Origin of the sequence: Rhizobium gallicum bv. gallicum R602sp (assembly GCF_000816845.1) — a bacterium.
Lineage (GTDB): Bacteria > Pseudomonadota > Alphaproteobacteria > Rhizobiales > Rhizobiaceae > Rhizobium > Rhizobium gallicum.
The window spans coordinates 631,599-689,269 of sequence record NZ_CP006877.1; the positions used below are offsets into that span (position 1 = coordinate 631,599).

Here is a 57,671-nt window from a genome sequence, read left to right on the forward strand (position 1 = left end):
GAAATGGCGTTTACGACCGGAGTGACGACATTGCCGCGAGGACCGCCGCCTCGCCCGCTGCGACACCAAGAGGCGTTAGGATAGCAAGGCCGTGCTCGGCACGCGCGACATTCTTTTTGATGTACTGAGCGTCGGCCGGAAAAAGGTAGGACCGCCAGTAGTTGACTAGGATCAATGCGCCTTGTCTCGCCCGCATCAGTGCGACGAGCAGTCTTGCTTCCAGCGCCGAAAGTGGAATGACAGAGGCATAGCCGGCAATAAGATGCTCGGCCCCACCCAAAGGAAAGGTCGGATCCTTTACGACGTGACTTGCGGCGATCGCAAGATCCTGGATTCTGGGACTCCAACAGCCATCGCCAAAATCGATGAAACCCATTCCCTGGTCAGTCACCATCATGTTGAATGGGCTGGGATCATTATGCGTTACCTGCCACGCCACATTCGAAAGTTGCGGCTCAACAAACTCCACATACTCGCCCATCGCGACGCGTACGCTATCTGCAACGATGTTGGATGGCAGGTATTGCTCTAGTTCCATCAGCCGCGACCAGCACCCGACGTGCCAAAGAATGGGGCGGTGGGCCGCGGGCACACTGACCAGATCAAGAGCTAAGTCGAGCCGCGCGAGAGCACTGCCAGCTCGAAAAAGCAGATCGGGCGTTGGCGTCGCGTGGTGCAGCGGAACACCTTCGAGGCGAGTCTGCAAGTACCCGCATATTCCCTCTTGCTCAAACATCAATGCGCCGTTGCTCGTGCGGAGCACTTCGGGTGCAACGAAGCCCGCGGCTCCTTGCAATCCAGCCATAACGCCGGCTTGGAAACGAAAGCTATCGACCGCCTCTGGTGTTGTCGACGTCTTTAGGATTAGTCGGCTGCCGTCCGACACGGTGACTTCAACGGTGCGCTCTACCTCAGAGGATAATGTCGCCAATGATCCCGTCAATCCGTAGTGCCGCTTCAGCAAGGCCGCCGACAAGTCCGGTTCAGAGCAACCCGGCCGCTTGGCCAGGATGGCGGCGGCGGCGCGAAAATTGGCTTCCGTTGAAGCTGCTGTGTAAGGCAAATGGTTGGCTCCCGCTGGCATAGAGCCATTGAGTTGACCTGCTCTATCGGGGACTAGATCACGAGGAGCACGCAATTCGAAAGATCCTTGCCTGTTGGGAATGGTTGTTCTCGTGTTGCGAAAGACGGAGCTCCGGCGAAGAAAACCCGCAGTTTCTATGCCTTGCGGTGTCAAGACAGCACCGGTGGCAGCGTGCGCAAGGATGGGGCCGTGCTCTGCAAGGACCCATTCTCGCCTTCAGAGTCCAAAAACACCCGGCAGCTTCGTCACGTCGGGGATTTCCGCATATTCATAGAAGGGGTTGGCGGGCTCATGGCCGCGATTGACCCAGACCTTGCTCTTGATCCCCAGATCATAGGCAGACATCAGGTCGTGTCGGAACGACGAGGACACGTGGGTAATGTCCTCAGGGCCACATCCCAGCATGTCGAACATATATTCGAACGCTTTGAAGTGCGGCTTATAGGCACCTGCCTGTTCAGCGGTGTAGACGGCATGAAATGGCGCGCCGAGCTTGGCCACGTTCGATGGAATTTGGGCCACCATGGAGTTCGTAAGGATAACCAGCGGAATTTCCTTGGCCAGTTTAGCCAATCCCTCCGGTACGTCCTGATGTGGTCCCCAGCTCGGGATGCGATTGTAGATCGTTTCAGCGTCTTCGGCACGGAATGCAACGTTGTTGCGGCGGCAGGTGCGCTCCAGTGCGTTGTGAACGACATCTGCATAAGGCTTCCAGTCCTGCAACACCTCATCGAGGCGATAGCCTTGGAAGTTTCTCACGAACTCATCCATGCGCGGCCCATCCAGAAGATGACCGAACAAATCCCTAGCGGCTTCGGCCATTTGGAAATTGATAAGCGTGCCGTGGCAATCAAAAGTCACGTATTTCGGCCGGAAGCGGTCCATGTCCTTGGCTCCTGTCAATTTACCCTATGAACCGAGCATAGCTTTTTGCCTGTGGCAGAATGTGCCGAAGTGCATGGCCATTCGGCAGAAGGCCTCGCCTGGTCACCGCAAAACCAGCACGACGTTTTGCACTGCTGCCTCATACGAGACTTTCGAACTGCACCAGTCCGAGGAAGCCAGACGATGCTTGGCACCACCTGCACAATCGTTTTGCCGGTCCCAGCCGCTCTGCTGGCTTTGTTCAAAATTGATCATTACGGCGCCCCATGCCGAATAGCGACGACATCGCTGTTTCGTTGCTCGTTGTTGCGTTAGCCGTGGGCAGCTCCCGCCTGCCTGGACGACGAGCTCAACCCAAGTGGCCGAAAATGCACTGGTGGGATCGGACCTGCCGTTGTCGGGCGTTCCTGGTTTCCATCGCGAGGCCGTCAACTCCCACGGGCGGCCGGTCTCGAGGCTCGAGATCGGCAGCGTGGTCGCGTGAGTTACTGATTAAGAATGCTTTTTTGCAAAACTCAGTCGCGCAAGTCTAATGTTTATTGGGGGTCCTGCGCGACGATTTTGGCGCGTGACCGTTCCTAGACTTTGCTATATTTTCTTAAACTTATCTCGGACTCTGCGGTCAGCCAATCTCGCAATGCGGAGAGGCCGGTTGAAACAATGATCGACTTCGGATGGATCAGGCCATAGTCGGTCCCGTCGCAATCAAAGCCGAGTGGTGCTTCCAATCTCCCATTCGCGACGTCATCCGCTGCAATCGCTTGTGGTGCAAGAGCAACGCCAAGACCACCCAGGGCCGCTTCTGCCATCAGGAAATGATGATCCAGCAATCGGGTCGTTCGAGGACGCGGCGCATCCATGTGCTCGTCGAACCACGCTTCCCAAGCATTCGGTCGCGTCCGTGATCCGAGCGCGACATAGTCGCCACTCTCGAACCGTTGGCGCAGGGATGGCAGCATTACCGGACCAACACGCTCGGGCATTAGCCTGATGATGGTCCAGTCCGGGTCCACCAGAAAATCGAGACGGCGGATCGCAAGCGTCACCCGGTCACGCGCGAAGTCGAGCCCACCGCCGCCGGTCGACAAATGCACCTCAACATCCGGGTATCGATCCTGAAACCCAGACAGGCGCGGAATCAGCCAGCGCATCGCCAGCGAGCGCTCGCAGGACAGGATGATCGGAATGGGCGTCGAGCTGGATCTGATTTCTGCCAAGGTATCAGTGATTAGGCTGAACGACTTGCCCGTCGCCTCCGCCAGCTTCTCGCCATCGGAAGTCAGACGCACTCCGCGTCCGTCTGCTTCGAGCAAGCGCAGACGAAGATCGGCGGAAAGTTTGGAGACGCGACGGCTGACTGCACCATGCGTCAGAGCGAGTTCGGCCGCCGCTGCACGCACAGACCCCAGACGCGCCACTGTTTCAAAGGCCCGCAGATCGTCAAGAGAAGGTATGTCAGATCGTTTCATTGGTGATCTCATATCACCAACAAATGTCAAATCATATGGATAATCGGTTCTGACCGTTCTGCTATCCTCACCAACATGAAGCAGACCACATCTCTCCTCGTCGGGATAATCGCCGACGACCTGACCAGTGCTACCGACGGCGCGGCGGCCTTTCTTGGAAAAGGCCATACGCCTCTGATCAAGCGGAAAATCGACGGCCCTCAAACTGGGGCCGTCGTTTCGATCGACACCAACAGCCGCGCCTCTGCCATCTGGCAGGCGACAAAGGCTACGGCCGACGCTGTGTCGGCCCTCTCGAATGCCCGCCTTCTGTTCAAGACGATCGATTCGACCCTGCGCGGCCATATCCGCGTGGAAGTCGCCGCCGCCTTTCGCGCAAGCGGCCGAAGCCGGCTTGTCATCGCTCCGGCCTTTCCCGGAGCGGGGCGGCTCACTGTCGGCGGAATCCAGAAGGTGAATGGCATTCCCGTGAGTGAAAGCGTCTACGGCTGTGATCCGGTCCATCCCGCAGGCACATCGCACATTGCTGATCTCATCGAACCGTCCCTGGGCAGACCGATCATTCTTGCCCCCGACAGTTCCCGCGATGCGGCGACGACCGCATCCATATTGATTGTCGACGCCGACAGTCAAGACGTACTGAACCGGCAAGTCGCCGGCATCCCCGATCCTGAGACTGTCCTGTGGGTGGGCTCTCCCGGTCTCGCCGTCGCGCTGGCATCGCTGATCCCTACGGTGCCAAATGGATACTCGGTAACGGAAAAAGCCGCCGGGCGCGTGATGATCGTCGCAGGAAGCGCCAATCCAGTGACACACGCCCAATGCGAGACTTTGCGCGCACAAGGCGTTCCTGTCGTCACCGACGTGGCCGACGCTCCAGGTGACACCCGTGTGATTTGCCTTCGGTCACCGCTGCAACGGCAGGAAAATACCAGCGCGGTGATGGCGGAGCTCGCCGGACAAGCAGCCGCAGCGGTCGTTTGGCATGACTATGATACGGTGATCGCCACCGGAGGCGAGACGATGGCGGCGATCCTCGACCGCCTCGGCGTCAGCCGTTTCTTTCTCACCGAGGAGCTGGCGCCCGGCTTTCCGGTCGGCCGCGCCGAACGGGCGGACGGAACGTCGGTTACCATCGCCATGAAGGCGGGAGGGTTCGGCTCACCCTCGGCACTCCTTGATGCCGCCCGCGACCTGCTTGCCAAACCGCTTTCAGGAAAGGCTCTCATCCATGACCGCCCATGACGCTCCTCTCGCCGTGACCATGGGCGATCCCTCCGGCATCGGCCCCGAGATCATTGCAAAAATGTACCTCCGCCGCCCGGACAAACGGCACTGGATCGTCGTCGGTGATGCGCTGGTGATGAACCACGCCCTTTCCGGGCTGGATGCCGATGTGCGGGTCCGGCCGATCGCCTCCCTCGATGAGACCCTGTTCGAGGACGGAACGCTCAACGTGCTTTGCTCATCCCAGCTCCGGACCCTGCCACCGGTTAGCCAGGTTTCGGCCATCGGTGGACGCGCGGCGTTCGACGCCATCCTCGCCGCGATCCGACTGGCGCGGGACGGGCGCGTGGGCGGCATCGTCACGGCTCCGATCCATAAGGAAGCGCTCGCCGCCGCCGGTCTGCACTATCCCGGCCACACCGAAATCCTGGCCGATCACGGCGGCGCTCCAAAGGTCGCCATGATGCTGGCCAACGAGGACATTCGCACGGTCCTCGTCACCGTCCATTGTTCGCTGTCCGAGGCAATCCGCAAAGGCGATTTCGCGGCACAGATGGACGCGATCCGGCTGGCCAACGCCGGTGCGCAGGCCCTCGGCATCGCCCATCCGCGCGTCGCTGTCGCGGGCCTCAATCCTCATGCCGGCGAAGGCGGCCTCTTTGGAGACGAGGAAATCCACATCATCAGGCCGGCCATCGAGGCGGCCCGTGCCGAAGGCATCGACGCGTCCGGCCCATGGCCCGGCGACACCGTGTTCATGCAGGCCCGCAAGGGTCGTTTCGACATCGTGGTTGCGCAGTATCACGACCAGGGCCTCATTCCAGTCAAATACATGGGCCTCGACCACGGCGTGAACGTCACGCTGGGCCTACCGTTCGTGCGCACCAGTCCCGATCACGGCACCGCCTTTGACATCGCGGGGACCGGCGTTGCCGATCCCTCCAGCCTTGAGACCGCTTTCGACTACGCTCTTCGCCTGAAAGCTTCCCTCCCGAACCTGAAAGCCGACACCCCATGACACAATTCGACTTCATCTTCATGCTGACGCGCAACGACCGCACCGTGGCCGACGCCCCGGTCCACGCCGAAACGGCGCTCCGGGCCGGAATCCGCCACATCGGCTTCAAGGACGTCGGCCTGCCGCTGGAAGCACTTGCCAGCCTTGCCCGCCAGATCCGCGAGGGGGGAGCCAGCACTTATCTCGAAGTCGTATCGCTCGACCGCGACAGCGAGATCCTCTCTGTCAAGGCGGCGATCGAGCTCGGCGTCGACTATCTTCTCGGTGGCACCCATGCCGAAGACGTGCTGCCGCTTTTGGAAAGGACGCCTATCCGCTACTATCCGTTCCCGGGCCGCATCGTCGGGCACCCGAGCATTCTCAAAGGATCCCAGGCCGAGATCGTCAAAAGTGCAGTCGCGCTCGCCAGCCATCCCGGTGTTGCCGGTCTCGACCTTCTCGCCTACCGTTCGCCAGGCAATGTGCCATCTCTCATCGACGCTGTGTGCCGGGCCGTGCCCAAGCCCATTATCGTTGCGGGATCGGTCGACGGGCCGGATCAGATCGAGACTATCCGCAGGAGTGGTGCAGCGGGATTTACCGTCGGTACCTCTGCGCTGGACGGCCGGTTCCCGGCAGAAGGTCCCGCGCTGGAGTTCCAACTGCGGGCGATCTCGGCTTGCCTGGAAGGACATCAAGCGGGCATGCCGCTGTCGCGCAGTTCCTGATTTTTTGGCGGAAGCGAGTTGAACTAAAATCGCTCATAATGCCTCCGGCGCATAGCGAGCGGCCTTCAGCGTTGTCAGCCGGAGGCTCCGCTCAGCTATTCGCGAAAAGTCACCCAAACCGATCGGCACAAGCTAAGCCCGTGCGGTCTCCACGACATGAGTTCGGCAAGCGAATCCATCGCCGCGCGGGTATCGCTGCCATCCATGTCAGGAACGGCGCCGAGATCGCCTTGTGGACCCGGGTCGATGACCTCGAATGTGTGTCCCGCCGCTGCGCCGTGCCATTCGCCGCCGCCGAGCCCGTCTCGCGAAACAGGCTGGTGTCCTTCAGCTCGTTCTTCGTGGCCTCTTCTCTAGTCAGTCGAGCGCCGAAAGCACTGCTGTGGTGATTGCTTCTGTTTTGTCCTTGCCAGGGAAGGCGCCGATGCCGCGCGCAGTCGTCGCCTCGATCGCGGTCATGACATTGCTAGCGGCGGCTTTCTCGCCAAGGTGATCCAGCATCATCGCGCCCGACCATATGGTGGCGATCGGGTTGGCTATCCCGAGATGGGCGATGTCTGGAGCCGAGCCATGGACGGGTTCGAACATGGAGGGCGCCGATCGGTCCGGATTGATATTGGCGGAGGCGGCGAAACCAAGCCCGCCCTGAATAGCGGCGCCAAGGTCGGTCAGGATATCGCCGAACAGGTTGGAGGCGACCACGACGTCGAGGCTTTCCGGCGCCATGACCATGCGGGCGGCCATCGCGTCGATATGATAGCTTGTCACCTCGATATCTGGATACTCACGTGCAAGCGCTTGCGTGATCTCGTCCCAGAACACCATAGAATACTTCTGCGCGTTGGACTTGGTCACGGAAGCAAGCTTACCGCGCCGCGCACGCGCTTGCTCGAAGCCGTAGCGTAAAATGCGCTCTACGCCCTTGCGGGTGAAGATCGAGGTCTCGATCGCCACTTCATTGTCAGCGCCTTGGTGAACACGCCCGCCGGCGCCGGAATATTCACCCTCGGTGTTTTCGCGGATGCAGAGAATGTCGAAGGCGTCCGCCTTAAGCGGACTTTGAACGCCCGGCAGCAGCCGGTGTGGGCGGACGTTGGCATATTGGACGAAGGCCTTTCGGATGGGCAGGAGAAGCCCGTGCAGCGAGACCGAATCCGGCACTTTCGCGGGCCAGCCGACCGCGCCAAGCAGGATGGCATCAAAGGTTTTCAGTGTTTCTATGCCATCAGGGGGCATCATCGTGCCATGCTGGTGGTAATAGTCGCAGGACCAGGGATAGCTGGTCCTGGCCAAAGAAAAGCCGCCTATATCGGCTGCTCTTTCCAGGACCGCCCAAGCCGCATCGGTCACGTCGCGGCCGATACCGTCTCCCGGCAGAAGGGCAATTTTGTAGGTCGTCATTGGTTATCCTTAAAGGCTAGTGAGCCCGCACTTGCGATAAGCGAGATAAGCTTCGCGGCGGGGAACCTTTCCGATCCCGGACGCAGACGGACGAAAACGCCGTTTTAAAAAGCTCGCCAGCTCAAACTTCTGGCGGCAGCGCGACAGTTGCCGTCGGGGAGTTACGACGAAGCGGCGGCATGACGCATGAGCATGCGTGGCCGCCGTTCCAAGAGCTGGGACAACCCCAGGATCATATCACATGATGGTGACGTAGATCTTGCGGACTGTCTCAATGGTTTTCCAGACACCGGTAAAGCCGGGCTTCATGACGAAACTGTCCCCCGCCTTGTAAACCGTCGGTTCCCCATCGTCGGGCGTGATCTCAACGATGCCGGACAGGATGTGGCAGAACTCAAACGTCTCACCTTTGATCGAGCGCGTCTCGCCTGGCGTCGCTTCCCAGACGCCAGTGTGGATCATCTCGTCGCGGGTTACGTCCTGTGGCCAGGTTTTGAAGGACGGGTCGCCGCTGATGAGGCGTTCCGGCAGGGGCTTCGATTCCCGCGGCACGGCGGCAGGATTGGTGTCGATGGTTTTCAGCAGAGTCATGGATGACCTTTCTTGGTTGACTGTCAGATCAGTAGCCGCGGGTCCGATTTACCAGGCCGATCGGATCGAGACCCGAGCGGTGGCGCTTGATGTTGTCGATGACGGCGCTTGCCGCCGTTTCCGCCTGGGTGACGCTCGCGACATGGGGGGTGAGAATGATCTTCGGGTGCGACCAGAAGACGTGGCCGGGCGGTAAAGGCTCCGGGTCCGTTACGTCGATGACCGCACTCGCCAAATGGCCACTGTCAAGAGCTTCGACCAAGGCGGCATGATCGAGCTGCGGCCCGCGTCCGGTGTGGATGAGACTAGCACCGATCGGCAGCATGCCGAACAGATCCGAATTCAGGAAGCCGCGCGTTTCTTCCGTCAATGGTAACAGACAGACCAGAATATCGACGCCCCTCAGAAAATCGTGCAACCCGTCCTGTCCGCTATAGGTGGCCACACCTTCGATTTCGCGACAGCTGCGGCTCCATCCGGACAGCGAAAATCCAAAGGGCTTCAGGCGCTCGAGTACAGCACTGCCCAGTGCGCCCAGGCCGAGAACGCCGACCGTCCGGCTGGCTGCCTGCGCCTGCGGAATGCCTTGCCATTTCTGGTTTCTCTGTTGGAGGAGATAGGCCGGAAGATTGCGGTGCAGCGCCAGCACCGCAAGCGTGACATATTCCTGCATCATGCGGATGATCCCATCCTCGACCATGCGCACCAGCTTCACGCTCTCCGGCAGGCTGTCGATCTGAAATTGATCGACGCCGGCGCCGATTGAAAAGAGAATCTCTAGATTGGAGTATCGGTCAAGGTCCTCCGGCGCCGTCCAGGTTATCAGGTAACGGACGCCGTGAGGTTCGACGGCTGCCGGGTCCATGGAAAAGGGAAGGTCCGGAAGCTCACGGGCAAACGCTTCCCGGAAAATACGGCCGCGTTCGGCGTCGGAGTTGAAGAGCAACGTCATCTGTATTCTCTCGTTTGTGGAGCCGTTGCATCCGCGCCCGTCACGGTGTGCGTCTTTTTCATCTGGAGAGCCTCGCGCCGAGCGTTTCGATCATGGACTGGCAGGCGATCAACTCATCCACAAGAATGAACTCGTCCGGCCGGTGGGCGCGCGAGATATCGCCAGGGCCGCAGATGATCGCGTCGATCCCAGCCTCCTGATAGAGACCAGCTTCGGTTCCGTAGCTGACCGCCGCAAGCAGCTCCTGCCCCGTCAAATCCTTCAGCAGTTGCGCGAGTGGTGCATCTTTCGCAAGCGACAAGGCTGGATACTCGCTCATCAGCTCCCAGTTTACCTGCAGTCCCCGGCTTCGCAGGCTCTCGGCTTTTTCTCTGATCGGGGTTAGCAGTGCAGAGGGGCAAACGCCGGCAATGGCGCGCGCTTCGAATTCGGCGCTGCACAGATCGGGAATGATGTTGACGGCCTGGCCGCCCTTGATCGTACCGACCTGGAGCGAGGAGTAAGGGGGGTCGAAAGCCGGATCGAAAGGACCAAGTGCGAGACGCCCGGCGCCGGCGGCTGCGTCAGCCAGCACCTCCGCCATGGCGTGGATGGCATTCAAGCCTTGATCGGGTCGCGACGAATGGCCCGAGCGCCCGCGGATTTCAACGCGCGCTGCTGCCTTGCCTTTATGGGCGCGGATCGCGCGCATGTTGCTCGGTTCACCGATAATCGCGCCTTCGGGCTTAGCGCAGAGTTCGGGAAGGCGCTTGATTAAATGCGGCACGCCGCGGCAGCCCGCTTCCTCGTCGTACGAAAAGGCAAAATGGATCGGTTGCGAAAGCTGCCTTGATGCGAGTTCCGGCAAGGCGGCGAGTGCTGCTGCAAGAAAGCCCTTCATATCAGAGGTGCCGCGACCGTAGAGATGATCAGCCTGCGCGCGCAACTCGAAGGGATCCGACGACCATTCCGGTTCGTTGGCCGGCACCACGTCCATGTGGCCCGAGAGGACATAGCCGGGGACGTTCTTCGGGCCAATTGTTGCGAAAAGATTCGAGCGATCGCCTTCCGGCCCCTGAAGAATGGTCACCTCCAGATTGAACCGCGCGACATAAGCGCGAACCCATTCGACGATTGCCCCGTTCGCCTGACCAACGACGGAGGGAAAAGCCACCAGCTGTTCGAGAATTTCAAAGGCTTTCATTATGGGAACCTGGGCTTGAGAGCTTCTCTGGGCATTGATACGCATCCTGTCGGGGCACGGCAGATGGCTTTGGATCAAAGCTTAGTGGCTTGTTGCCGGATTGCGTGCCGAAATCGGGCCTCTTTTCAGCGTTTTCTTCCGAAGGACAGGCTATCTCGAGCAATTCCTGTCGGCGGTGGATCGCATCCTGATCAATTGATTGCCACGACCGGTCCGACAAGATGGCCGCGCCCGAACTCGCGACACATGGAATAGCCGACGGTTTCACCGCCGAGCCTGAGCGTACAAACGGACGCGCCTTCTGAAAGGAACGCGGGGCAGTCCAGTCTCTTGCGATTGGTGCCAGAGGCCTGGGTATTGAACCTTCGATCTCATGGCGCAGGTCGCTCGGTTGCCCGTTTAGTTCCGCAGCGGAGCAGACTTGGGGGTGACGTCTCGCAGACATTGAAGCTGACCGCTTCCTTCGTGAATCCGAGCGAAATATCGAGGTTGTAGGCAGCGTCAGTCGAATTCAGCTCAGATTGCGGTCGCCCGGCTCGTCGACTGCTATCATTCACGAAAAGACCGGAGCTTTAAGGCCCGTCATCGAAACCGGTGGCGTGCGCACAAGCTCAGCGCGGAGAGGTGTTGGCCAGAACTCTACTTGTCTGCAGGGATGGATCCACCGATGGTTTGGATCCGTGGCTGCGTCGTCGGCCGGTCCCGGTCCGCAGGGATCATTGCGACAGAGCGAGTATGTTTTCATCCGGCAACACAGTCTATGCGACTGGCTTTTGTGGCTCCAGTATCGCATGGGGCGCTGGTTGGGCAGAAGGCGGCGTTCAAGATCCTCGGCGACGAGGAGCGAGCGCGGTCCGCCTTCGACTTCGATTCAGTCCCCAACGCTGTGCCGTTCTATTCCGGCATGCCGTGGTTCATCCCGATCATCTATTCGATGTGCGAGGCGACAGGAGGACCCTTCGTCGTCGCCAGAACCGCGAAGCACGCAACGGCGTTTCTCTTTCTAGGTGGCGCCGTTCGGCGAGCCGTCTTCGCTGGAGCATTCTCGAGGCACCGGCTCGGGGTCAGTTTGCGTGGGCGAGAGAAGCGATAACCAAATCGACGGACAAATTCACCGTGGCGCTGATGTGCAGGTCGCTCAACCCCTCCCAGCGAATAGCCCGCACCGTTTCCCCTTCGTCGGTCCGAATGGTTTCCACGGCCTTAGACCCACTGCCTCGATCAGATCCGTCAATGCAGCGCTCATGACATTTCGGAAATTATTATTGCAACCAAATTGATCTGTCTTGACACCAATGATTAAACCAATCCTATATTGATCGCATGTTAAACCCCGATTGGTAGCGAATGGTGCTGAACGTGAACCCAACTCCCGCACAAGAATCAATTCCTTTCTCTTCGGACGTGACCAAGGCAGTCCGGGACGCTCCTACACAACTGTTCATCGGCGGCCAGTGGATCTCCGCAAAAGGGGGTCGGACCTTCGAAGTGATCGATCCTTCGACCGCAGGTGTAATCGCCACCGTTTCCAATGGCGATATCGCCGATGGAATATCGGCGGTCGACGCGGCTGAGAGGGCCTCTGCGGATTGGAAGGCAACTTCCCCGCGGCGTCGCTCGGACGTGTTGATGAAGTGTTTTCACCTTATGCTCGAACAAGCGGAATGGCTGGCGCAACTGATCACCGTGGAAAACGGCAAGGCACTTGCGGACGCCAGGTCGGAGATCGCCTACGCGGCCGAATTTTTCCGCTGGTATGCGGAAGAGGCTGTGCGGGCACCCGGTGAATTCGGATCTGCGCCTTCAGGCGCCAATCAGATCATCGTCAGCCATGAGCCGATTGGTATCGCAGTTTTGGTTACGCCTTGGAACTTTCCTGCAGCAATGGCGACACGCAAAATGGCTCCCGCGTTGGCGGCGGGCTGTACGTGCATCCTGAAGCCGGCCGCGGAGACCCCTCTCACCGCGCTCGCGATTGGTGAAATTATGCAGCGGGCAGGCGTTCCGGCTGGAGTGGTCAACATCGTGACAACGAGGAACGCCGGACCCGTTGTTAGCGCCATGCTGCATGATAAGCGGGTACGGAAGCTCTCATTTACCGGCTCGACAGGCGTCGGCAGAGCACTGCTGCGCGAGGCTTCGGATCAAGTTGTCAGTTGTTCGATGGAGTTGGGCGGTAATGCACCCTTCATTGTATTCGACGATGCCGACCTTGAGACTGCTGTGGCTGGAGCAATGGTTGCCAAGATGCGCAATGGGGGCGAGGCCTGTACTGCTGCGAACCGCTTTTATGTCCAAAAGGGGATTCTGGCTGACTTCACCCGGCGTTTCGCGGAGGAGATGGCCGCACTCGAAGTAGGACCGGGACTGGCTCCGAATACGCAGCTTGGGCCCCTTATCACCGAGGCCGCGGTCACCAAGGTGGAACGGTTGGTGAACGACGCCGTTGCCAAGGGAGCTCGCCTGGTTACGGGTGGTAGCAGGTTGAACCGCGAGGGATTCTACTATCCGCCAACAGTGCTGGCCGACGTCTCCGCTGACGCTGAAATACTTGGCGAAGAAATTTTCGGGCCGGTTGCGCCAGTCATTGTATTTGAAACCGAGGACGAGGTCGTTCACATGGCCAACGACACCGAATACGGACTGGTGTCGTATGTGTTCAGCGGCGAGCTCAAACGTGCGCTTGCGGTAGCCGGACGGCTGGAAAGCGGCATGGTTGGAATCAACCGGGGCGTCGTCTCCGACGCTGCCGCACCGTTCGGCGGCATGAAGCAGAGCGGTCTGGGCCGCGAGGGAAGCCACCACGGCATGCTCGAATATCTCGAAACGAAATACATCGCCGCAAGCTGGTAGGCGCCGCCCGCGAGCCGCGCAGGGAGCGGCTTGACAGTCTTGTGTAACGCCAGGGAGTTTTTCAGTTCAGCACAAAGGAAGGGAGCGCAAGAATGAAACGCTTCAGAGGACCTCGCGTCAATTACCCGGGAGGGATACCTGATTGCCGGAGTTCTCGCTCTCTTGGCGCACCTGTCGAGGCCTTGGTATGAAAGATGCTCGAAACGACAAACAAGAAGAGAATCCTGGTCTCCGGCGTGGGTCATGCCGCCTCTGGCTTCTCGGCTCCGGCGGCCGACGGTCACTCCGCGCACCGAAAGCGCTCCCTCGCCTACGCTAAGAGCCTCTATTCTAGCGGCGATCGAGAGTCCTGCCGGTTCCACGGGACGATTATCCGGTTGTGAATTGTCGGCTGTAGGTGCGTCGCCATCCGACGGTTGTCCTGACAGCAGTGCGCTATACACTCCCTTCACGGCTCAACACCATTCGCCACCAATCGGGATTTAACACGCGCTCAGTACGGGATCGGTCTTGCCGTTGGTGTCAATGTAGATCAATTTGGTTGCAATAACCTGCGAGGGGCGCGCCTTCAGAAACTGTGGGCGTAAACGCCGGCATACCCGCCCTTAGAGGACGAGGATTTTATCGGTCATCGATCGAACTCCGATTTTGGGTAAAGTGTTCGTAGCACGCGCTGCCATCGGCGCGCTCGATTAGTTGGTATGATGGGATCTACCAAGGCCACGACAGGGTCGTGCCTTGACTCTTTGCGGTCGCCAGGTGCCAAAGCATTTCAGCGACGACTAGGTCCTGAAGGGCTAATCCGGTCATGTCGAAGACCGTAATATCTTCGAGATCACGTGTCAGTCGTACCTTGCCCGTCAACAGATCTCCGATCTCGATCGAGGGGCATTCGGCATCCCATTGACCTTCGCCAATCGAACGCGACTGGTCGCGATCGTCTGTAAAGAGCCGGGATCGGCGAAGAACGCCCTCGGGGAGCTCTCGCTTGCCTTTCGTGTCGGCGCCCACGCAATTGAGGTGTGTGCCTGCGCGGATCGCGGCAGGCGAAAACAAGGGTCCACTACCCGGCGTTGCAGTCACGACAATATCGCTTTCGCTGACGGCCGCATCTGGGTCTTGAGCGTGGATGAGGGTGCATAAATGCCCCAGTTCCTTTTCGAATCCATCGTCAGGTTGTCCATTTACCGTCACATACGAGACACGTTTGATCATCGGCATGTAGCGCAAGGCAAAGCTGAGCTGTATCCGCGCTTGAGTGCCAGTGCCGAAAATGCAAAGGGATGTACTTTCCGGCCGCGCAAGCAGCGTCAGGCCGAGAGCGCCTACGGCACCGGTACGGACGGTCGTTATGGTGTTCCCGTCGATCAAGCAGAGGGGCCTGCCGGTGTGCGGATCGATCAAAAGGATTGTGGCCTGGTGCGGCTCTTTTCCGGCCTTACGGTTGCTCGGCCAAAATCCGGCTGCCTTGAATCCGAGCAAATCCGCGTTCGGTACATCTCCTGATTTTATCCCAAAAACGCCGCCTGTATGAAGCTGCTCGCGCACGACAGGAAAGACACGACCTTCGCGCCGGCTGTGCAGTGTGAAGGCCCGCTTCATCGCATCGAAGACCTTGGCCGGCTCGATGAGCTGCCCGACGTCCTTGGCGTCAAGGAGAAGAAACTTAGCATCACTGGACATGGGACACTCCTGCGCAGGCTTTGCGCGATGGTTTGATGTGAATCTGCCTAGATAATAAACTGCGGCTCCCACAGCGGTGCTGCGGATTTGCCGCACAAACAGAACATCCTGTGGTTTTGCCGCTCTCAGGAAAGGCGATTGTTGCGAACGGCACCTGTGGGCGCGGGCTTGAGGATTTCGAGGCGGTGGCATCGGCGCGGCTTCATTGGCCTCAGCCACGAGCAAACTCGCACCGGCGAGCCGTGGTTCCCTTCCCGTGCTCGTCCCAGGGGCTCCATCGGGGCTTATCTCAAACCAAAAAGGGGTTGGTACTTGCGGCCTTCGAGAGCCGTTCAGTGAAGCGAATGCCCAATCCTCAAATCGTCAAATCGATGAAAAAATGATTTAGAATCAATAGGATCATCGACCGGCTATGTGCTTGCGCGTGTTTAACGGTGCAGGTTGGTATTCTCTTGGCTCTGTCGGACGTGGGGCTGGGTTCAGGCCGCGGGCTCCGCGAAATGAGAATATGCTAATTTCGACACTCCTTTCGGTAGTTCCTGCTGTCGCAAGCGCATGTTTCAGCGATTCCGTGGGAACATATGCGCCCATACTGCCTGGCATTCGGAGCATTGATCCTTCGAGATAGACATGTTCGAGAGGTCCGAGCGGCCAAATCGCCGGTCCGTATCCGAAATCGTGAATGTAGGGTTTCGATCCCCAGTCCACATTCACTTGCAGGGCAATGAGGACCGGCAGAGAATAAGCAGATGCTTATATAGATTGCCTGCGGCGCGAGGAGCAATCGTAATCCACAGCAGGCTTACCGGCGCCGTTGAAGAGGAGGAGCCTTGATGGCCGTTAACACGAAGCCCATACTGCTAGACGACGCGGCACTCTCGGTGCGCGGCCTGACAGTCGACCTGCCGAAAGGCATGGAACGGGCTCATGCCGTCGAGAACATCTCGTTTGATCTCAAGCGGGGTCAGATCCTCTGTATTATCGGCGAGTCTGGTTCAGGCAAGTCGGTAACGGCCAACACGGTCATGGGACTCTTGCCGAAGATAATCCCTGTTTCCTCCGGCGCCATTCATCTTGACGGTGAGGCCATCATCGGCGCATCGCCGCAAAAGCTGCGGGATATGCGCGGCCGGGTCGTATCCATGATTTTTCAGGATCCGCTGTCGGCGCTCAACCCTCTCATGACAGTAGGCGAACAGATTACGGAAGCCATGGCCGCACATGGTGTTGGCACGAAGGCATCGCGGCGCAGCCGGGCCGTCGAATTGCTGACTGAAGTGAACCTGCCCGATCCCGAGCTCATGTACTTCCAATACCCGTTCCGGCTTTCAGGCGGCCAACGCCAGCGCGTGATGATCGCCATGGCGCTCGCGCTCGAACCGAGTGTTTTGATTGCCGACGAGCCGACGACAGCACTCGACGTGACGACGCAGGCGCAGATTCTCGATTTGATCCGGGACATTCAACGTCGCAAGGGCATGAGCGTGATGTTCATCACCCATGACTTCGGCGTCGTGGCAGAGATCGCGGACAGTGTCGTGGTCATGGAGAGGGGCCACATTGTCGAGCAAGGCAGCGCCGAGCAGGTCCTAAAATCACCTTCCCATCCCTATACAAAGCGTCTGATCGCCGCCGTCCCGCGCCTGACTGGCGAGGATCGCATCCCTCAGGAGACCGTCAGCAAGGCGCCGATCCTGAAGGTCGAAGGACTGGCCAAGACATATCGCAGTGGCAGCGCGCTGTTCGGCGGACAGCGTGTCGTGCCTGCGGTGAACGATGTTTCGTTCGAGTTGGCGCATGGGCGCACACTGGGCGTTGTCGGCGAGAGCGGCTCTGGCAAATCCTCGCTGGGAAGGCTTCTGATCAAGCTCCAGGACAGCGACGGCGGTCGCATCCTGTTTGAGGGCCACGACATCGCCAAGCTTTCGGAATCCGACTTCCGTCCGCTGCGGCCTCGCATCCAGATGATCTTCCAGGACCCTTTCGCGTCGCTGAACCCGCGTTCGACCATCGGACAAATCCTTACTGTGGGACCCGTCGCGCACGGGATCTCCTATTCCCAGGCGCGTGAGGAGGCACGAGCGTTGCTGTCACATGTGGGCCTCGATGCCGGCGCCTTCGGCCGCTATCCGCACGAGTTCTCCGGTGGGCAACGCCAACGCATCGGGATCGCCCGTGCTTTGATGTTCAAACCGAAACTGCTGATTGCCGACGAGGCCGTCTCCGCTCTCGACGTGTCCATCCAGGCCCAGATTCTCAAGCTGCTGGACCAAATCCAACGAGAGACCGGCGTATCGATGATCTTCATCACCCATGATTTGCGCGTCGCCAGCCAGATCTGCGACGAAATCGCGGTGATGCAGAAAGGACGGATCGTGGAACGCGGTCCGCCATCTCAAATCTTTCTCGACCCGCAATCAGCCTACACACGTGAGCTGGTGGCGGCGATTCCTGGAGAGCAGCCGGGATCCAGCCGTCCGGTTGTAGCAAATGGATAAGAGCCACGGCGAATACCGCCAGAACAAGGGGAATTCCAATGACTGAACGCTCAAACACCAAATCAAACTACTCGCGGCGCGATGCACTGCGATTGATGGCGATAGGCGGGGCTGCAGGCCTTATTGCGCCCAATCTGTTGGGCAAACCCGCCTTCGCCCAGAGCCCTCCAGCGAGCCCCACCGGCCGCGTCGTCGTCGGACTTTCGCAGGAACCCACTGTCTTCAACCCGCTGATGGCGCATACCGAAGTCGACGACGCACTGCATTTCTCGGTGTTCGATGCGCTCTTTAGAATCGACCCCAAGGGCGTTCTTCAGCCCAATCTCGCGGTCGAAGTGCCAAGCCAGAAGAACGGCGGCATTTCAAAGGACGGCCTGCAGTGGCGCATTCGTCTGCGTGATGACGTCCGCTGGCACGACGGCGAGCCCTTCACCGCCGAGGATGTGAAGTTCACTCTCGAACTCATTACCAATCCGAAATTCCGCGCGTGGCGCACGAGCGGCCACTCGTTGTTGCGCGATATTACTGTGGTCTCACCCACCGAGGTCACCTGGCGGATGGAGAGCATTTTTGCTCCCTACCTGTCGTTTCTTGCAGAAACCTTCATGGTGCCCAAGCACATTCTCGAAAAAGAGGCCGATCCCAACGCCGCCGCCTTCAGCCAGGCGCCTGTCGGTACTGGCGCATTCAAGTGGGCGCAGCGCATTGCCGGCGACCATATCGAACTCGTCGCGAACACGGAATATTTCGGGGAAGGTCCATATATCGAGCGGCTCGTCCTCAAATACATTCCTGACATGACGGTGCTCTACACCCAGTTTGTGAGCGGCGACATCGACCTTGTCGACCAGGCATACATTACCGCTGACCATTACCAGGAAGCCAGCAAATTGTCAGGTCGCGTGGTCAGCCTCGAGCCTGGGGCCTCGGTCGAGTCGATCTATCTCAATCTTGAGAAGCCGCAATTCAAGGACCCGGCGGTCCGCCAAGCGCTCTACGCCGCAATCGATAGGCAAGCGATCCTCGAAGGAATTTATTACGGGGTCCACGCCCTCACCGAGACGTTCATGCCGCAGAATTCCTACTACTACAATCCGAACCTGCCGGCGCAGGAGTACAGCCTGGACCGGGCGCGCCAGATCCTTGACGAGGCGGGCTGGGTGCCGGGATCGGACGGAATCCGCGCGAAGGATGGCGTTCGGTTGTCGTTCTCCAACGCAACGACGGCAGGCAACAATCTGCGTGAGCAGGTGCAGCAGTTCCTGCAGCAATCGTTCGCCGAGATCGGCGTCGAAATGACCATATCCAATCTGCCTGGAGCAGTCATGTGGGGAGATTTTTGGCTTAAGTCGCAGTTCGATTCCGCAATTTCCGGAGTAACCTATGTGATTGCGGCCGACCCCGACGTCACCAACCGCCTGCACACCAGCGCAATTGTTGCAAAGGGCGGAAAGGGTTCGAACACCGGCCAATACTCCAATCCGGAGGTCGACGCGCTGCTCGAAAAGGGTGCCCGGACCTTCGACCCGGAAGCCCGGCGCGCCATCTATCTTCGTGTGCAGGAAATCGTCCGTCAGGACCTGCCGTTCCTGCCGCTGTTTGCCTACACCAACGTGTTCGGGCGCAAAGAAGGGCTCGAGGGCTTCAAGCCGAACGCCAACACCCGCGTCGCATCCTGGCATGCTGCCGGATGGCATTGGAAGAGCTGACCTACGCTGCCGCCGTCGCGCGTGCGGCGGCGGCCCATCCATTGACGCTGTCATGAGGAGAGCTAAATGCGCAGCTTCCTACTTAACAGGCTCTCCCAGAGCCTTGTCCTGCTCCTGATCGTTTCGGTCATCGGGTTCGTCGTCCTGAACCTGATCCCGGGTGGCCCATTGGCACAATTTGGGCTCGACCCCAGCATGACCCAGGCTGATCTCGACCGTCTCAAAGAACAACTCGGGCTGAACCGTCCGTTATGGATGCAATATCTGGACTGGGCCTGGCGCCTTGTGCAGGGTGACTGGGGCACTTCCTTCCGCGACGGTGCGCCGGTTCTGGACGTGATCGGCCGGCACATTTTTGCGACACTGTTGTTGATGGGATCATCCACGGTAATCGCGATCGCCGTCGGAACATGGATCGGCATCCGTGGCGCCACGCACCGCTATTCGGTATTCGATTATCTGGGGACGGTCGGCGCCATGGTGGCGCTGTCGATCCCGACCTTCTGGTTCGGGCTTGTCGGGATCTATGTCTTTTCGCTCCAGTTGGGCTGGCTGCCGGCCGGCAACATGTACACGATCGGGGATGGCTCGGCACTGAATTACATCCATCACCTGATCCTGCCGAGCATCGTGCTGGCGCTGGTCCATGTCGCCATCTGGAGCCGCTACATGCGATCCGCTACCCTTGACGTCATCAGCCAGGAATTCGTCAAGACGGCTCGTGCCAAGGGACTGAGCGAGCGGCGGATCTTGATGAAGCATGTCGTCGGCAATGCACTGCTGCCGATGATTACGCTTGCGGGAATGCAGCTTCCAAGCATCCTTACCGGGGCACTGGTCACAGAGACTGTATTTACCTGGCCCGGAATGGGTCGGCTGTTCCTGGATAGCCTCGGCTACAGCGACTACCCGGTGGTGATGGGGTTGCTGATGTTTTCGGCCATCCTTGTGATCCTTGGGAATCTCATCGCCGACGTCGCCGTCGCCCTTATCGATCCCCGTATCCGTTTGAGTTAAGCGCGTCACGAGACGCTCAACAGGAGTCATCATTATGACCGCCATCGCCGCAAATTCGAGCCTGGACCATTGGTGGAACAGCCGAACCGCACGCCGATTTATGAGTCACCATCTGGCTCTGCTCGGGATGGTCATGATCGCCTTATTAACGCTGGCCTGTGTCTTGGGTCCTCACCTGCTGCCCTATGATTCACTTTATATCGATCTGCGCGCCCGTTTTGCCCCGCCATTGACGGGCAGCCACTATCTGGGCACCGATCCCTTAGGACGGGATGTCGCAGCGCGACTGTTTATGGCGGGACGGATTTCCCTGCTCGTCGGCTTTTCCGCCATGCTCTTGTCGACGCTGATCGGAACGCTCGTGGGCGTGATTGCGGGCTACCGTGGCGGCTGGATCGGGGCGTCGCTGATGCGCACGGTCGATGGTTTCCTTGCATTTCCGTCGATCTTCCTGGTGCTGGCTCTCGCAGCAGCCCTCAAACCCAGCCCGATCATGATTACCGTTGTCATCGCCGTCTCCAGCTGGATGGAGGTTGCCCGCATCGTCGAGGCCGAGGTCCACTCGCTTCGCGAGCGCGAGTTCGTCCAGGCCGGGCGCATGTTGGGGTTAAGCGGAACGCATATCATGTTCCGCGAGATCCTGCCCAACGCCATCGGTCCGATCATCGTCGCTGCCACCCTGACTGTTGCCCGTGCGATCCTCATGGAGGCCTACATCAGCTTCCTTGGTTATGGAATTCAGCCACCTCTGCCCAGTTGGGGCAACATGCTGAACGGCGCGCAGCAGTATCTGGGCAGTGCACCTTGGCTGGCGATCATTCCTGGTGCCGCCATTACCATCGCCGTTACCAGCTTCAACTTCATTGGCGACGGGCTTCGCGACGCGTTCGATGTTCGCGGGGATCATACCTGACCGCGACGCCCAAGCCTTGGTCGCACACGCCAAAGCCAGCCTTTTCCCAATTTGTTTCAAAGGCCGGTTTGAACGTCACCTGCCGCATTTGAAGCAAAGGTACAGTTCCGTTCGAAAGTCGCCTTCGCTTTTGTCGACATCCAGATGGGCTTGGCCCGAAATTGCAGAGAACCGATACATGGAACAGAGCAGAATTGCCGACAAGAATTCGCCCTACTGGTGGGAAGCGGCACCCGTCAAACCACTGCCACGGCAGCCGCTGGCCAAGAAGCTCGACGTGGCGATCATAGGCGCCGGATACGCCGGGTTGTCGGCCGGGCTCGTTCTGGCGCGCGACGGGCGTTCGGTCGCGGCCTTCGATGCGATGAACCCCGGCGAGGGCGCCTCGTCGCGCAATGGCGGTATTACCAGCGGAAGCATCCGGCCAGACTACGCCACGATCGCCCGGCGCTTCGGCGAAGACAAAGCTATCGCCATCGAGGCCGAGGGCAAGATCGCCCGCGAGTTCCTCTATGACTTCATCAGGACCGAAGGGCTGGATTGCGACTTCAACCTGGTCGGCCAGTTCAAGGGCGTTATCGGGTTCGACCAGTACGAGAAGACCGCCCGCAGCGCCGAGACCCTGGCCAAACGACTGGGTATCGAGTCTTACGCCGTGCCGTATACCGAACAACGCAACTACATCGGCACCGATTTCTATCGCGGCGGCATGGTGCGGATGGATATTGGCGGGCTGCATCCGGCCAAGTTCCACGCTGAGCTCCTAAGGGTGGCACTGGCTTCGGGACTGACGGTCCATTCCGGGACGCGTGTGACTTCTGTAGAGAAAGATGGCTCCGGGTTCCGTGTCGTGACGTCGGCCGGCACGATCCAAGCTCGCCAGGTCCTGGTCTGCACGGACGGCTATACCGATGGTGCTGTGCCTTTCCTGCGCCGCCGGCTGGTGCCGGTTCGCAGCCGCATTATCGTAACCGAGGAACTCGCATCGGACGTCATGGCGCGGCTGATGCCGAAGCAGATGATGATGGTTGAAGGCAAGCAGCTGGGATTTTACTATCGCCCAACACCCGACGGCAAACGCATTCTCCTGGGAGGGCGCGACAGTTCTCGCGTCGGTGATCCTGACGCGCCGAAGCTGCTTTTGCGCCGCGGCCTGGTCGATCTTTTCCCTGAACTGGAAAACGTGCGCCTGTCGCACACCTGGTTTGGGAATGTGGCGATGCATCGCGACATGCTGCCCCGCATCTTCGAAAAGGACGGCGTGGTCTATGCGACGGGATTCTGCGGATCGGGGGTTGTCTGGGCACCGTGGGTGGGCATGCACGCGGCGCACAAGCTGCTAGGCCATGGGCAAGAGGCGCGCACTGCGTTCGACTTCCGACCGCCGGCCTTCATTCCGTTTTACAACGGCAATCCATGGTTCATGCCGGCCATCATTCAAGGCTATCGCATCCAGGACCAAATCAACCTATACCGCGCGAGCCGCTGAAAAGACGTCCGGCACCCGGCCCTTCGGCGGGAGCCGGCTCCTCCGCAGAAACCTCGTGGCACCGACCGAAGATGTGACCGCCGCGTGGCGCAAAACGCTATTTTCCACCGTGACCGCACCGCTAGTCGATACATGCTGCTTCACTTCCTTCGCTAGACTTAGCTGAGGAACACGTCGAGGGGTAGCCTGGTCCCGTCTCTCATCCGTCGGTCAGGCGCACCGCCGGTGATCCTGTGTTGAGGCGCTGCCGGCGGCGCGGGACGGAACTTCATTCACCGCCGCGGTTTTTGCAGCCGACGACTGATCGTCAGAGAGGAACAATATGCTTCAGTTGAACGACAAAGATCTATTCCGGCAGGCCGGCCTGATCGGCGGTGCCTGGTTGGGTGCCGCCACGGGTAAGACGATCGACGTCGTCGATCCCGCGAGCCAGACGACTCTGGGCACCGTTCCGGATATGGGTACCACCGAGATCCGCGCAGCCATTCAGGCAGCCAGCGGCGCGTTTGCACCCTGGAAGAAAACGACCCATGCCGAGCGCGCCGCCCTGCTCGAGCGCTGGCATGCATTGATGATGGAAAATATCGAGGATCTTGCGCAACTCCTCACGCTTGAACAGGGCAAGCCACTCGACGAAGCCCGCGCGGAGATTCGTTATGGCGCGTCCTTTGTGAAGTGGTTTGCCGAGGAGGCCCGCCGCATCGGCGGCCACACCATTCCCTCGCCGACGGCGGATCGCCGCATCGTCGTGCTTAAGGATGCGGTCGGTGTCTGCGCCATCGTCACACCTTGGAACTTTCCGAACGCGATGATCACGCGCAAGGTGGCCCCCGCATTGGCGGCCGGTTGTACGGTGGTGATCAAGCCCTCTGAGTTCACGCCCTATTCGGCGCTCGCCCTCGGTGTCCTTGCCCGGCGCGCTGGCATTCCGGCTGGCGTCATCAACATCGTCACCGGCATGCCGACGGAGATCGGCAACGAGATCATGGCGAACGAAACGGTACGCAAGATCTCCTTCACCGGGTCCACGCGCGTCGGTTCGCTGCTGATGCGCGGCGCTGCCGACAGTATCAAGCGATTGTCGCTCGAACTCGGCGGCAATGCACCCTTCATCGTCTTCGACGATGCCGATCTCGACCTTGCCGTCGAGGGTGCCATTGCGTCCAAGTTCCGAAATGGCGGGCAGACCTGCGTCTGCGCCAACCGGATTCTCGTTCAGGACAGCGTCTACGACGCTTTTGCCGAGAAGCTCGGCGCGCGCGTCAACGCCATGAAGGTCGGCCCGGGAACCGAGCCCGGCATCGCCATAGGTCCGATGATCAACGCTGCGGCGATCGAGAAGATCAACCTTCATATCGAAGACGCGCTGGCAAAGGGCGCGAAGGTGGTAGCACGGGGCAGTTCGCTGCCGGAAGGCAAACAGTACATCGCGCCGATCGTGCTTGCCGGGGCGACGGGCGACATGCTGCTCGCCAGTGCGGAAACGTTCGGCCCCGTTGCTCCGCTCTTCCGCTTCGAGACGGAAGAAGAAGCGATCGATATCGCCAACGGCACGCCCTTCGGCCTCGCCGCTTATTTCTACACCGAGAACCTCAAGCGCTCCTGGCGTGTCGGGGAGGCACTCGAATTCGGCATGATCGGTCTCAACACAGGGGCTATTTCCACCGAAGTGGCGCCTTTCGGCGGCGTCAAGCAGTCGGGGCTAGGGCGCGAGGGCGCGCAGGTCGGCATTGAGGAATATCTAGAAATGAAGAGCTTCCACATTGGCGGCCTGAGTTAAGCCGGCTCTCTCGCCGAGTTGCCCTGCACCCAGTTACAAATCCGGCGGCGCATACTCATGCGCCGCCCTTTTTGTTCCTGCGAAGAGGCTGATGCACGGGCGAATGACTTCGACCCGGTCTTGCAGCTTTTTTCCACGATTTCATGATGCCAGGCCTTCTTTGCGAAGCCGTATGTATTTGCAGGTGTCCGTATGAACTGAGGGAGATGTTATGACGGCTTTTCAGTGGCGAGTGCCAAGAGAGAGACCAGTCAGGCCGCCAAGACTTTGTAAAGCGTCAGCCCTCCGTCCAGCAGCACCGGTGAACGGTCTCTTCAAGAACGTGCGGGCGGAAAACCGCCCGCACGTTCCTCGTTCTGCTTAGAGGCCAAAAACACCCGGCAAGCCGGAAATGTCGGCGATCTCGACGTAACCATAGAACGGGTTGGCAGGTTCGTGGCCGCGGTTCACCCATACCTTATTCTTGATGCCGATATCATTGGCCGACATGTGGTCATAGCGGAAGGAAGACGAGCAGTGCACGACGTCTTCGGGGCCGCAGCCGAGCATGTCGAACATGTATTCGAAAGCCCGCAGTCGCGGCTTGTAGGCCTGCGCCTGTTCAGCCGTGTAGACGGCATGGAACGGGGCGCCGAGTTTTTCGACGTTCGACATGATCTGCGAGTTCATCGCATTCGACAGGATCACCAGCGGAATCTCTTTCGCGACCTTGGCAAGGCCGGCCGGCACATCGGCATGCGGACCCCAGGTCGGCACGCGCTCGTAGACCATGCGGGCATCTTCTTCTTTGAAATTGATGCCGTTGCGCTTGCAGGTGCGTTCGATCGAATTGTGAACGACTTCGGCATAGGGCTTCCAATCGCCCAAGATTTCATCGAGACGATACGCGGCAAAATTCCGGATGAACTCGGCCATGCGCGGCTCATCGAGCTGTTCGCCGTAAAGGTCGCGCGCCGCTTCCGCCATCTGGAAGTTGGTTAAGGTGCCATAGCAGTCGAAGGTTATGTATTTCGGACGCGGGAGAGTCATGGGAGTATCCTTCTTCGGAGTGGACGGGACATGTCTCGCGATGATAGCCGCGACACGCCTCTCGGCTCCCCTGAATGTGGCGTCGATCGAAGCACATTATTTCGTATCGAAAGCCGGCTTCCGCAGATGGTTGTGCGCGGCAGGCCGAGGTTACGGTGATCGGCAGGGAATTCCGCTGCTTGAGGACGTGGCACGTTGGCGAGGTTTCTTCCCTTCCGGGCCCCGCGCCTCCATGACGAGATGAGTTGATCCGTGGCCAAGACCGATTACCCGCCACTCATAGAAAGACCGCTGCACCGTCGACGGGACGGATAGTCCTTCAGCAGCATCCACCAGTGGCAACCTTTCGAAGCGACAGAGAACAGCGTTTAAAACATCGCGCAAAACTTGCGCCGACGGCCAGGCGTGGCGCGGGCATGAACGTTGCAACAAAATGCCATTCGCGGTCCGTGACATCGCTTCCATATCCGCTCGTCCGCCGGCCATAATTGCGTCGCTGGTTTCAGTCCATCGCGATCTCCATCGAATCTGCCTCTTAGACGGATAGAGGCTTCGGGAGTCGGCCGGCTGATCCTCTCGAGGCCGACCCTGGTGGCTCCCCGTGCCAGCAGAAGATGCGGCGACCGGTGATGCGAAAGCGATAAGATACCGCTCAGCACGCCGTCTTCGGATGATCTGCCGACCGGCATTCCTGCAAACTCTGGCTCAGGAACTTAAGGAAGTGCCATGCAGACACGTCAAATCGATATTGCCGCTTTCGGCCCCGAACATCTGGATGCCGCCGTCGCCCTTTCGCGGCAGGCCGGTTGGCCTCATCGCCCCGAGGACTGGCAGATGGCGCTTGCCTTGAGCGAAGGCGCGGTCGCGATCGAGGGCGACAGGGTCGTAGGCACGGTTCTCGTGACGCGCTACAAGGAAGAAAGCGCTACGATCAACATGGTCATTGTCGACGAGTCCCTGCGCGGCCGCGGTCTTGGCCGGCGGCTCATGGACGCCGCTCTCGGCCTTTCCGCTGGGCGCCCGCTGCGGCTCACAGCGACAGAAGACGGCTTGCCGCTCTATCAAAAGCTCGGATTTCGCGAGACCGGGCGGGTGCTGCAGCACCAGGGCATTGCCGATAAAATTGCCACTCCGGCGATCACGTCTGCGGCGACGTCGCCCGATCTCTCCGCCATTGCGGAAATAGACCGGCAGGCCTTCGGTGCCGATCGCAGTGATCTGATTGCCTATCTGGCCGATGTCGGTACATTCGCCGTCATCCGGCGCGGCAACCGCATCGTCGGTTTTTCAGTCCTTCGCTCCTTCGGCCGTGGTGAGGTCATCGGCCCTGTCGTGGCCGGGAACCTTGAGGACGCTAAAGCGCTCGTCGCGCACTTCATCGCCCTGCGACCCGGCCGGTTCCTCCGGGTGGATATCACCGGCGTCATCGACCTGTCGGACTGGCTCGCCGTGTGGGGCCTCGGCCACGTTGGCGGGGGCGTTGCCATGATGAAGCCACCGATCGCCCGTGCCGATTCCGTCCCCAACATCTTTGCCCTCGCCAGCCAGGCGCTCGGCTGATCCGGAGAGTATCATGTACAGCAATTCCCTTGTCGAACTCGACCGCGCCCATCTCGTGCATCCGGTCGCCTCCTATCGCAATCACGAGAAGCTCGGCGTGCGCGTGCTCGCGTCCGCCAAAGGCGCGTCGGTCACAGACGCCTCGGGCAAGCAACTAGTCGACGGCTTCGCGGGCCTCTGGTGCGTCAATGCCGGCTACGGCCAGGAATCGATCGTCGAGGCGGCAAGCCGCCAGATGCGCGAACTTCCCTATGCGACCGCCTATTTCGGCCTCGGCTCGGAGCCGGCGATCCGACTCGCCGCGGCATTGGCCGAGCGCGCTCCGGGCGATCTCAACCATGTTTACTTCACACTCGGCGGATCGGATGCGGTCGACAGCACAATCCGTTTCATCCGCTATTACTGGATCGCCCGTGGTGAGCCGACGCGCGACCAGTTCATCTCGGTCGAGCAAGGCTACCACGGCTCGTCGACCGCTGGAGCAGGCTTGACAGCGTTGCCTTTGTTCCACGCAGGTTTCGGAATTCCCTTCGACTGGCAGCATAAAATCCCCTCGCACTACGCATATCGCAATCCCATCGGCGATGATCCACAGGCGATCATCAACGCCTCGCTCGCGGCACTGCGGCGCAAGGTCGAGGAAATTGGCCCCGAGCGCGTGGCCGGCTTTTATGCTGAACCGATCCAGGGTTCGGGCGGCGTCCTGGTGCCGCCGAAGGGATGGATGAAGGCGATGCGCGAACTTTGCCGCGAACTGGGCATCCTCTTCGTTGCCGACGAAGTGATCACCGCTTTCGGCCGCACCGGCCCGCTCTTCGCGTGCGAGGAGGACGACATCGTGCCGGACTTCATCACCACGGCAAAGGGTCTGACTTCCGGCTATGTCCCGATGGGTGCGGTGTTCATGGCCGACCACGTCTATCAGACCATCGCGGATGGGGCGGGTGCTGCAGCCGTCGGCCACGGCTCTACTTATTCGGCCCATCCCGTATCCGCGGCTGTCGGCCTCGAAGTGCTGAACCTTTACGAAAATGGTCTGCTCGAAAATGGCCGGAAGGCGGGCGCAAGGCTGATGAAAGGCCTTGAGAGCCTCAAGGACCATCCGCTCGTCGGTGATGTCCGCGGCCGCGGAATGCTCGCCGCCGTGGAGCTCGTGGTAAACAAGGAGAAGAAGACCCCGCTGCCTGCGGCCGCCGATCCGGCACGCCGCGTCTTCGACCGGGCTTGGGAAAACGGCCTGGTCCTCCGCGCCTTCGCCAACGGCGTACTTGGCTACGCGCCGCCACTCTGCTGCACCGACGGCGATATCGACGCTATCGTTGAGCGCACCCGCAAGACGCTGGACGATACCCTGGCAGATCCGGATGTGCGCGCGGCCATCAAGGACTGATCATCGCAGTCGACAGAGGCACCAAGCCGTCAAATTCGACATTCTGACCGCGCCGTGACCTCTTTCCGGAGGTTACGGTGCGGTATAGATTTGAAAGGCAGTTGGCGGATTGGCTTGGCATGAGCAAGCGTCACGCTTCACGAATTACGACATTGCCTCGAAAAAATCATGGGCTTCAGGCGATGTGGCGCGGTTTGAAATGCCCAGCCATAATTCGGACCAATCCGCGAAGCGTAGGAGCGAATACTGAACTTAAAGGGGAAACAGGCTCGTCAATGGCATGTGCGACTTGACGATGGGCGACTTCAAGACGACGAAGCTGAAATACCTATCGATGCCGATCTCCAGGTCGGTGAGGCGCTCCATGATTTCCTGATATTCACTAATGCCGGCGGTGACGAATTTCAGGAGATAGTCGTAGCCGCCAGACACCAGGTGGCATTCCATCACCTGGTCAACCTTTTCGATCGAGGTCAGGAAGCGGGCGAAGTCGATCTGCCGGTGGTTTTTAAGGGTGATCTCCGTGAAAACTGTCAATGTCTGCCCAAGCTTGTTCACGTTAATCTGTGCGGAGTAGCCGTCGATATAGCCTGCCGACTGCAGTTTCTTCACGCGCATTAGACATGGGCTCGGCGAAAGATTGACCAACTCGGCCAGTTCCACGTTGGTGACGCGGCCATTCTTCTGCAGTTCATGCAAAATCTTTATATCGATACGGTCGAGTTTCAACAGCCTGCTCCGTTTATCGACGACGACCATGGCGCAGCATATCGTGCCGTTATGTTCGCCACAGTCAGAGTAACAGGTTGCAGCAACGTGTCGATGGTGTTTCGCGTGTCTGCGGCGTATGAACTTACTGCGGCGGCCGGTGCGACGGCATTATATGCTGCAGCGGGACCCAATGGGCGACGAGGCTGCCGTGACCGCGCTCCATCTGCCAAAGCTCCGAACTGGCACAGTCCTAATGCGAAACTGAACCTCAGACGTGAGTGCCTTTTGGTGAGCGGCGATGTCAGCAACGACGATGCTTAAATAATTGTCGACTACGATCGAGAGCGGGCTCGAATACCCGCATTTGCGAGGTCGCGGACTAGACGCAGATCATCGACAATATGGTTGTCGCCGGCCTCTCGGTGAGGACCATGGTCAATTTTATCCATTATGGACGGCGTGGCCGTCGCGCCGGTCGCAAAACACGCCATAGTGGCGAGGAAAGGCGGCAGACAGGAAGTCTTGTTCGACCTGCACCATCCGTCATGCCGAGGGACGGCTCAAAACGAATGATTCCGCCGAATTGAAGGGGTAGAACAGCAGGGAAATCTGCTCGCCAGGCGCAACTCTAGGATCAATTCAACCTTTGACCAAGAGACAGTATTTCACCTATGGCCATAGACCTCGAGAGCGACACCGTCAGCCGCCGGATCGAGCTGATGAAATTCGAAACCCGGCATTTGCAGGGCGCGCTGAGGCTATCGCAGGAGATGGGATGGCCTTATCGCCGAGAGGATTGGGAGTTCGCCGCGACGGTCGGCGAGGGTCTGGTCATCGAGCGGGCAGGGGAGGTGATCGGCACCGCCATGTGGTGGAACTACGGACAGGCCTATGCCACCGCTGGGATGATCATCGTCACCGCCTCCGCACAGGGCGGAGGTTACGGCTCACGGCTCTTCAATGGGTTGCTTGAAGCGACGGACGGTCGCAACGTACTGCTCAATTCAACCGAAGAGGGGCTTGCGCTCTACAAGCGACGCGGCTTTACCGCCTGGAGCACCGTGCTCCAGCATCAAGGCCCGCTGACTGTTGCGGTGACTCAGGATACCTGCGACGACATCCGTCCGGCGACTATCTTGGACCTTACGGCGATCCAAGCCTTTGACCAGCGGGCCACGGGCATGCCCCGGCAGTCGATGGTGGCCGAGCTCGCCGATGTGGGCAACGTGGTGGTCATCGAACGCGCGGGGCGGGTTGCAGGCTACGCCATCGCCAGGAAGTTCGGCCGCGGCTACGTGATCGGCCCTTGTGCAGCCGAGAGCGCACAAGATGCGCGACTCCTGATCCTGGCCCAGCTTTCGAAGCTCCATAAGCAATTCGTTCGCATCGATGTCTATGCTGGAGATGAATTGGGCGATTGGCTGCATGGCCTCGGCCTCAAGCAGGTCGGATCTGCGATCGCTATGGTCAAGGGGCAGCGACCGCAATCGGACGGGCCAGCCCATATGTATGCCTTGGCAAACCAGTCGTTCGGTTAGGAAATCAGGATATGGACAAGATGACGGCAAACCTGCAAGGGTCAGAGACGGCTAAAACGATCGACACCCTGGTCACACCAACGCTGCTTGTGGACCGTGGACGGCTTGAGCGCAATGTACAGCGCCTGGCCGAGCGCGCCAAGAAGCTTGGCGTGGTGCTGCGCCCGCACATGAAAACGGCCAAGAGCATCGACGTCGCCCGACAGGTATTTCCCCGCGAGCCGGGCCCGATCACGGTCTCGACCATCGCCGAGGCCGAATATTTCGCGAGCCACGGCTTTCGGGACATTACGTATGCGGTTGGAATGTCGCCGGCTTCAGCCATCCGCGCCATGGAGCTTTGTCGCCGCACGGGCGTCGACTTGAAGCTGCTGCTTGATACTGTGGAGCAGGCTGATGCTTTGGGCGACGTGCGCAAGGCCACCGGCGTGACACCGTCCATTTTCATCGAACTGGACTGCGATGACCATCGCGGTGGAGTGAAGCCGGACGATTCCAGGCTGCTTGAGGTGGCCAACAGGGTCGTCGCAGCGGGCGCCAACCTCGTCGGCGTCCTCGCCCATGCGGGCGAATCTTACAGCTTGAGCACGCCCGATGCGCTGGTCAAGGCAGCTGAGAACGAGCGGTCGGCCACTGTGCGCGCCGCCGAAATTCTGCGCGCTCACGGCCATGCCTGCCCGATCGTCAGCCTTGGCTCGACGCCGACGGCGCACTTCGCCGAGAATCTGGAAGGCGTAACGGAATTGCGCGCCGGGGTCTACATGTTCTTCGACCTGGTTCAACATGGGGTAGGGGTCTGTGACATCGACGATATCGCGATTTCTGTGTTGGCCACCGTGATCGGCGCCAAGCCGGAAAAAGGATGGGTGCTGGTCGACGCCGGTTGGATGGCGCTTTCACGCGACCGTGGAACCTCAAACCAGCGCGTCGACCAGGGTTACGGCGTGGTCTGCGACGAAAGGGGGCGGGTCCTCAAAGACGTCGTCGTTTCCCAGGCCAGTCAAGAACACGGTATCCTTTCGATCCGCGCCGGTTCCGAAAAGACAATGCCCGCGCTACCAGTCGGTACGCGGATCCGGATTCTGCCCAACCATGCCTGCGCGATGGCCGCCCAGCATGACTTCTACAACGTCATCAACGGTGAGAGCCCCGACATCGAAGAGCGGTGGCAGCGAATCCGCGGCTGGTAGGAGTTCCAATCTCTACGCTTTGCATGGCGCCCATGCAAATTAACGCGGTGGTGGTGCAAAATGAAGTTTACCTCTTACTGGCTGGATACGTCTCAGCCGTTCAATGATGGATCGTCCAAACCTCTTGAAGGCCAGTACGACGTGGCCGTGGTGGGAGGCGGTCTGACCGGATCTTCCGCCGCACTGGCGCTTGCCAAGAAGGGCGCCCGGGTCGCCCTGCTGGAGGCCGAAACAATCGGCAACGCCGCATCCGGACGCAACGGAGGTATGTGCAACAACGGTTTTGCCCAGAACTACGCGGTCATGGCCAGAAAGTACGGCACGGACGCCGCAAACGCGCTTTACAAGGCTTTCGACACCGGCGTCGATATGGTTGAGCGGATCGTTGGGGAGGAGAAAATCGACTGCAGCTTCTCCCGGGTCGGCAAGCTCAAGCTTGCCGCCAAACCCCAGCACTACGACATGCTGACCCGCACCCAGGAACTCTTGGCAGCCAATGTCGATCCCGACACGAGGATGATCCCCCGAACTGACCTGCGTAGCGAGGTCGGAACCGACCGTTACCACGGCGGGCTGCTCTTTCCCAAGAGCGCCAGCATGCATGTCGGCCGCTTCGTCCGGGGCCTGGCGACCGCAGCCGCGCGGCGAGGCGCCGAGATCTATGAACGCGCGCCCGTCCTGGCCATGCGCAAGGTTCCCGCCGGGCATGAGCTAAGTACCCCCAGAGGCAAGATCGTTGCGCGGCAAGTCCTGCTGGCCAGCGGCATTTCCCAGGTTGGGCCACTCGGATGGATCCGTCGCCGCATCGTTCCGGTCGGCGCCTTCCTGATCGTGACGGAACCGCTGTCGCCCTCGGAGCTTGAGCGCCTGATGCCGGCCCGTCGCAATGTCGTCGACACGCGCAACCTTGTTGTCTACTGGCGGCTGACACCGGACAACCGCATGTTGTTCGGCGGGCGGGCACGCTTTGCCGCGTCCAATCCACAATCCGACGAAAAAAGCGGCCGGATCCTGAAAGCGGCGATGGTCGACGTTTATCCGGAACTGGCCGGCGCCCGGATCGACTACTGCTGGGGCGGCATGGTCGATATGACCCGCGACCGCCTGCCCCGCGCCGGAGAGCGCGACGGGATCTTCTACTCCATGGGCTATAGCGGCCACGGCACTCATATGTCGACGCTGATGGGCAGTATCATGGCCGACGTCATGGACGGGCGTCCCGACCTCAACCCCTGGAGAGATTTCGACTGGCCAGCGATCCCTGGATATTTCGGGCGTCCCTGGTTCCTGCCGATCCTCGGTGCCTATTATCGCATGAAGGACCTAGTAAGATGATCGCACCCCTCGAACACCTGTCCCGAAATGGCCACCTGGAGAAGTTCTTCATCGACGGCAAATGGCTTGAGCCGAGGGGCACTGCCAAGGGCGTTGTGGTGAATCCGGCCACGGAACAGGTTGTGGCCCAGTTTCGGCTCGGAAACAGCGAGGACGTGGACGCGGCCGTTTCAGCGGCCCGTCGGGCGTTTGCCACCTGGAGCCGTACCAAGCCGGAATACCGCGCGGGTCTGCTTGATCGCCTGCAGGCAATGCTTGAAGCGCGCAGCGAACTGCTTGCACAATGCATCACCCTCGAGATAGGCGCGGCGATCGGATACGCGCGCACCGCGCAGGTGCCCCTAGCGATGGCCCATGTGGAGGTCGCTCGCGATGTCTTGGAAGCCTTCCCCTTCGTCAAGCAGCGCGGCCACACCGCCGTCACCCACGAACCGATCGGTGTCTGCGCCGTGATCACTCCGTGGAACTGGCCACTCTACCAGATCACGGCCAAAGTTGCGCCGGCGCTCGCAGCAGGCTGCACGGTCGTGCTGAAGCCAAGCGAACTTTCTCCTCTAAACGCCCTTTTGTTCGCCGAGGCGATCGAGGAGGCTGGATTCCCGGCCGGGGTTTTCAACCTTATCCAGGGCAACGGCCCATGCGTCGGCGCAGGTCTGGCCTCCCATCAAGATATCGACATGATTTCCATTACCGGCTCTACCCGAGCCGGCATCGCGGTGGCCGAGGCAGCCGCGCCGACTGTCAAGCGGGTCGCGCAGGAGCTCGGCGGCAAGTCACCGAACGTGATCCTGCCGGACGCCGACCTCGATCGCGCCGTTTCTTTGGGCGTAGTCGCCGCGTTTCGCAATCTCGGCCAGTCATGCAGCGCGCCGACGCGTATGATCGTGCCGCGCGCGCTGTTGTCCGAGATCGAGTCCCTTGCCAAGAGGAGTGTAGATCAAATCGTCGTCGGTGATCCTCGCTCGGAGACCACCACCCATGGCGTGATCGCCAACCGAGCCCAGTTCGACCGTATTCAATCCATGATCAGGGTCGGCATTTCGGAAGGCGCAAAGCTCATTGCCGGCGGAGAGGGCCGTCCGGGCGGTCGGAATGTCGGTCTCTACGTTAGGCCGACGATTTTCTCCGAGGTGCGTACGGGCATGCGCATAGCCCAAGAGGAGATCTTCGGGCCGGTTCTGTGCCTCATCCCCTACGACACAGTGGAGGAGGCCGTCACCACCGCCAATGATACCGTTTACGGCCTGGGGGCGCATGTGCAGGGCAAAGATATGAACATCGTCAAGGATGTCGCGTCGCAGATCCGCGCCGGTCAAGTGCACCTCAACTACCCGGCCTGGGATCCACATGCGCCATTTGGCGGCTTCAAGCAATCTGGAAACGGTCGCGAATACGGCATCGAAGGCATGTTGGAGTATCTTGAGGTCAAGTCCATCCTTGGCTATTTCTAAGCGGCATCTTCGCCGTTGCTCAAGAGCTATCCGGCTATCACCCCACGAACCGCTTATTCGCGCCCCAGACCTGACCAGTCTGCCGAGCCGCTACGGTAACCCGTTTCGCGTGGTTAGGAGGGCGCTCGCGACGTGAGTGCCGAGGATATTTGGGCAACTCGCTAAATGCCACAAACTTGCCCGTTCCCCAGAAATGGCAATCATCTGACATGAGGGAAGTATGAAAGAGAAAATCTACGTTGCGTCGCGCGCTAACAGGAACCGTACGCTTGTCGACAACGAGACCTATCTCAGATGGTATGCGGAGAGTATTGCAGACCCGGTTAAGTTCTGGGCCGAACATGGCAAGCGGATCGACTGGTTCCGGCCCTATACCAAGGTCAAGAACACATCCTTCGACGGCAAGGTTTCGATCAAATGGTTCGAGGACGGCATCACCAATGTCTCCACCAATTGTATCGACCGGCATCTGGAAAAGCGCGGTGACCAGGTGGCGATCATCTGGGAAGGCGACAATCCCTGTAACGACAAGAAGATCACCTATCGCGAGCTTTATGAGCATGTCTGCCGGCTTGCCAATGTGCTGAAGGCAAACGGCGTCAAAAAAGGCGACCGCGTCACCATCTACATGCCGATGATCCCGGAAGCGTCCTATGCGATGCTTGCCTGTGCCCGTATCGGTGCCGTGCATTCCATCGTCTTCGGCGGCTTTTCGCCCGATGCGCTGGCGGGTCGCATCATCGATTGTGAATCAACTTTCGTCATTACCGCCGACGAGGGCCTGCGTGGCGGCAAGCCGATCCCGCTGAAAGCCAACACCGACCAGGCGATCGAGATTGCCAAGCGCGGCGGCGTCGAGGTCAAATCGGTCGTGGTCGTCCGCCGCACCGGCGGCAAGATCAGCTGGTTTGCCGAGCGTGACATCTGGTACAGTCAAGCCGTCGCCGCGGTGAAAGCCGATTGTCCGCCGGCAAAGATGAAGGCGGAAGATCCGCTGTTCATCCTCTACACGTCCGGCTCGACCGGCAAGCCGAAAGGCGTGCTGCATACGACGGGCGGATACCTCGTCTATGCCTCGATGACCCATCAATACGTCTTCGACTATCACGATGGCGACATCTACTGGTGCACAGCCGATGTTGGCTGGGTCACCGGCCATTCCTACATTGTCTATGGTCCGCTCGCCAATGGCGCGACGACGCTGATGTTCGAAGGCGTGCCGACCTATCCGGATGCCGGACGTCTCTGGGACGTCGTCGACAAGCACAAGGTCAACATTTTCTACACTGCCCCAACGGCGATCCGCGCGCTGATGGGTCATGGCGACGAGTTCGTGACGCGTGCGTCGCGCAAGTCGCTGCGCACGCTGGGCTCCGTCGGCGAGCCGATCAATCCGGAAGCCTGGGAATGGTACTATCATATCGTCGGCGATGGCCGTTGCCCGATCGTCGATACCTGGTGGCAGACGGAAACCGGCGGCATCCTGATCACGCCGCTGCCTGGTGCCACAGCGTTGAAGCCGGGCTCCGCCACCCGGCCTTTCTTCGGCGTCCAGCCGCAGCTGGTCGACAATGAGGGCAATGTTATCGAGGGCGCCGCAGATGGCAATCTCTGCATCACCGACAGCTGGCCGGGGCAGATGCGCACGGTCTATGGCGACCATGAACGCTTCATCCAGACCTATTTCGCCACCTACAAGGGCAAGTATTTCACCGGTGACGGCTGCCGCCGCGACGAAGACGGCTACTACTGGATCACCGGCCGCGTCGATGACGTCTTGAACGTCTCCGGTCACCGCATGGGCACGGCGGAAGTCGAATCCGCACTGGTCAGCCATGATCTGGTCGCGGAAGCGGCTGTCGTCGGCTATCCGCACGACATTAAGGGTCAGGGCATCTATTGCTATGTAACGCTGATGGCGGGCGAAGCAGGTTCTGACGCGCTGCGCAAGGAACTCGTCACCCATGTCCGCAAGGAAATCGGCGCCATTGCCGCTCCCGACAAGATCCAGTTCGCTCCCGGCCTGCCGAAAACCCGCTCCGGCAAGATCATGCGCCGCATCCTGCGCAAGATCGCCGAAGACGACTTCGGCGCGCTTGGCGACACTTCGACGCTGGCCGATCCCGCCGTGGTGGACGACCTGATCGCCAACCGGCAGAATGGCTGAGTGGAAGCGCTCTTTGGCTCACAACTCGTAGCGGCGCAACACGTCGTAGCGTCAGCCCTCGGTGTTGAGCGCGAAATCGCTGAAGCGGATGCTGCAGGTCACCGCAGGAATTACTGCCAACATTTTTTGCATCCTCAGCACCCTCGAGGTTGTGGCTGTTGAAAGCGGACGACGCCGCTGCGTTACACGAGGGTGACGTGGAGCCGTCGCGCGGGGCGCTGCTAGAGCCGTCTGATGCAGGTCAAGAGGCGGCCGGCTATTGAAGGGGTTTGGCCTAGCTGCAGTGAGGTCGACAGGCGGAGATTGCGTGGGCCCAACAATAGTGCGGCAAGACTCGAATTGGCATTTGCATCCTCTCCGTCGTCTTATCGCTGCTCTAAACGCCGTTTCACGTTCTCAACCCCAAGTACGGGGCTTGTCAGAACTGAAAGACTGTGGCCCGTGGCCCGCACGGCACGGGCCATCGAGGCCTGCGCCAAAACGACCACATCGGCCTGCTGCGACAGCTCTTCGAGAGCTTGGCGGATTTGCGCGTCATGGGCTTCGACGTCCCCGCCGGCGAGGAGTTGAAACGCCCCCTGAACAAGCACGTCGACAATCGCTACATCCTTGCCCGCCTCGCATGCCTGGCGCTTCAGGAGCTCCACTGTTGGCATCAGCGTTGTGGATAGGGTCGCTAGCACGCCTATGCGTTTTCCATGCTCGACAGCGGCTTTGGCCATGCCTTCATCAATACGGAACAGTGGCACGGGGCAAAGGGGCGCAATGGCATCGACTGCCGGTCCGAGAGTCGAGCATGTGACGACAATCGCATCTGCCCCGGCGTCGACTGCCGACCATACGTAGGTAGCGAGCCTTCGTTTCGTCAGATCGGATAGCGATCCGCGCTCAATGGTATTTCTCAAGAGGCTCTCGTCGAGGATCGCGAACGGCTTCCAGTCGGGCAAATGTTCTTTGGCGAGGCCCTCAAACTCGGAAACAAGGCCGGAAACCGTATGGATGAAAGCCAGCTTTCTGGCGGAAGCGCTCGTAGTTTAAATTGACATATGATTTTCCATCTCATTGCCGGGAATTGAGCTGGCGAAACTGGATGCTTGGACCAGTTCATCAACCTGGTCCCGAGTGCGAACCTTCTTAGCGGCCCTCCTGCAGAAGTTTAGGAGTTTCTTCCAGTTCCTCGGCTACTAGACGGCGCACTAGGTCTTGGGCTGCAATACCAAGCCGTGATTTGCCAGAACGACCGCTCATAGTTGCCACGAAGATCGCGGATCATCGCGCCCATCTTCTGATCGCCTGGCCGCACGGATCCGCGACCGTCAGGTCCTGCAGTGCGAAGTCCCTTCGATGCACCTGTGCGACCGCGTCGGCCAGAGGGTCGCAAAACGGTCTAGATCGCGCTTGAGCTTGTAGATATGCGGCCAGGCCGGCTCAGCGCGCGTTGCTGTCGGTACGCGGCTAAATCGCATTAGAAGTCGCCAACTTCAATTTTCGATCTGTCCGTGAAGCGCGACAGGCGGAACGGAGTCGGATCGATGCTTGCCGCGTCGCCCGCGACCAGATCCGCCGCCAGATGGCCAATGCCTGGGCCAGCGCCGAAGCCGTGTCCAGAACAGCCTGCGGCGACGAATACTCCGCCAATGCTGTCCACCGGGGAAACCACGGGTACTGCGTCCGGTGTGGAGTCGATATACCCGCCCCAGGAGGACACGACGCCGGCATCGGCAACGGTGGGGAACAGGGCCTTTACCCGCGTCATGATGGTTGCCAGCATCCGCTTGTCCGGAGCGGGATCGAGGACGCGGATGCGCTCAAAGGGGGTCGGCCTGTCGAGATACCAGCGACGGAGTGAGTCCGGGCCCTCGAAGAACGAGCGGCCTATGCCGATCTCGACGGCCTTCAGCCGTTTCATGAACATCGGCAAAAACGGGCGGACATAGCGGATCCCCTGCGGCGTGATCTCGAGGGTCGCCTTGCCGCTGACCGCGATCGTGTAGCTGCCATCGAGCCGGCGCGTCATGGCAAAGTCGGAAGTATAGACTGCCCCGCCAAAATCCGGTGCAGGACCGGTCCGCAAGGCGGTCTGACGGACGCTGGCCTGCGGCAGCGAAACCGCATGCATGCGCAGGAAAGCAGATGCCCAGGCACCGGCGGCACATAGGACCGCGGTGGTTCGGATAAGGCCGTTCTCGGTGACGACGCCGCTCACTTGCCCATTGGTGATATCCAGGCCACGTGCCGCGCAGTTCTGATGAATGGTCGCGCCATGCAGGCGCGCACCCTCGGCGATCCGAGGAGCGGCGAGCGCGGGCTCGGCCTTGCCATCTTCTGCTGCATGGACACCGCCCAGCCATTTGCGGCCGCCTGCCGCCGGAACGGCGGCAGTGGCCTCGTCGGCCGTAAGCAACCGCGTATTGACGTCGAACCGTCGGCCAACCTCGCGCCATTTGTCCCATTCGGCGAGCTGCTTTTGATCGGCGGTCGCATAGATGAGCCCGCAACGACGAAATCCGAGGTCATGCCCGATCTCTTTGGTGAGCTCTTCCCACAGCCGTAGCGCCAGATTGGCAAGCGGCAACTCACGTTCATCCCGGTTCTGCCGACGGCACCAGCCCCAGTTCCGGCTCGACTGTTCGCAGCCGACATACCCCTTTTCGATAAGCGCCACCGACAGACCGCGTCGTGCCAGGAAATAGGCCGCGCTGGCGCCGACAATCCCGCCGCCGATTATCACGACGTCTGCTGACTTGGGTAGAGTTTCATCGCTGCTGATGTGGTGGATTAAAGGGGACATGGGGCCTCGGCGTCAATGATTGCTGGCAGTATCGCAAAAGGGTGCCGCAGAATGCGCCGACTGGAGCGGAATATCGGTATTTTGCACCGAATATCGTCGGCATTCGGTACGTAGCGTGTCAACAGGAGCCATCCGCGTCTTGCGGACGCTCATAATGTCGAACTGCCGCTGCGCAGGATCTTCTTTCTCGAAATCGATCGTGTCTGATCCGTCGTTCTCGGAGCGCTCCGACCAGGCTTGGGGCTATGCGGCCTTGGCGAATACAATGTATGGCCTAGGTCGCTCTGCCGAGAAAGCGTTGTATGACGATGAGTTGTGGAAGCTAAACCCGCGCGATTGGCAGCGACTTTCGAGAAAGGTCACCTTAGTGAGTTGGTAGATCGCAAGGATAGGGAACCACAGATTGTGAGGCGGCAATCGGTTCGATCGCGCTGAGTGAGGATATTCTAGGAGCTGCATCGGAGCTTGACGTCCGGCCGGCGCGCTCGGAGATCCGTCCACGCTTGCCGATCTTGCGGTCGTCGATGACCTCATCGCCAATCGAGCGTAGACATTCTCTGTGTTGAACCTCTCCCTCGCAGCCCGGCATCCGCCCTACCGCAGAGGTTTTATTGTGGTATCGCAGGGCGACCACCAAACCCCAGCCACTTGCCGATCCCCACCCCCGCAGCATTCCCCGTCGCCACGCACGCCGTCAGCAAATATCCGCCGGTCGGGGCTTCCCAGTCGAGCATTTCTCCGGCGGCGAAAAGGCCAGGAATGGCACTTAGCATATAGCCATCGTCAAGCGCGCTCCATTCGATGCCGCCGGCGGAGGATATGGCCTCAGTGATGGGGCGGGGGCGGGTGAGAGGGATCGGCAGGGATTTGACATGGCTTGCGAGCTTCGATGGGTCCTGAAGGTCGGTTTCCTTTGCGAGTTCGCGCAGCAGGCCGGTTTTGACGCCATCGAGGCCGGCGCCTTTGCGGAGGCGGTTGGAGAAGCTGCCTTTCCTGTCCTGGCGGGCGAGGTCCTTTGAAAGGCGCTCGGCGCTTCGGCCAGGTGCGAGGTCGACAAGCAGGGATGCGGGGTTGCCGGTTTCGAGCGCGTCGCGCAGTGCTGCGGAATGGGCGTAGACAAGACTGCCCTCGATGCCATGGCGGGTGATGACGAATTCGCCGGGGAAGGTGCCGGCGGGCGAGGTGGCGGTGACGGATTTGAGCGGCTTGCCCGCGAAACGGTCGCGAAAAGTCTCGCTCCAATCGACGTCGAAGCCACAATTGGCGGGGCGGAACGGCGCGATGCTCACGCCCTTTTCGTGGAGCCACGGTACCCAGGCGGCATTCGAGCCGAGGCGCGGCCAACTGGCGCCGCCAAGTGCCAGCAAGGCGGCATCAGGGTGGATGACGCGATGGCCTTGCGGCGTTTCGAACGCGTAGCCGCCGTCCTCGAAGCCGGTCCAGCGGTGGCGTGTCAGGATCGAAACGCCGTGGGCTTCCAGACGCGCGATCCAGGCGCGCAACAGCGGTGAGGCCTTCATGACTTTCGGGAAGACCCGGCCGGAGGAGCCAGTGAAGGTCTCTGTGCCAAGCCCTTCCGCCCAGGCCCGGACATCGTCGGGCTTGAAGCCGTCCAAGGCGGCGCGCAGCTGGTCGGACGCTTTGCCGAAGCGGGCAACGAAGCGCACATAATCTTCCGAATGGGTGATATTGAGGCCGGACTTTCCGGCGAGCAGGAATTTGCGCGCCACCGTGGGCATCGCTTCGTAGATGGTGACGGCGTGCCCGGCTGCCGAGAGTACCTCGGCCGCCATCAAGCCCGCCGGTCCGCCGCCGATGATCGAGATCTGTTTCTTCTTCATGGCTCGCCTGATACAGGATTCATATCCGCGCGTCTGCGGATTTGCGGAAAAGTGCGAATTGCGGGCGACCGGCAAACCCATTACTTGAGAAGTATATCAACGGAGTGTCCGGCATGGCCGACCTCAAGGCAAGACCAAGACCCACAGGCGCCACCGCCGTTCTCGGGCGCGCCGGCTTTGCGCATGTCACCTCGGTGACGAAGGGTGAGCTCGACATCGTCACCAGCCCGTCGCAGCCGGGTTTCAATCCGCTGGACCTGCTTTATTCCTCGCTGTCGGCCTGCCTGGTGTTGAGCGCGCGCATTGCCGCAAGCCAGATGGGCGTCCTCGACAGAATTACTGAATTGACTGCTGACGTCACCGGCGAGAAGGCGACGGAGGGGCCCTCGCGCGTTGAGAGGTTCAATATCGTCTTCGCCATCAAGGGCGACATCGACGAGAGGACGCGGCAGAAGATCGCGCATACGGCGGAGGAAATCTGCACCGTAAGCAATACGATCCGCGGCAATCCGGAATTCGCTACCGAAATTTTTGGCTGAGGCCGCTGACTGTCGAATACTTTTGCCTGCCTTTGTCGTTCCTGCGCTATCGTCGGTGGCCTTCATCTGGTAATTCGCTCGCGATCGCCGCTTTCACTGCTCGCGGCGCAGAAAGCATCGAGATCATGTCGCAGGCCGCTTCCGCAACCGTCGAAACCGCACCTTCCAATCGCCTTGCCCTCGCGGCACTGATCCTTGGCGGGGCGGCGATCGGCGGCTCGCCGATCTTCGTGCGGCTGTCGGAAGTCGGACCGATGGCGACGGCGTTCTGGCGCGTCGCGCTCGCCATGATACCGCTCTTCATCTTTTCGCTGATTAAGGGCAAGGATGCCGGTTCAAAGCCGGAAAAGCTTTCGGACTATGCGCTTCTGGTCCTGCCAGGTGTGATCCTCGCCCTGGATCTTGCTGCATGGCATCTTTCGATCACGATGACATCGGTTGCCAATGCGACGCTGCTGGCGAATCTTGCGCCCGTCTTCGTCACGGTCATCGGCTTCCTGTTCTTCCAAGCGGCGGTGACGCGGCTCTTCGTTCTTGGCCTTGCACTGGCATTGGCCGGCGTCATCATCCTGAAGGGCGGGCCTTCGACCTTTGGGAACGGGGATCTGCTGGGCGATGGCATCGCGATCGTCGCGGCGTTGTTCTATGCCGGATACATCCTTGCGATCGGCAGGCTCAGAAGCCGGTTCGATACCCTCCGCATCATGCTCTGGAGTACGGCGTCTGCGGCGGTTTTCGTATTTCCGCTGGCTTTCGCCTTCGAGGATCAGATCTGGCCAGCCACGGTTTACGGCTGGGCGATGGTTTTCGGCCTCGCCTTCGTCAGCCATGCAGGCGGGCAAGTGGCGATCACTTATGCGCTCGCGTATCTGCCAGCCGCCTTCTCCTCGCTGACGCTGCTGCTGCAGCCCGTCGTCGCGGCAATTCTAGCCTGGATACTTCTCAACGAAGCGATCGGCCCGATGCAGGCAATCGGCGGGGCAGTCGTGCTCGCCGGGATCATGATCGCCCGGCGAGGCTGACGGGATCAGGCAACTGCGGCAGGCCGCACGCGGCGGGCGTCGAGGATGGCGAGCGCCTCGTCGACGGTTGCTGCAAGGGCTGCCTTTTCGGTGTTGCAGGTGCCCCAGGCCTCGATGAAGCTGCTCGTCTTGCCGTAGCTGTTGTCCAGCACGCAGTGATCGGCGCCGATCAATACGCACATGATGTGGCCGTGCATGCGGTCGGTGATGACCTGGCGCGCCGAGCCGAGCAAGGCCACGCCGCGATCGAAACGCTGCTGTGCACGCTCGCGATAAGCAAGCTCCGTCATGCGGGCGCGTCCGCCGATCTTCCCCGACATCAGGCCCTTCAGGATCGCGGTATGCTTGGTTTGCCGCTGGAAATCGGCGGGCTCGTCCGGCCAGTCGGATTTGACGGTGCCGGGACGTCCCGTGGCAGCGGTGAGATCCTGCGGAGTTCCGACTTCCTGATCTTCGCGGAGATTGAGCAGCAACTCGTGCTGCGGGCCCGGGCGTGCGACCGGGCCGATGCAGAAGGCCATGTCCGGGCAAAGGCGCGTTTCGCACTGGAACCAGCGGCGCGCGAATTCCAGGCTCTTCTTGTCGCGCACCAGGAGCGTGAAGTTGCCGTGCTGCTCGATGGCGCGGGCCGTGCTATCGATATTGGCCTGCTCCTTGAAATGGATCGTCTGCGGCATCTGGACGATCGGGCGTCCCTTGAATTTTGTCAGCATGCCTTCGCGGAACTGGCGATAGCCGGCCCATATGTCGCCGAAATTGCCGCCGCCGTGCAGGAAGATGCGGCCGTTGCCAATTGTCGCGAGCATCCGCTCCTCATCGTAGGTCGGAATCTCGGTCACATAGGCCGGCCGCGTCTTGCGGCGGTCGAAATAGGCGAGCTCTCCGAGCCAGATGGCGCTGTCGCCGATATTGTAGTGGTTGGGGAAATCGAGCAGCGCGAAGCGCTCCTGCGGATCGACAAGATCGGAGAGGTTGTTTGCGATCAGACCCTGGAGGCGGTTGATGATCGTAATGTTGGTTTCCTGCATAAAAGCTCCTGTTTGCTGGCCAGGCGGCGAAGCTAGGCCTCAGCCCGTTTGCCGAACGGCAGCAGCGACTTGCCGAGTGCGATGTAGGGACGGATGGCCTTTCTGCCGAAGATCGGAAGAAAGGCCAGGTAGATGACGGCACCAAGGCCGATGCTGAGGCCGAGCGACAGCCAGCGGCTTTGAAGATACCCGGCGATGTAGGGATGGGCGAACCAGACGCAGAGAGCCATGACGGCGCCGCCGCAGAAGGGAAGCGCAACCGCCTTGAATGTGCCGGCTGCATCGATCCCGGCATATCTGCTCAACACATATTGCTGGTAAGGCATCGTCAGCCAGGCCCGCAGCACATAGCCTGCCGCCACCGCGAAGATGCCGTAGGGAACGAGCAGCCAGGTGAGGATCAGCGTCACCGCAAGCTGGAGCGCGGCGACCGAGAGGATCGATTCCGCGCGGTTAACGGCCGAGAGCGCCGAGGATGCGAAGAAGTTCGTGACGAAAGGCACGGACATCAGCACCAGCACGGTGGCGATATCGCCGGCATTGCCCCATTTGTCTCCGAAGAGCAGGGCGATCATGTCATTCGACAGCGCGCCGAAACCGAAGAGCAACGGGATCGTGCCGAGTGCCGCAGCACCGACGATCTTGTTGTAGGCATTGCGGAAGGCGGTGCGATCGTTCTGCAGGCGCGACAGCGTGACCAGCGAAACACTGCCGATGGGCGCCAGCACGGCCTGGCCGATCAGTTCGATCAGCCGCCAGGCGATGCGATAGCGGCCGACTTCGACGGCGCCGTACCAGCGGGAAATGAAGATATCCTGCACGCGAGCAAGCAGCATCCACATGAGCTGCGTCACCACGAGGCTAACGCTGAAAAGGAAGACGGAACGGAATTTTTCGAGATTGAAGCGCAGGCGCGGCATCCACGGGTAAGACACCCAGCCGAGGACGACGGTGACGGCCGCATTGACGGCCGTCTGCGCCACCAGCGCCCAGATGCCCCAGCCGAGATAGGCGCAGATGACAGCCGTGGTGCCGGAAAGCAGGCTTGCGGTGATGCTCTGCGCTGCAAGGCTCTTGTGACCGAAGTCGCGCGCAAGCCGAGCATTGTGGATGACCGCAAGCGACGAAAGGGGCAGCAACGGCGCGAGCCACTGCAGGATACCGGCCACCGAAGGATCGCGGACGAATTGGCCGTAAGAGGGAGCGAAGACGAAGACGAGCAACGCGACGATGGCGCTGAAGGCGACCGTTGCCCAGAAGCAGGTATCGGCAAGTTCCTCGTCGAGATCGAGCTGCCGGGTAATCGCATCACCGAGGCCGGCATAGGCAAGCACACGGCCGATCTCGACGAAAAGGCTGGCGAGCGCGAAGGTTCCGAAATCGGCAGGCCCAAGGATGCGGGCAAGGATGACGAAGATGACGAAGGTTGCGACGGTGCTCCACGCAACGCGGATCACCGACCAGAGGACGGAGAGCGCAGTCTTCTTCTTCAGGTCGGCATGCGCAACTGCATTATCTGCCATTCAGATTCCAATCGAATGTGGCACTGCCGTCGTGAGGATCAGCGGCGGATCGCCATTGGCGTCGCGGTGCGTCTGGCGCTCCGCCAATAGGCGAGCATGCCGGTAATATTGTCGCGAAGCTGGCGGCGGTAGGTAAGCCCCATTTCCTCGCTCATTTTCCGGCCGCCGATCAATTCCTTCAACGCCTGGCGGATATCCCAGCGCAGCATGCCGCGCATGTTGGAGCGCCGGTCGAACATGTATTTCGCATAGAGCGCGCCGTTGCCGAAGGCATAGCCCGCGTGCAGGTGGTGGATGTCCTCGATCTTGCGGCGGCCATGGAAATGCTTGACGACGAAATCGGGAAAGTATTCGACGCGGATGCCGGCGTTGGAGGCGCGGTGAATGTAATCCGTATCCTCGCCGGAGCGAAACTGCGAGCCGGCACCGAAGAGCGGATCGAAGAGGCCGATCGTTTCGCAAAGCGCCTTCGGGAAGGCCATGTTGCAGCCGTGGATGAAGCCGCCCGCGTGGAGCTCGCTGGTCAACACGGCGGGCTCGCGTTCGGTCTTGATGGTGACGGGAAGATCGCGCTCATCGCCAAGCTCGACGCGTCCGCCGCGCATGACGATCTCGGTATCATCGGCGAAGACCGCGTCGACGGCCGTGAAGTAATCTGGGAACACTTCGCAATCGTCGTCCGTAAAGGCAAGGATACGGCCGGTGGCGGCGGCAATCCCTGTATTGCGAGCATTGGCAAGGCCGGGTAGCGTTTCGTATATGAGATGGGTGTCGATCGGCGCGGAGGCCGCCCATTTGCTGAAGATATCCGAGGTGTCGTCGCTCGACCCATTGTCCACGAAGACAAGTTCAAGGCGCAAATGGCTTGCCTGCCGCGCGGCGGTTGCGATGGCATCCAGGCAGTTCAATAGGCCATAGGCCCGATTTCTCGAAGAGATGATCAGGCTGATGTCAACAGGCCGAGGAGGCATACGTTTCCCCTTCTGTGATCAATGTCCGGCCGAAGATAGGTCGCACATCGAGGGTCGGCAAGGATTTTTTTTGCAGTGCAGCAAATTAGAACAGATGCTGAAAAAATAGAAGAAATGAGGTAATTTGTTGACGAAGACCTTTTGATTAGCGATGGATAGAAAATACGATGAATAAACATGTAATAATAATTTATCGTTATTGTATTTAATGACTTAGTGAATAGCCATAAGCAAGCTTATCCGTATTTTGTTGTTTATATTATATGAATAGATTGTAATTTTATCTGAGATGGCTTCCAATAATATTTGGGCTTAAAGGGGTAGAATGTTTCCGTTTTCATCGAAGCAAATGCAGAGATCAGCGAATTGAGAGATGCTAACAAGAGTTGAGAAAAAAGCTCTACCGACAAAGTTGCCAGTTGGAAGTACATCTGGACTAAACTCGCTGGAGGAAGTCCATTCGAAGAAATCATCACACTTCGGAAGTCATTCTGGAGTGCTATTGCGGGACGCTAGCTTGGCGGTCTTTCTGCAGAAGCCACTTTTGGATGATCGGCACATCGGCATCGCCGAGGTCATGGCCGCCAAAGATGACGTCCGAATCGACGGTCGCGCCGGAGGTTTTCAGCCGTGTCCGAAGCTCGTTCGCATATCGGCCATAAGCGTCGGTCTTGCCGCTGATGACGAGCAGATCCGTGCCCGTAAGGTCGGCATGCGGATAGTCCGTTAGAACGGGCATGGAGCGGAGCAGCACCGCGCGGTGTATCAGGCTCGGATGCAGGTAGAGCAGCGAGTTCAGCAGATTGGCGCCGTTGGAATAGCCGACATAGACGATTTTTTTTGGGTCGAGGCCGTAGGATTTGACGGCGCTGTCGATAAAGGCGGCGAAGGCTTCCGCCTCGTTCTTGATGTCGTCCTGATCGAAGGAGAACGGTGTTATGCGCTTGTACCAGCGCGGGAAACCCTCTTCCGTCGCGCGGCCGCGCACGCCCAGCAGTGTAGCGCGCGGCGCCACTTTATGCAGCAGCGGCATCAACGTCGTCTCGTTGCCGCCCGATCCGTGAAGCAGCACGAACACGCTGCCATCCGGATCCGGTGGCGTATAGAAACGGTGGACGAAAGGCAGATCGCGATAGTTCACGCGAGGTTCACCGGGCATGGAAAACTGGGGCAGGACGACCTTCAGGTCCTCAAGATTGGTGATCGCATCCTTTGACGGCAGGAAGAGCTTGGAGCCGAGGGTTTCGGCCGGTTCGTCGATGGTCATGCCGGGCTTGTCCGTTGCAAGCTCGGCAAGCGTGCCACCGGGCTCGCGGGCATAGAGAGAGCGGAAATATTTGCGGTCATGCGTGCTGGTTGCCGAGGAATTCGTCTTCTCGAGCGCTGCGTGAACGGTCGACAACTGCGCATCGTCGGTGGCGCGGAAAGCCACGTGATCGACCGTGCCTGTTCCCGGTGCACCGGACCAGAAGCCGCGGGCATTGCGGACATCGATGACGTCGCCCGACTGCGAGACGAGACGATCGATCGCGCCCTTGCTCACCTGGAAGCGATAGCCGAAGTGACTTTCGAGGAAGCTGCGGCTTTCCTCAGGCACTTCCGTCAGCATGGTCGCGCCGCGGATGCGCTGCACGGCGTGCTCCACCGGCACCGGACCGCCATGCCAGGGGGCGGCACTCTTCAGTTCCCTGTTCCCGGTAAGTTTCAGAATGATGTTGTCGGGATCCTTGAGCCGCAGCACCGTCTCGCCGAACTCGTCTCCCGGCCCCTCCATGGGAAGACCGAAACTCATTGCCCGCGTCAGCCAATAGCCGATGCTCGTAGGATCGATGGCAAGCGCGATCTCGCTGATTTGCCCGAAGCCAGCCCGTCCGGGCGAACCATCTTCCCAGGCGAGGAAGGTGACGAGCGAACCGGGCGTGCCGGTTGCGTCGCCATAGAAGAGATGTAGCTGCGTCGCGTCCTCGAATCCGGCCGTCTGCTTGACGAGCCGCAAGCCCAGGAAGCCTGCATAGAAATCGACGTTCGCCTGCACTTTGCGGGTAATCGCAGTGACGTGATGTATTCCAGAAACCATCGATAGCAGTCCGGATTGGATAGGAGTGGCGAGCAATGCCAGAATGAGAGCTGATGCGAAAGTCATACGCGTGCCGTGGAAGATTGCCTTGATTGTTCTACACATAAAACGAACGAATCGCCGCGCGGTTGCAATTCCAGCGTATCAACTTTCTCCAATGCCTCTTCCAGTTGCTGCAGGTTTGGCGGCTTCACCATATAAGCGAGCGCGCCAAGCTCCTTCGCTCTTTGAATATCGCCTTCGTCGCTTGACGTACTGAGAATGCAGACCGGAATCCCGCTGAGCCGCCCATCGGCGGCCAGCGCATTCAGGACCTCGAAACCGTCCATGAGCGGCATGTTGATGTCGAGCAGCATCAGGTCCATCGGCGGCTGATCCGCTATTGCGGCGCGCTGCTCGAGCAGCAGCATCGCTTCACGACCGTTGTTTGCGACATGGAGATTGAAGCTGACTTTCTCGCGGCGCATGAGCTTCAGTTTCAGAAGTTGTATGTCGGCCGGGCTGTCTTCGACAAGCAGCACCTCGGCAAGCCTGCCGGCCCCCTCCGTCGCCTGATCGGAATGCCGGATGCTCTGGGAAGCAGGCACGGCTGCAGGCGCCGCGACGGCTGCCTGTGCAAGGGGTATTTCGAGGACGAAAATCGCACCGCCGTCGCGTGCCTCGCACCAGATCGCACCGCTGTGCAATTGCGCGATGCGGCGGCAGATGGCCAGACCGAGGCCGGTTCCCTCGATGCCGCGGCCGACGAGCCGTTTGAACGGCTGGAAAATCAGCTCGCGATGGGCGGGATCGATGCCCGGGCCGTTGTCGCAGACGGAAAGCCGGCAAACGCCACTATTTGCCGTCGCAGCGATCCTGATTTCCGGTGTGCGGTTTTCGCAATAGCGGATAGAATTCGAAACGAGGTTTTGCAGAAGCTGGATCAGCAGCGTCGCGTCGCCCATCACTTCGGGCAGGTCTGCCCGGCTGATCACCGCGTGACGGCTTTCGATCTGCCGATGGAGATTATCCTCCACCTGATCGAGCACCGAGACGAGCGAGACAGGCTTCAGCTCCAGCTCGCCAGAGGCCTCGAGCTTGGTGAAACCCGAAACCTTGACGATCAGATCCTCCATGTGATCGGCAGCGCTCAGCACATAGTCGAAAAGCTCGCGATCCTCAGGCAGCAGCGATGGCGAACCGTGCAGGATCTTGCTGAACGACTTGATTGTCCTCAGCGGTTCCTTGAGGTCATGCGCCATCGCTCGGGTGAAAATTTCAAGGGATTGGCGTTTCTGCTCCAGTTTGGTCTCCAGTGCGCCGTGCATGATGGCGTTCTGAATGCAGCGGTGCAGCCCTTCTGGTGAAAGCGCATCCTTGGTCAGGTAATCGCGTGCGCCGCTCTTCATCACCTCGACGGCAACCGCCTCGTTGCCCTGGCCTGTCAACATGACGACATTGGCGGAGGCATCGAGATCGAGGATTTGCGCAAGCACTCCGAGGCCGTTGCGGCCGGGCAGAGAGTAGTCGAGCAGGATGCAGTTCGGCCGTTTGCGGGCGATCATCGCGAGACCCTGATCGCCGGTCTCGGCCTCTGCCAGCGTGTAGGTCGTACCCGCTATACGGCCCAGCATGCGACGGTAGAAGTCGCGGTCGTCCATATTGTCGTCGATGATCAGTACCGAGCAGACTTCTGCCAATCGTCACTCCTCCAGGGGCAGTATGGCAATCTCGAACCAATATTCCTTCAGCCTTTGTATGGCTGCAAAAAGGCCGTCCAGATCGACGGGCTTTTGCACATAGGTATTGGCGCCGAGGGCATAGCAGCCCTCGATGTCGCGCTCGTCGTCGGAGGTCGTCAGGATAACGACCGGTATCTTGTGCCAGTGCGTATTGGATTTAATCGCCTCCAGCGTCTTGCGACCGTCGAGCCCCGGCATGTTGAGGTCGAGCAGGATCAGACCCGGCCGCGGACTGATGGTCGCCAGCATATCGAGAGCCTCTTGTCCCGAAGCCGCCCAGTAGATCGGGTTGCGCAGGTTCGTGCGCTTGAAAGCACGCATCGTCGCTTCGAAGTCGTCCTCGCTGTCCTCAACGATGAGGATGGCTTGCGTATCACGCTGCTGCATTCTGCTCCTCGCGCTTCCTGCCCAAAGTGAAATAGAACGTCGTGCCTGCGCCAACTTCCGATTCCAGCCATATCTCGCCGTTGTGGCGGGCGATGATCTTGCGGACGAAGGTCAAGCCGGCGCCCGTTCCGTCATCCGAATCCTGCGATTTTTCCAGGCGTTTGAAAATGCGGAAAATATCCTCATGGAATTCCTTGGGTATGCCTTTGCCGTTATCTTTAACGAAGAAGACGTTGCGCGCCGTCGTGCCGTCCCTGGCGACGAAGCGTTCGAGATAGCCGATACTGACGAGCGGATGAGGCTTGTCGTTGTACTTGATCGCATTGGTAATAAGGTTCCGGAAGACTTCCGTGAGCCGCAGCGCATCACAGACCACTTCCGGCAATTGGCCATCGATGACAACCTTGGCATGGCGCTCCTCCAGAAGCAGCTCCATGGTGGCGATCACATCCTTGATGACAAGATTGATGTCGGTCCGCTTCACTGCAAGCTGCTGCCGACCGATCCGCGAAAAATAGAGCAGGTCGTTGACCAGCTTCTCCATACGCTGGCTGAGCCGCACCAGGCGATTGAGGCGCCGTACGCCATCGTCGTCGAGGAGGCCTTCGTAGTCCTCCAACAGGAAGCGCGAGTGGTTGTGGAGCCCACGCAGCGGCTCCTTCAAATCATGCGATGCAATATAGGCGAACTCGTCGAGGTCGTGATTGCTACGTTCGAGATCGGCGGTATAATCCTCAAGTTGCGCCAGCGTCGTCTTCAGTCGCTCCTCCTGGGTCACGCGCTCGCTGATATCGCGCACAATGCCGACGAAGGCCTTCGTTCCGCCGCTCTTTACCTCACTGACGGAAACATCGAGCGGAAAGGCGACGCCATTCTTGCGCTGCCCGGAAACCTTGCGCGTGGTGCCGATGACGCGCTGCTCGCCAGTTTCGGCGTAGTGGCGCAGATAGCCGTCGTGCTCTGAATGATACGGTTCGGGCATCAACATCTTGACGTTCCTGCCGATCACTTCCTGCGGCGTATAACCGAACATCTGCTCGGCCGCCGGATTGAAACTTAGGATCGTTCCCTTTTCGTCGATTGTGAGCACCGCGTCCGGCGTGCTGCGCACCAAGGCGCTGAAGCGGATGCGTTCGGTCTCGAGGTTCAACCTGTTGCGCACGTAGTAAAATACGAGCAAAGCAATCAGCCAGAGCATGACGAGGGTGATCGCCCGGTTCGTAACCTCCTGCCAGAAACCTACGTTGTCGTGGCTTACAGCGAAGAAGCCGAGCAGGATGAGGATGGTGCACACGAGGGCGAAGAGAAGCGACGCCTTCCGGTTTCTGAACCAGAGAGCGGTCAGCACCAGTGGCACGTAAAGAATGCCGTTTGCCACACCAAGCGGCGTATAGAGGTCTGCGGTAAGCCCCGTGAAGCACACCAGTGCGGGAACCCAGAGCGGTATTCGGCCACGGCTTTCGGGCTGCCGCCACCAGGCACTTGCAAGCAATCCGCCGCCGAAAAGCACCATGCCGATCGCCGTTGGCAAAGCCATCGTTGCATAGGGCCCCCAGCGATAACCTTGTTCCGCATTCGTGATGTAGCTGGTAAGGGCGATCATGCCGAGCGTGATGACCACATAGCTCATCAATTCCTGGACGAGCGGCGCTCGCGCGACCCGCCAATTCTGAGCGGCGATCAGCGACAGATTGCCCATCAGGAAGATCACGGCCGTATTAGGTCCCATGCCGCCGCCGATCTGAGCGGCAAAATCGGGCGATATAAGAACATCGGTCAACAGCCGGTCGATGTGATGAATGGCGCGGCCGAAGATGGTGATCTCGATCAGCCGGGCAAGCGCGATGACAACGACGATCGCCGAAAGTCCAGTTGAAGGCACGGATACCAGCCGCCGGCCTGTAACGGACGTGGCCAGGGCGCTGCCAGACAGAACAAAGCAGAGTGCCGTGTTGAACGCCATCGACGGAAAATCGGGGACGACCGCAATGATGACTTCGAGCTGCAGCAGCCAGCCGGCCAGCGCGGTGAGGCCGAGAAGGGCAAGCAGAGAGCCGATAGCGATGACGGCGGAGCGATAGCGCTTCCGCATTTTCTGCGGATCGTCCTGCAGTCCTGCCGCCGCTGCATTCCACACGTCGTCACACCTCCCCAGTCGCGTGCCAATTTTTTCCGAAAACCCGCAAGACACAATAGGAAAACGCATCGTTGCGCGACTGATTCATCGGCTGGCGGTCTGCCGCTGCTATCGATTGGAAGAAAATGCGGCTAGTGTTGCGAAAACGCACAATCGAAGATCGTTCCGAGACCGCCAGATGCGAGCACCGATGCCAGTCATATTTTATATCGATGACAGCAGGGATGATCTTTTCTACCTCGACTATATCCGCAAGAGGGAGCGGATCTCTGTTGATCTTTTCTGTTTTGCAACGGCGGAGGCGGGGCTTGCCGCCCTGGAGCACCGATCTGCCGAGCGCGCCGCGCTTCCGGACATGCTTATCGCCGACCTCTATATGCCCCTCGATAGCGGCCTTGCGCTCATTGCGCGGCTCCGAGCGGAAGCCCGGTTCAAAACGATGCGGCTTTGTGTCTGTAGCGGATCGGATGCCGAGGAAGATCGGCAGCGCGCTCTGGTTGCGGGTGCTGATTCCTATCTTCAAAAACCCCTCGACTTTGCGGCGATTCTGCGTCCCCAAACGTCGCGCTGAAGGGAAGACGGCGCGACAAAGCCGCAGATCCAGGCTTTGGCGCTGCCAGAAACTGCGATTGACAAGGCCGTTTCAGAATTTCAAAATACACAACCATGGGGAAGAGGAGTGATTGAGCACTGAGAGAGCCGACCGACCCACATTCGCCGCCACGAATTTCAGCCAACCCCTTAGCTGGGTGGATCTATCAGCTCTCTCGCGCTTACTCCGGCACTTCTTCCGCTCTTCATGGATGGTGAACAACGGAATTGCGATACCTAGGTAAGAACTACGACTATCCTGTGTATCACTTGCGGTTGAGAGAATTGATGTCGTTTCCGTTTTCAGGATATTGGGGTCCCCATTCCTTTATCCTCATCAATTGTCTCGAGATTCTTCTAACTTCTCGCATGCACGACGTATATCCCAAGATTTCGGGATGAAGATGACTTCCGGAGGTTCGACATAAGGATTTTGCGGGAATGACCAACGCTGCGGCGGTTCCATTTCACACAGGGCCCGAGCTCAGCCGGGCGATCAATCGCACCGACTTTTTCCGCCTCTTCAAGGCGGCGGCACAGCACTATCACTTCGATAACTTTGCGCTTGCTCGGATATCCGAGGCGAACGCGCCCTTCGGCGAGCGCGAAATCGTCATCACCAATATTGCCGAACGCAGGGTCCCGCTTTTCGTCCGGATGCTCAAGGAGGCGCTGGGCGCGCTGAAAGCAAAGACCGCGCAGTTCCTGACGACGCCGGTCTACGGCAAGAGCGGATCGATCGGGGCCGACCTCGTATTCAACGAATTCAATGGCAATACCTTTCTGCTCATTCCCCTCTTCACGCCGGAGGGGCGGCGCTACTGCCTCGTGCTCAGCGGCATACGGTCTGAGCCCGATCAGGGTGAAATCGCCGACGTTCTGCTCGATGCCATGCGTATTTTCGACAAACTTTACGAGGAAATCTTGACGCAGGAGATGTCAGGGCGCCTGACGCAACGGGAGGCGGAAATCGTCAAATGGACCAGCGAGGGCAAGACTTCAGCCGAGATCGCGATCATTCTCGGATTGTCGGAGCACACCGTCAATTCTCATATCACGGCCGCCGCCAGGAAGCTTGATGCAGTGAACCGCGTTCATATGGTGGCGATTGCCCTCAGGAATGGTTTGGTTTCGTGACCGGGGAAAACAACATGAGCGCCGAAGCGGTTCCGGGAGAGGCCGTCAAGGTCCTGTTCGTGGATGACGAATTCGTCGAGTTCAGGTCGCTGAAGAAGAAGATTGGGAGCCTTTCCGAGCCTGCCGTCGACGTCGAATATTCGCAGTCCATCAGCGACGCGCTGGAGAAGGTCAAGGGCGGCCGGTTCGATCTCATTCTGCTCGACAACCGACTGCTGCCGAATGCCGATTTCCGCGAGACGGTGCCCGAGCTTCGCGGCATCGGCTACACAGGACCAATCGGCGTTGTTTCAACGGACATTTCGGATGGCTATTTCCAAGAGTTTCCGGACTATGGCGTCGATTTTCGTATCGGCAAGGATGAGATCGACGCGCGGACGCTGCAATATATCATCCGCGAATTCGTGAAGTACGACCTGCCCGACTTCTGGAAGGACGACTACACGATTTGATAGAGTTCAGGCGGGCAGCCGGATAGTGAAGCGGCTCCCCGTGTGGTCCGAACGGCTGAGCATCAGTTCGCCGCCAAGCGCGCTTAAGAGTTCGCGCGAAGCCGTCAGTCCCAGGCCGGGACCGGTCACGGCGTCTGGCTGGGGCAGTTTCCAGAAAGGTTCGAATATCCGCTCCTGATGGATCGGCTCGATGCCTCGCCCATTGTCGGAAATATGGATCAGCCAATCGCTGCCGCTCCTTTCTGCCGCCAGGTCGACACGGGGATCCGCCACACCCCGGTAAAGCAGCGCATTGCCGAGAACGTTCTTCAGCACGGTCGAGAGAAGGGCCGCATCACTGTTGAGGGTTGGAAGCGTGCCATGGCCGATACTCGCGTCATGGGCACCCATCTCGGTCTTCAATTCCGTCCAGAGACCGTCGACGAGCGGGCCGAGTTCCACCGGAGCTGGCGAAACCTGCGGCGTGCCGGCAGCAAAGCTCATCAGCGCCTTGGTGAGGCGTTGCGCAGTCTGGGCTTTCTGAAGGATTGCCGTGAGGCTTTCGAGCTGTTCGCTATCGAGCTTCTCGCCGAGCTCGTCCAAAAGGATTTCCGCATACATCGCGATGTGCCGGAGCGGCGATTGAAGGTCGTGTGAAGCCGTCGCCAGAAAACGCCTTATGCGCTCCTCGCTGGTGCTCGAAACAGCCGTTGGCGTTGGACCGGATGACATTGAGACGCAACCTCCCGCTTCTTTGAAGTGAAAATAGAAAGAGGGCGCCGGTTCGGCAACCGGCGCCCTCCTGGAATGTCTGTGTCGAAGATTTATTAGCCGATCGACTTGCGCGGCTCGGTGGCTTCCGGCGGAATGATTTCCGGCTCGGCGCCAGCGGATGCCGCCACTGCCTTGGCGTGGCGGCGGCGCCAGTCGCCGAGGAAGAGCAGGATTGGCGCTGCGATGAAGACCGACGAGAGCGCGGCGACGGCAATGCCGAACACCATCGGGATCGCAAAGCTCTCGACCGCGCTGCCACCCCAGATCGCCATCGGAAGCATGGCGAGGAAGGCGGTGGCGGAGGTATAGAGGCTTCGGCCGAGCGTTTCGTTGATCGACTTGTCGATGAGTTCGCGTAGCGGCATCGACTTGTAGAGGCGCATGTTTTCACGCATGCGGTCGTAGACCACGACCTTGTCGTTCACCGAATAACCGACCAGCGTCAGAAGGGCCGCGATGGCCGTCAGGTTGAAGTCAAGCCCGGTAAGGGCGAAGAAGCCGATGGTCTTCGTCACATCGAGGATGAGGGTCGCGATGGCGCCGACCGCAAATGGCCATTCGAAGCGCGCCCAGATATAGACGAGCATCGCCAGGCTTGCGAGAACGACCGAGAGAATACCGGCGACCGCGAGCTCTCCGCTGACCTTCGGGCCAACGACTTCCGTCCGTTCGATCGTTGCCGACGGATCGACTTTGACAATCTCTGCCTTCAGCTGATTGACGGCGGCCGTCTGCGCTTCTTCGCCTCCCGGCTGGCGCTCGGCCCGGACAAGCACGTGGTTGCTGTCGCCGAAGGACTGCAGCGCCACTTCGCCAAGGCCCAGTGCATCGAGGCCTTCGCGGAAGGAGGCGAGATCGGCTGGCTGTGCCGTCTTCACTTCCAACTGGATGCCGCCGCGGAAGTCGACGCCGTAGTTGAGGCCCGGCGTGACGAACAGCACGACGGAAATGATGGAAAGTGCGGCGGAAAGCGCAAGGCCGAAGAAGCGCGCTTTCATGAAGTGGATTTGCGTACCGTCCGGAACGAGGCTGATCGGAAGCAGCGGCTTGATGTTGATGACCTTCATCTTCGTGCGGCGCACGATTGCCATCATCGCGACACGGACGATGGAAACGGCGGTGAACATGGAGATCATGATGCCGAGGCCCATGGTGACGGCGAAGCCGCGAACCGGGCCGGAGCCGAACCAGAACAGCAACACCGTCGCGATCAGCGCCGTCATGTTACTGTCGACGATGGTCGAGTAGGCGCGGCTGAAGCCGGCGTCGATCGCGGCGAACGCGCCGCGGCCCTTGCGGGTTTCTTCACGGATACGCTCGTTGATGAGAACGTTCGCATCCACCGCCAGACCGATGCCGAGGACGACACCGGCAATGCCGGGCAAGGTCAGCGTCGAGCCGATCAGCGTCAGGCCGGCGAAGGTCAGGATCACGTTCAGGAACAGTGCGACGTTTGCGAGCAGACCCCAGCCGCCATAGAGGAAGAACATGAAGCCGACGACCAGTGCGAAGCCGATGAGGCCGGAGGTCAGGCCCTTCTTGATGGCGTCACCGCCGAGATCGGCGCCGACGGTGCGTTCCTCGATGACGGTGAGCTTGGCGGGAAGGGCGCCGGCACGCAGCATTGCCGCAAGCGTGGTGGCGCTTTCAGCCGTGAAGCTGCCGGAGATCTGGCCGGAGCCGCCGGTGATCGGTTCGCGAATGACGGGCGCGCTCAGCACCTTGCCGTCGAGGACGATGGCGAATGGATTGCCGACATTCTGGCGGGTAATATCCGCAAAGCGGGTTGCGCCGGCGCTATCGAAACGGAAGCTGACGATCGGTTCGCGGGTGTTCTGGTCGAAGCCGACGCGGGCGTCCGAAAGGCGGTC

At 60.0% G+C, this 57,671-nt stretch carries 45 protein-coding genes and 2 pseudogenes (1 of these 47 only partly in view); 23 read left to right on the top strand and 24 right to left on the bottom strand.

The window, feature by feature from the left end:
- Positions 1-10: 10 nt before the first annotated feature.
- The 3 genes from RGR602_RS03175 to RGR602_RS03185 form a co-directional block, all read right to left on the bottom strand.
- The gene (locus RGR602_RS03175) at positions 11-1,063 is read right to left on the bottom strand and encodes a phosphotransferase enzyme family protein (RefSeq protein WP_223843969.1); all 1,053 of its coding nucleotides are present in this window, start codon (positions 1,061-1,063) and stop codon (positions 11-13) included.
- A 237-nt stretch (positions 1,064-1,300) separates the two neighbouring features.
- The gene (locus RGR602_RS03180) at positions 1,301-1,969 is read right to left on the bottom strand and encodes a haloacid dehalogenase type II (RefSeq protein ID WP_039843905.1); all 669 of its coding nucleotides are present in this window, start codon (positions 1,967-1,969) and stop codon (positions 1,301-1,303) included.
- Between the two features lie 578 nt (positions 1,970-2,547).
- Positions 2,548-3,468: a LysR family transcriptional regulator gene (locus RGR602_RS03185; protein WP_223843970.1), complete on the bottom strand. Its 921-nt coding sequence runs from the start codon at positions 3,466-3,468 to the stop codon at positions 2,548-2,550.
- Between the two features lie 45 nt (positions 3,469-3,513).
- Between RGR602_RS03185 and RGR602_RS03190 the strand changes: the two genes are divergently transcribed.
- Genes RGR602_RS03190 through RGR602_RS03200 form a run of 3 tightly spaced genes read left to right on the top strand, consistent with a single transcriptional unit; the run spans position 3,514 to position 6,390 of the window.
- Positions 3,514-4,683 (top strand): four-carbon acid sugar kinase family protein, encoded by a 1,170-nt coding sequence (locus RGR602_RS03190; RefSeq protein ID WP_052451479.1) that lies wholly within the window; start codon positions 3,514-3,516, stop codon positions 4,681-4,683.
- On the top strand, positions 4,670-5,683 hold the full coding sequence (pdxA, locus tag RGR602_RS03195) for a 4-hydroxythreonine-4-phosphate dehydrogenase PdxA (RefSeq protein WP_039843907.1): 1,014 nt from the start codon (positions 4,670-4,672) through the stop codon (positions 5,681-5,683). The genes RGR602_RS03190 and pdxA overlap by 14 nt, the downstream gene beginning before the upstream one ends.
- On the top strand, positions 5,680-6,390 hold the full coding sequence (locus RGR602_RS03200) for a beta/alpha barrel domain-containing protein (protein ID WP_039843908.1): 711 nt from the start codon (positions 5,680-5,682) through the stop codon (positions 6,388-6,390). The genes pdxA and RGR602_RS03200 overlap by 4 nt, the downstream gene beginning before the upstream one ends.
- A 357-nt stretch (positions 6,391-6,747) precedes the next feature.
- On the opposite strand, the gene RGR602_RS03205 is transcribed toward RGR602_RS03200, so the two are convergent.
- The 5 genes and pseudogenes from RGR602_RS03205 to RGR602_RS40000 all read right to left on the bottom strand — a co-directional run.
- Positions 6,748-7,791, bottom strand: coding sequence for a tartrate dehydrogenase (locus RGR602_RS03205; RefSeq protein ID WP_039843909.1), 1,044 nt, complete (start codon positions 7,789-7,791; stop codon positions 6,748-6,750).
- Between the two features lie 237 nt (positions 7,792-8,028).
- The gene (locus RGR602_RS03210; protein WP_039843910.1) at positions 8,029-8,382 is read right to left on the bottom strand and encodes a cupin domain-containing protein; all 354 of its coding nucleotides are present in this window, start codon (positions 8,380-8,382) and stop codon (positions 8,029-8,031) included.
- 28 nt (positions 8,383-8,410) lie between these two features.
- A complete protein-coding gene (locus tag RGR602_RS03215) occupies positions 8,411-9,334 on the bottom strand; it encodes a 2-hydroxyacid dehydrogenase (RefSeq protein WP_039843911.1) in 924 nt (307 codons plus the stop codon).
- Between the two features lie 58 nt (positions 9,335-9,392).
- On the bottom strand, positions 9,393-10,517 hold the full coding sequence (gene argE, locus RGR602_RS03220) for an acetylornithine deacetylase (RefSeq protein WP_039843912.1): 1,125 nt from the start codon (positions 10,515-10,517) through the stop codon (positions 9,393-9,395).
- A 175-nt stretch (positions 10,518-10,692) separates the two neighbouring features.
- Positions 10,693-10,870: pseudogene (locus RGR602_RS40000) on the bottom strand (GNAT family N-acetyltransferase); the annotation flags it as partial.
- 407 nt (positions 10,871-11,277) lie between these two features.
- Here RGR602_RS40000 and RGR602_RS03225 point away from each other — a divergent pair.
- Both RGR602_RS03225 and RGR602_RS03230 read left to right on the top strand, forming a co-directional pair.
- Positions 11,278-11,610 (top strand): hypothetical protein, encoded by a 333-nt coding sequence (locus RGR602_RS03225; protein ID WP_039843913.1) that lies wholly within the window; start codon positions 11,278-11,280, stop codon positions 11,608-11,610.
- A 254-nt stretch (positions 11,611-11,864) separates the two neighbouring features.
- Positions 11,865-13,370, top strand: a complete 1,506-nt coding sequence (locus tag RGR602_RS03230; protein ID WP_039843914.1) for an NAD-dependent succinate-semialdehyde dehydrogenase — start codon at positions 11,865-11,867, stop codon at positions 13,368-13,370.
- Between the two features lie 711 nt (positions 13,371-14,081).
- On the opposite strand, the gene RGR602_RS03235 is transcribed toward RGR602_RS03230, so the two are convergent.
- Positions 14,082-15,053 carry an ornithine cyclodeaminase family protein gene (locus RGR602_RS03235; protein ID WP_039843915.1) on the bottom strand — a complete coding sequence of 324 codons (972 nt, stop codon included), beginning with the start codon at positions 15,051-15,053 and terminating at the stop codon, positions 14,082-14,084.
- An 833-nt stretch (positions 15,054-15,886) separates the two neighbouring features.
- On the opposite strand from RGR602_RS03235, the gene RGR602_RS03240 reads away from it, so the two are divergent.
- The 6 genes from RGR602_RS03240 to RGR602_RS03265 all read left to right on the top strand — a co-directional run bounded on the left by RGR602_RS03240 (position 15,887) and on the right by RGR602_RS03265 (position 24,459).
- Positions 15,887-17,551: an ABC transporter ATP-binding protein gene (locus RGR602_RS03240; protein ID WP_039843916.1), complete on the top strand. Its 1,665-nt coding sequence runs from the start codon at positions 15,887-15,889 to the stop codon at positions 17,549-17,551.
- 38 nt (positions 17,552-17,589) lie between these two features.
- Positions 17,590-19,260: a peptide ABC transporter substrate-binding protein gene (locus RGR602_RS03245; RefSeq protein WP_039843917.1), complete on the top strand. Its 1,671-nt coding sequence runs from the start codon at positions 17,590-17,592 to the stop codon at positions 19,258-19,260.
- A gap of 66 nt (positions 19,261-19,326) precedes the next feature.
- Positions 19,327-20,277, top strand: a complete 951-nt coding sequence (locus RGR602_RS03250) for an ABC transporter permease (RefSeq protein ID WP_039843918.1) — start codon at positions 19,327-19,329, stop codon at positions 20,275-20,277.
- Between the two features lie 34 nt (positions 20,278-20,311).
- Positions 20,312-21,190 carry an ABC transporter permease gene (locus RGR602_RS03255; RefSeq protein WP_039843919.1) on the top strand — a complete coding sequence of 293 codons (879 nt, stop codon included), beginning with the start codon at positions 20,312-20,314 and terminating at the stop codon, positions 21,188-21,190.
- A gap of 178 nt (positions 21,191-21,368) precedes the next feature.
- On the top strand, positions 21,369-22,679 hold the full coding sequence (locus RGR602_RS03260) for an NAD(P)/FAD-dependent oxidoreductase (protein WP_039843920.1): 1,311 nt from the start codon (positions 21,369-21,371) through the stop codon (positions 22,677-22,679).
- Between the two features lie 322 nt (positions 22,680-23,001).
- Positions 23,002-24,459: an NAD-dependent succinate-semialdehyde dehydrogenase gene (locus RGR602_RS03265; protein ID WP_039843921.1), complete on the top strand. Its 1,458-nt coding sequence runs from the start codon at positions 23,002-23,004 to the stop codon at positions 24,457-24,459.
- A gap of 360 nt (positions 24,460-24,819) precedes the next feature.
- Here RGR602_RS03265 and RGR602_RS03270 read toward each other — a convergent pair whose 3' ends face one another.
- Positions 24,820-25,488, bottom strand: a complete 669-nt coding sequence (locus RGR602_RS03270; RefSeq protein ID WP_039843922.1) for a haloacid dehalogenase type II — start codon at positions 25,486-25,488, stop codon at positions 24,820-24,822.
- Positions 25,489-25,662: 174 nt separating this feature from the next.
- A pseudogene (locus RGR602_RS38040) lies at positions 25,663-26,016 on the bottom strand (transposase); the annotation flags it as partial.
- 198 nt (positions 26,017-26,214) lie between these two features.
- Here RGR602_RS38040 and RGR602_RS03275 point away from each other — a divergent pair.
- Complete coding sequence (locus RGR602_RS03275) at positions 26,215-27,048, top strand: GNAT family N-acetyltransferase (RefSeq protein ID WP_039843923.1); 834 nt, start codon at positions 26,215-26,217, stop codon at positions 27,046-27,048.
- Between the two features lie 13 nt (positions 27,049-27,061).
- Positions 27,062-28,438 carry an aspartate aminotransferase family protein gene (locus tag RGR602_RS03280; protein ID WP_039843924.1) on the top strand — a complete coding sequence of 459 codons (1,377 nt, stop codon included), beginning with the start codon at positions 27,062-27,064 and terminating at the stop codon, positions 28,436-28,438.
- Between the two features lie 252 nt (positions 28,439-28,690).
- Here the strand turns inward: RGR602_RS03280 and RGR602_RS03285 are convergent, their stop codons facing one another.
- The gene (locus tag RGR602_RS03285) at positions 28,691-29,167 is read right to left on the bottom strand and encodes an Lrp/AsnC family transcriptional regulator (RefSeq protein ID WP_039846618.1); all 477 of its coding nucleotides are present in this window, start codon (positions 29,165-29,167) and stop codon (positions 28,691-28,693) included.
- Between the two features lie 653 nt (positions 29,168-29,820).
- Here RGR602_RS03285 and RGR602_RS03290 point away from each other — a divergent pair.
- The 5 genes from RGR602_RS03290 to acs all read left to right on the top strand — a co-directional run bounded on the left by RGR602_RS03290 (position 29,821) and on the right by acs (position 36,830).
- Positions 29,821-30,687 carry a GNAT family N-acetyltransferase gene (locus tag RGR602_RS03290; protein ID WP_039843925.1) on the top strand — a complete coding sequence of 289 codons (867 nt, stop codon included), beginning with the start codon at positions 29,821-29,823 and terminating at the stop codon, positions 30,685-30,687.
- An 11-nt stretch (positions 30,688-30,698) separates the two neighbouring features.
- The gene (locus RGR602_RS03295; RefSeq protein ID WP_052451480.1) at positions 30,699-31,877 is read left to right on the top strand and encodes an alanine racemase; all 1,179 of its coding nucleotides are present in this window, start codon (positions 30,699-30,701) and stop codon (positions 31,875-31,877) included.
- Between the two features lie 60 nt (positions 31,878-31,937).
- Entirely contained in the window at positions 31,938-33,212 is a 1,275-nt protein-coding gene (locus RGR602_RS03300) for an NAD(P)/FAD-dependent oxidoreductase (protein WP_039843926.1), read from the top strand.
- Entirely contained in the window at positions 33,209-34,663 is a 1,455-nt protein-coding gene (locus RGR602_RS03305) for an aldehyde dehydrogenase family protein (RefSeq protein ID WP_039843927.1), read from the top strand. The genes RGR602_RS03300 and RGR602_RS03305 overlap by 4 nt, the downstream gene beginning before the upstream one ends.
- 220 nt (positions 34,664-34,883) lie before the next feature.
- Positions 34,884-36,830 (top strand): acetate--CoA ligase, encoded by a 1,947-nt coding sequence (gene acs / locus RGR602_RS03310; RefSeq protein WP_039843928.1) that lies wholly within the window; start codon positions 34,884-34,886, stop codon positions 36,828-36,830.
- A 365-nt stretch (positions 36,831-37,195) separates the two neighbouring features.
- Here the strand turns inward: acs and RGR602_RS03315 are convergent, their stop codons facing one another.
- From RGR602_RS03315 to RGR602_RS03325, 3 genes are all read right to left on the bottom strand, one after another.
- Complete coding sequence (locus tag RGR602_RS03315; protein WP_039843929.1) at positions 37,196-37,840, bottom strand: aspartate/glutamate racemase family protein; 645 nt, start codon at positions 37,838-37,840, stop codon at positions 37,196-37,198.
- 455 nt (positions 37,841-38,295) lie between these two features.
- Positions 38,296-39,621 carry an NAD(P)/FAD-dependent oxidoreductase gene (locus RGR602_RS03320; RefSeq protein WP_039843930.1) on the bottom strand — a complete coding sequence of 442 codons (1,326 nt, stop codon included), beginning with the start codon at positions 39,619-39,621 and terminating at the stop codon, positions 38,296-38,298.
- A 608-nt stretch (positions 39,622-40,229) separates the two neighbouring features.
- Complete coding sequence (locus RGR602_RS03325) at positions 40,230-41,462, bottom strand: TIGR03862 family flavoprotein (protein ID WP_039846620.1); 1,233 nt, start codon at positions 41,460-41,462, stop codon at positions 40,230-40,232.
- Positions 41,463-41,575: 113 nt separating this feature from the next.
- Between RGR602_RS03325 and RGR602_RS03330 the strand changes: the two genes are divergently transcribed.
- Together RGR602_RS03330 and RGR602_RS03335 are read left to right on the top strand one after the other, a co-directional pair.
- On the top strand, positions 41,576-42,001 hold the full coding sequence (locus tag RGR602_RS03330; protein ID WP_039843931.1) for an OsmC family protein: 426 nt from the start codon (positions 41,576-41,578) through the stop codon (positions 41,999-42,001).
- A 125-nt stretch (positions 42,002-42,126) separates the two neighbouring features.
- The gene (locus tag RGR602_RS03335) at positions 42,127-43,023 is read left to right on the top strand and encodes a DMT family transporter (protein ID WP_039846621.1); all 897 of its coding nucleotides are present in this window, start codon (positions 42,127-42,129) and stop codon (positions 43,021-43,023) included.
- A gap of 5 nt (positions 43,024-43,028) precedes the next feature.
- Here the strand turns inward: RGR602_RS03335 and RGR602_RS03340 are convergent, their stop codons facing one another.
- From RGR602_RS03340 to RGR602_RS03370, 7 genes are all read right to left on the bottom strand, one after another.
- A complete protein-coding gene (locus RGR602_RS03340; RefSeq protein WP_039843932.1) occupies positions 43,029-44,051 on the bottom strand; it encodes a polysaccharide pyruvyl transferase family protein in 1,023 nt (340 codons plus the stop codon).
- A gap of 32 nt (positions 44,052-44,083) precedes the next feature.
- Positions 44,084-45,574 carry a lipopolysaccharide biosynthesis protein gene (locus RGR602_RS03345; protein ID WP_039843933.1) on the bottom strand — a complete coding sequence of 497 codons (1,491 nt, stop codon included), beginning with the start codon at positions 45,572-45,574 and terminating at the stop codon, positions 44,084-44,086.
- A 38-nt stretch (positions 45,575-45,612) separates the two neighbouring features.
- Positions 45,613-46,545 (bottom strand): glycosyltransferase family 2 protein, encoded by a 933-nt coding sequence (locus RGR602_RS03350; protein ID WP_039843934.1) that lies wholly within the window; start codon positions 46,543-46,545, stop codon positions 45,613-45,615.
- A 499-nt stretch (positions 46,546-47,044) separates the two neighbouring features.
- Positions 47,045-48,688: a VOC family protein gene (locus RGR602_RS03355; protein ID WP_203226180.1), complete on the bottom strand. Its 1,644-nt coding sequence runs from the start codon at positions 48,686-48,688 to the stop codon at positions 47,045-47,047.
- Positions 48,685-50,301, bottom strand: coding sequence for a response regulator (locus RGR602_RS03360; RefSeq protein WP_039843935.1), 1,617 nt, complete (start codon positions 50,299-50,301; stop codon positions 48,685-48,687). Before RGR602_RS03360 ends, RGR602_RS03355 begins: the two co-directional genes overlap by 4 nt.
- A 3-nt stretch (positions 50,302-50,304) precedes the next feature.
- Positions 50,305-50,730 (bottom strand): response regulator, encoded by a 426-nt coding sequence (locus RGR602_RS03365; RefSeq protein ID WP_039843936.1) that lies wholly within the window; start codon positions 50,728-50,730, stop codon positions 50,305-50,307.
- Positions 50,717-52,822 (bottom strand): sensor histidine kinase, encoded by a 2,106-nt coding sequence (locus RGR602_RS03370; RefSeq protein WP_052451629.1) that lies wholly within the window; start codon positions 52,820-52,822, stop codon positions 50,717-50,719. The genes RGR602_RS03365 and RGR602_RS03370 overlap by 14 nt, the downstream gene beginning before the upstream one ends.
- Before the next feature lie 235 nt (positions 52,823-53,057).
- Here RGR602_RS03370 and RGR602_RS03375 point away from each other — a divergent pair, with 235 nt between their 5' ends.
- The 3 genes from RGR602_RS03375 to RGR602_RS03385 all read left to right on the top strand — a co-directional run bounded on the left by RGR602_RS03375 (position 53,058) and on the right by RGR602_RS03385 (position 55,047).
- Positions 53,058-53,438 carry a response regulator gene (locus RGR602_RS03375; RefSeq protein WP_039843938.1) on the top strand — a complete coding sequence of 127 codons (381 nt, stop codon included), beginning with the start codon at positions 53,058-53,060 and terminating at the stop codon, positions 53,436-53,438.
- 461 nt (positions 53,439-53,899) lie between these two features.
- Positions 53,900-54,595 (top strand): response regulator transcription factor, encoded by a 696-nt coding sequence (locus RGR602_RS03380; protein WP_039843939.1) that lies wholly within the window; start codon positions 53,900-53,902, stop codon positions 54,593-54,595.
- 14 nt (positions 54,596-54,609) lie between these two features.
- Positions 54,610-55,047: a response regulator gene (locus RGR602_RS03385; protein ID WP_039843940.1), complete on the top strand. Its 438-nt coding sequence runs from the start codon at positions 54,610-54,612 to the stop codon at positions 55,045-55,047.
- A 6-nt stretch (positions 55,048-55,053) separates the two neighbouring features.
- On the opposite strand, the gene RGR602_RS03390 is transcribed toward RGR602_RS03385, so the two are convergent.
- Together RGR602_RS03390 and secD are read right to left on the bottom strand one after the other, a co-directional pair.
- Positions 55,054-55,758 (bottom strand): sensor histidine kinase, encoded by a 705-nt coding sequence (locus RGR602_RS03390; protein WP_039843941.1) that lies wholly within the window; start codon positions 55,756-55,758, stop codon positions 55,054-55,056.
- Positions 55,759-55,853: 95 nt separating this feature from the next.
- Positions 55,854-57,671, bottom strand: the 3' portion of a protein-coding gene (gene secD / locus RGR602_RS03395) for a protein translocase subunit SecD (protein ID WP_039843942.1). Its footprint extends 744 nt past the window's final position; 1,818 of the gene's 2,562 nt are visible here — the last part of the coding sequence; its start codon lies off the right edge, out of view — the gene reads right to left on this strand; the stop codon is at positions 55,854-55,856.

What these genes read in the sequence shown, in the direction of transcription:
- RGR602_RS03235 (WP_039843915.1), bottom strand. Translation starts at nt 15,053, where the DNA reads ATGTCCAGTGATGCTAAGTTTCTTCTCCTTGACGCCAAGGACGTCGGG.
- RGR602_RS03245 (WP_039843917.1), top strand. Translation starts at nt 17,590, where the DNA reads ATGACTGAACGCTCAAACACCAAATCAAACTACTCGCGGCGCGATGCA.
- RGR602_RS03240 (WP_039843916.1), top strand. Translation starts at nt 15,887, where the DNA reads ATGGCCGTTAACACGAAGCCCATACTGCTAGACGACGCGGCACTCTCG.
- RGR602_RS03290 (WP_039843925.1), top strand. Translation starts at nt 29,821, where the DNA reads ATGGCCATAGACCTCGAGAGCGACACCGTCAGCCGCCGGATCGAGCTG.
- RGR602_RS03260 (WP_039843920.1), top strand. Translation starts at nt 21,369, where the DNA reads ATGGAACAGAGCAGAATTGCCGACAAGAATTCGCCCTACTGGTGGGAA.
- RGR602_RS03350 (WP_039843934.1), bottom strand. Translation starts at nt 46,545, where the DNA reads ATGCCTCCTCGGCCTGTTGACATCAGCCTGATCATCTCTTCGAGAAAT.
- RGR602_RS03280 (WP_039843924.1), top strand. Translation starts at nt 27,062, where the DNA reads ATGTACAGCAATTCCCTTGTCGAACTCGACCGCGCCCATCTCGTGCAT.
- RGR602_RS03335 (WP_039846621.1), top strand. Translation starts at nt 42,127, where the DNA reads ATGTCGCAGGCCGCTTCCGCAACCGTCGAAACCGCACCTTCCAATCGC.
- argE (WP_039843912.1), bottom strand. Translation starts at nt 10,517, where the DNA reads ATGAAAGCCTTTGAAATTCTCGAACAGCTGGTGGCTTTTCCCTCCGTC.
- RGR602_RS03265 (WP_039843921.1), top strand. Translation starts at nt 23,002, where the DNA reads ATGCTTCAGTTGAACGACAAAGATCTATTCCGGCAGGCCGGCCTGATC.
- RGR602_RS03180 (WP_039843905.1), bottom strand. Translation starts at nt 1,969, where the DNA reads ATGGACCGCTTCCGGCCGAAATACGTGACTTTTGATTGCCACGGCACG.
- RGR602_RS03255 (WP_039843919.1), top strand. Translation starts at nt 20,312, where the DNA reads ATGACCGCCATCGCCGCAAATTCGAGCCTGGACCATTGGTGGAACAGC.
- pdxA (WP_039843907.1), top strand. Translation starts at nt 4,670, where the DNA reads ATGACCGCCCATGACGCTCCTCTCGCCGTGACCATGGGCGATCCCTCC.
- RGR602_RS03215 (WP_039843911.1), bottom strand. Translation starts at nt 9,334, where the DNA reads ATGACGTTGCTCTTCAACTCCGACGCCGAACGCGGCCGTATTTTCCGG.
- acs (WP_039843928.1), top strand. Translation starts at nt 34,884, where the DNA reads ATGAAAGAGAAAATCTACGTTGCGTCGCGCGCTAACAGGAACCGTACG.
- RGR602_RS03210 (WP_039843910.1), bottom strand. Translation starts at nt 8,382, where the DNA reads ATGACTCTGCTGAAAACCATCGACACCAATCCTGCCGCCGTGCCGCGG.
- RGR602_RS03320 (WP_039843930.1), bottom strand. Translation starts at nt 39,621, where the DNA reads ATGTCCCCTTTAATCCACCACATCAGCAGCGATGAAACTCTACCCAAG.
- RGR602_RS03300 (WP_039843926.1), top strand. Translation starts at nt 31,938, where the DNA reads ATGAAGTTTACCTCTTACTGGCTGGATACGTCTCAGCCGTTCAATGAT.
- RGR602_RS03205 (WP_039843909.1), bottom strand. Translation starts at nt 7,791, where the DNA reads ATGACGACCTACAAAATTGCCCTTCTGCCGGGAGACGGTATCGGCCGC.
- RGR602_RS03365 (WP_039843936.1), bottom strand. Translation starts at nt 50,730, where the DNA reads ATGCAGCAGCGTGATACGCAAGCCATCCTCATCGTTGAGGACAGCGAG.
- RGR602_RS03275 (WP_039843923.1), top strand. Translation starts at nt 26,215, where the DNA reads ATGCAGACACGTCAAATCGATATTGCCGCTTTCGGCCCCGAACATCTG.
- RGR602_RS03385 (WP_039843940.1), top strand. Translation starts at nt 54,610, where the DNA reads ATGAGCGCCGAAGCGGTTCCGGGAGAGGCCGTCAAGGTCCTGTTCGTG.
- RGR602_RS03375 (WP_039843938.1), top strand. Translation starts at nt 53,058, where the DNA reads ATGCCAGTCATATTTTATATCGATGACAGCAGGGATGATCTTTTCTAC.
- RGR602_RS03370 (WP_052451629.1), bottom strand. Translation starts at nt 52,822, where the DNA reads ATGCGGAAGCGCTATCGCTCCGCCGTCATCGCTATCGGCTCTCTGCTT.
- RGR602_RS03230 (WP_039843914.1), top strand. Translation starts at nt 11,865, where the DNA reads ATGGTGCTGAACGTGAACCCAACTCCCGCACAAGAATCAATTCCTTTC.
- RGR602_RS03345 (WP_039843933.1), bottom strand. Translation starts at nt 45,574, where the DNA reads ATGGCAGATAATGCAGTTGCGCATGCCGACCTGAAGAAGAAGACTGCG.
- RGR602_RS03295 (WP_052451480.1), top strand. Translation starts at nt 30,699, where the DNA reads ATGGACAAGATGACGGCAAACCTGCAAGGGTCAGAGACGGCTAAAACG.
- RGR602_RS03200 (WP_039843908.1), top strand. Translation starts at nt 5,680, where the DNA reads ATGACACAATTCGACTTCATCTTCATGCTGACGCGCAACGACCGCACC.
- RGR602_RS03325 (WP_039846620.1), bottom strand. Translation starts at nt 41,462, where the DNA reads ATGAAGAAGAAACAGATCTCGATCATCGGCGGCGGACCGGCGGGCTTG.
- RGR602_RS03225 (WP_039843913.1), top strand. Translation starts at nt 11,278, where the DNA reads ATGCGACTGGCTTTTGTGGCTCCAGTATCGCATGGGGCGCTGGTTGGG.
- RGR602_RS03380 (WP_039843939.1), top strand. Translation starts at nt 53,900, where the DNA reads ATGACCAACGCTGCGGCGGTTCCATTTCACACAGGGCCCGAGCTCAGC.
- RGR602_RS03330 (WP_039843931.1), top strand. Translation starts at nt 41,576, where the DNA reads ATGGCCGACCTCAAGGCAAGACCAAGACCCACAGGCGCCACCGCCGTT.
- RGR602_RS03390 (WP_039843941.1), bottom strand. Translation starts at nt 55,758, where the DNA reads ATGTCATCCGGTCCAACGCCAACGGCTGTTTCGAGCACCAGCGAGGAG.
- RGR602_RS03270 (WP_039843922.1), bottom strand. Translation starts at nt 25,488, where the DNA reads ATGACTCTCCCGCGTCCGAAATACATAACCTTCGACTGCTATGGCACC.
- RGR602_RS03305 (WP_039843927.1), top strand. Translation starts at nt 33,209, where the DNA reads ATGATCGCACCCCTCGAACACCTGTCCCGAAATGGCCACCTGGAGAAG.
- RGR602_RS03250 (WP_039843918.1), top strand. Translation starts at nt 19,327, where the DNA reads ATGCGCAGCTTCCTACTTAACAGGCTCTCCCAGAGCCTTGTCCTGCTC.
- RGR602_RS03340 (WP_039843932.1), bottom strand. Translation starts at nt 44,051, where the DNA reads ATGCAGGAAACCAACATTACGATCATCAACCGCCTCCAGGGTCTGATC.
- RGR602_RS03355 (WP_203226180.1), bottom strand. Translation starts at nt 48,688, where the DNA reads ATGACTTTCGCATCAGCTCTCATTCTGGCATTGCTCGCCACTCCTATC.
- RGR602_RS03190 (WP_052451479.1), top strand. Translation starts at nt 3,514, where the DNA reads ATGAAGCAGACCACATCTCTCCTCGTCGGGATAATCGCCGACGACCTG.